At 71.8% G+C, this 56771-nt stretch carries 56 protein-coding genes (1 of these 56 running past the window's edge); 44 read left to right on the forward strand and 12 right to left on the reverse strand.

Features of this window, described 5'->3' with window-relative positions; all coding sequences use genetic code 11:
- Positions 1-173: 173 nt before the first annotated feature.
- Positions 174-752: a hypothetical protein gene (locus tag ACFY3J_RS11675; RefSeq protein ID WP_384175318.1), complete on the forward strand. Its 579-nt coding sequence runs from the start codon at positions 174-176 to the stop codon at positions 750-752.
- Between the two features lie 57 nt (positions 753-809).
- Here ACFY3J_RS11675 and ACFY3J_RS11680 read toward each other — a convergent pair whose 3' ends face one another.
- Positions 810-1115: a ferredoxin gene (locus ACFY3J_RS11680; RefSeq protein WP_225076128.1), complete on the reverse strand. Its 306-nt coding sequence runs from the start codon at positions 1113-1115 to the stop codon at positions 810-812.
- A gap of 243 nt (positions 1116-1358) precedes the next feature.
- Between ACFY3J_RS11680 and arc the strand changes: the two genes are divergently transcribed.
- From arc to prcA, 6 genes are all read left to right on the forward strand, one after another.
- Positions 1359-3125 (forward strand): proteasome ATPase, encoded by a 1767-nt coding sequence (gene arc, locus ACFY3J_RS11685; RefSeq protein ID WP_384175320.1) that lies wholly within the window; start codon positions 1359-1361, stop codon positions 3123-3125.
- A 232-nt stretch (positions 3126-3357) separates the two neighbouring features.
- A complete protein-coding gene (dop, locus tag ACFY3J_RS11690; RefSeq protein ID WP_172633017.1) occupies positions 3358-4869 on the forward strand; it encodes a depupylase/deamidase Dop in 1512 nt (503 codons plus the stop codon).
- Positions 4870-5049: 180 nt separating this feature from the next.
- Positions 5050-5268, forward strand: coding sequence for a ubiquitin-like protein Pup (locus ACFY3J_RS11695; RefSeq protein ID WP_384175322.1), 219 nt, complete (start codon positions 5050-5052; stop codon positions 5266-5268).
- A 213-nt stretch (positions 5269-5481) separates the two neighbouring features.
- The gene (locus tag ACFY3J_RS11700; protein WP_384175737.1) at positions 5482-5715 is read left to right on the forward strand and encodes an endonuclease domain-containing protein; all 234 of its coding nucleotides are present in this window, start codon (positions 5482-5484) and stop codon (positions 5713-5715) included.
- Positions 5667-6512, forward strand: a complete 846-nt coding sequence (gene prcB / locus ACFY3J_RS11705; RefSeq protein ID WP_384175324.1) for a proteasome subunit beta — start codon at positions 5667-5669, stop codon at positions 6510-6512. The genes ACFY3J_RS11700 and prcB overlap by 49 nt, the downstream gene beginning before the upstream one ends.
- A gap of 59 nt (positions 6513-6571) precedes the next feature.
- Positions 6572-7324: a proteasome subunit alpha gene (gene prcA, locus ACFY3J_RS11710; RefSeq protein WP_141362525.1), complete on the forward strand. Its 753-nt coding sequence runs from the start codon at positions 6572-6574 to the stop codon at positions 7322-7324.
- 82 nt (positions 7325-7406) lie between these two features.
- On the opposite strand, the gene ACFY3J_RS11715 is transcribed toward prcA, so the two are convergent.
- Entirely contained in the window at positions 7407-8423 is a 1017-nt protein-coding gene (locus tag ACFY3J_RS11715) for a LacI family DNA-binding transcriptional regulator (protein ID WP_390840792.1), read from the reverse strand.
- Between the two features lie 120 nt (positions 8424-8543).
- Between ACFY3J_RS11715 and ACFY3J_RS11720 the strand changes: the two genes are divergently transcribed.
- The 16 genes from ACFY3J_RS11720 to ACFY3J_RS11795 all read left to right on the forward strand — a co-directional run bounded on the left by ACFY3J_RS11720 (position 8544) and on the right by ACFY3J_RS11795 (position 25041).
- Entirely contained in the window at positions 8544-9812 is a 1269-nt protein-coding gene (locus ACFY3J_RS11720) for an MFS transporter (RefSeq protein WP_384175328.1), read from the forward strand.
- A 9-nt stretch (positions 9813-9821) separates the two neighbouring features.
- A complete protein-coding gene (gene pafA, locus ACFY3J_RS11725; protein WP_384175330.1) occupies positions 9822-11183 on the forward strand; it encodes a Pup--protein ligase in 1362 nt (453 codons plus the stop codon).
- A 141-nt stretch (positions 11184-11324) separates the two neighbouring features.
- Positions 11325-12326, forward strand: a complete 1002-nt coding sequence (locus ACFY3J_RS11730) for an FKBP-type peptidyl-prolyl cis-trans isomerase (RefSeq protein ID WP_390840793.1) — start codon at positions 11325-11327, stop codon at positions 12324-12326.
- A 91-nt stretch (positions 12327-12417) separates the two neighbouring features.
- Positions 12418-12789 (forward strand): FKBP-type peptidyl-prolyl cis-trans isomerase, encoded by a 372-nt coding sequence (locus ACFY3J_RS11735; protein ID WP_141362535.1) that lies wholly within the window; start codon positions 12418-12420, stop codon positions 12787-12789.
- Between the two features lie 139 nt (positions 12790-12928).
- On the forward strand, positions 12929-13981 hold the full coding sequence (locus ACFY3J_RS11740) for a helix-turn-helix transcriptional regulator (RefSeq protein WP_384175334.1): 1053 nt from the start codon (positions 12929-12931) through the stop codon (positions 13979-13981).
- A gap of 19 nt (positions 13982-14000) precedes the next feature.
- A complete protein-coding gene (locus ACFY3J_RS11745) occupies positions 14001-15086 on the forward strand; it encodes a helix-turn-helix transcriptional regulator (protein ID WP_390840794.1) in 1086 nt (361 codons plus the stop codon).
- Complete coding sequence (locus tag ACFY3J_RS11750; RefSeq protein WP_384175338.1) at positions 15083-15376, forward strand: hypothetical protein; 294 nt, start codon at positions 15083-15085, stop codon at positions 15374-15376. The genes ACFY3J_RS11745 and ACFY3J_RS11750 overlap by 4 nt, the downstream gene beginning before the upstream one ends.
- Positions 15377-15386: 10 nt before the next feature.
- On the forward strand, positions 15387-15581 hold the full coding sequence (locus tag ACFY3J_RS11755; RefSeq protein ID WP_384175340.1) for a hypothetical protein: 195 nt from the start codon (positions 15387-15389) through the stop codon (positions 15579-15581).
- Between the two features lie 258 nt (positions 15582-15839).
- Positions 15840-16136 (forward strand): Sec-independent protein translocase subunit TatA, encoded by a 297-nt coding sequence (gene tatA / locus ACFY3J_RS11760; RefSeq protein ID WP_141362545.1) that lies wholly within the window; start codon positions 15840-15842, stop codon positions 16134-16136.
- 49 nt (positions 16137-16185) lie between these two features.
- Positions 16186-17130, forward strand: a complete 945-nt coding sequence (gene tatC / locus ACFY3J_RS11765; RefSeq protein ID WP_384175342.1) for a twin-arginine translocase subunit TatC — start codon at positions 16186-16188, stop codon at positions 17128-17130.
- Positions 17131-17206: 76 nt separating this feature from the next.
- Positions 17207-20059, forward strand: a complete 2853-nt coding sequence (locus ACFY3J_RS11770) for a DEAD/DEAH box helicase (RefSeq protein ID WP_384175344.1) — start codon at positions 17207-17209, stop codon at positions 20057-20059.
- A 333-nt stretch (positions 20060-20392) separates the two neighbouring features.
- Positions 20393-22012: an ATP-binding protein gene (locus tag ACFY3J_RS11775; RefSeq protein ID WP_390840795.1), complete on the forward strand. Its 1620-nt coding sequence runs from the start codon at positions 20393-20395 to the stop codon at positions 22010-22012.
- A complete protein-coding gene (locus ACFY3J_RS11780; RefSeq protein ID WP_141362553.1) occupies positions 22009-22416 on the forward strand; it encodes a roadblock/LC7 domain-containing protein in 408 nt (135 codons plus the stop codon). The genes ACFY3J_RS11775 and ACFY3J_RS11780 overlap by 4 nt, the downstream gene beginning before the upstream one ends.
- Positions 22413-22820: a DUF742 domain-containing protein gene (locus tag ACFY3J_RS11785; protein ID WP_390840796.1), complete on the forward strand. Its 408-nt coding sequence runs from the start codon at positions 22413-22415 to the stop codon at positions 22818-22820. Before ACFY3J_RS11780 ends, ACFY3J_RS11785 begins: the two co-directional genes overlap by 4 nt.
- Complete coding sequence (locus ACFY3J_RS11790) at positions 22801-23421, forward strand: ATP/GTP-binding protein (RefSeq protein ID WP_384175350.1); 621 nt, start codon at positions 22801-22803, stop codon at positions 23419-23421. Before ACFY3J_RS11785 ends, ACFY3J_RS11790 begins: the two co-directional genes overlap by 20 nt.
- Before the next feature lie 60 nt (positions 23422-23481).
- Positions 23482-25041 (forward strand): cytochrome P450, encoded by a 1560-nt coding sequence (locus ACFY3J_RS11795; protein WP_384175352.1) that lies wholly within the window; start codon positions 23482-23484, stop codon positions 25039-25041.
- Here the strand turns inward: ACFY3J_RS11795 and ACFY3J_RS11800 are convergent.
- Positions 25035-25985 carry an RluA family pseudouridine synthase gene (locus ACFY3J_RS11800; RefSeq protein WP_390840797.1) on the reverse strand — a complete coding sequence of 317 codons (951 nt, stop codon included), beginning with the start codon at positions 25983-25985 and terminating at the stop codon, positions 25035-25037. The two genes, ACFY3J_RS11795 and ACFY3J_RS11800, sit on opposite strands and share 7 nt — an antisense overlap.
- 78 nt (positions 25986-26063) lie before the next feature.
- Between ACFY3J_RS11800 and ACFY3J_RS11805 the strand changes: the two genes are divergently transcribed.
- From ACFY3J_RS11805 to ACFY3J_RS11820, 4 genes are all read left to right on the forward strand, one after another.
- Entirely contained in the window at positions 26064-26645 is a 582-nt protein-coding gene (locus ACFY3J_RS11805; RefSeq protein WP_384175356.1) for a GNAT family N-acetyltransferase, read from the forward strand.
- Between the two features lie 105 nt (positions 26646-26750).
- Positions 26751-27398 (forward strand): PadR family transcriptional regulator, encoded by a 648-nt coding sequence (locus ACFY3J_RS11810; RefSeq protein WP_390840798.1) that lies wholly within the window; start codon positions 26751-26753, stop codon positions 27396-27398.
- Positions 27399-27592: 194 nt separating this feature from the next.
- On the forward strand, positions 27593-28621 hold the full coding sequence (locus ACFY3J_RS11815; protein WP_384175360.1) for an ATP-binding cassette domain-containing protein: 1029 nt from the start codon (positions 27593-27595) through the stop codon (positions 28619-28621).
- Complete coding sequence (locus tag ACFY3J_RS11820; protein ID WP_384175362.1) at positions 28618-29394, forward strand: ABC transporter permease; 777 nt, start codon at positions 28618-28620, stop codon at positions 29392-29394. The genes ACFY3J_RS11815 and ACFY3J_RS11820 overlap by 4 nt, the downstream gene beginning before the upstream one ends.
- Before the next feature lie 52 nt (positions 29395-29446).
- Here ACFY3J_RS11820 and ACFY3J_RS11825 read toward each other — a convergent pair whose 3' ends face one another.
- Together ACFY3J_RS11825 and ACFY3J_RS11830 are read right to left on the reverse strand one after the other, a co-directional pair.
- Positions 29447-30292: a siderophore-interacting protein gene (locus ACFY3J_RS11825; RefSeq protein WP_384175365.1), complete on the reverse strand. Its 846-nt coding sequence runs from the start codon at positions 30290-30292 to the stop codon at positions 29447-29449.
- Positions 30293-30395: 103 nt separating this feature from the next.
- Positions 30396-31325 carry a 5'-3' exonuclease H3TH domain-containing protein gene (locus ACFY3J_RS11830; RefSeq protein ID WP_390840856.1) on the reverse strand — a complete coding sequence of 310 codons (930 nt, stop codon included), beginning with the start codon at positions 31323-31325 and terminating at the stop codon, positions 30396-30398.
- Positions 31326-31529: 204 nt separating this feature from the next.
- Between ACFY3J_RS11830 and ACFY3J_RS11835 the strand changes: the two genes are divergently transcribed.
- The 4 genes from ACFY3J_RS11835 (at position 31530) to ACFY3J_RS11850 (ending at position 36813) form a co-directional block, all read left to right on the forward strand.
- The gene (locus ACFY3J_RS11835; protein ID WP_384175367.1) at positions 31530-32618 is read left to right on the forward strand and encodes a glycine betaine/L-proline ABC transporter ATP-binding protein; all 1089 of its coding nucleotides are present in this window, start codon (positions 31530-31532) and stop codon (positions 32616-32618) included.
- Complete coding sequence (locus tag ACFY3J_RS11840) at positions 32611-35232, forward strand: ABC transporter permease/substrate binding protein (protein ID WP_384175369.1); 2622 nt, start codon at positions 32611-32613, stop codon at positions 35230-35232. Before ACFY3J_RS11835 ends, ACFY3J_RS11840 begins: the two co-directional genes overlap by 8 nt.
- A gap of 295 nt (positions 35233-35527) precedes the next feature.
- The gene (locus tag ACFY3J_RS11845) at positions 35528-36094 is read left to right on the forward strand and encodes a helix-turn-helix domain-containing protein (protein ID WP_384175371.1); all 567 of its coding nucleotides are present in this window, start codon (positions 35528-35530) and stop codon (positions 36092-36094) included.
- Positions 36094-36813: a helical backbone metal receptor gene (locus ACFY3J_RS11850; RefSeq protein ID WP_390840799.1), complete on the forward strand. Its 720-nt coding sequence runs from the start codon at positions 36094-36096 to the stop codon at positions 36811-36813. The genes ACFY3J_RS11845 and ACFY3J_RS11850 overlap by 1 nt, the downstream gene beginning before the upstream one ends.
- Here the strand turns inward: ACFY3J_RS11850 and ACFY3J_RS11855 are convergent.
- Positions 36725-37897, reverse strand: coding sequence for a TDT family transporter (locus ACFY3J_RS11855; protein WP_390840800.1), 1173 nt, complete (start codon positions 37895-37897; stop codon positions 36725-36727). The genes ACFY3J_RS11850 and ACFY3J_RS11855 overlap by 89 nt on opposite strands.
- A gap of 70 nt (positions 37898-37967) precedes the next feature.
- On the opposite strand from ACFY3J_RS11855, the gene ACFY3J_RS11860 reads away from it, so the two are divergent.
- Positions 37968-38957 (forward strand): LysR family transcriptional regulator, encoded by a 990-nt coding sequence (locus ACFY3J_RS11860; RefSeq protein ID WP_390840801.1) that lies wholly within the window; start codon positions 37968-37970, stop codon positions 38955-38957.
- A 22-nt stretch (positions 38958-38979) separates the two neighbouring features.
- Here ACFY3J_RS11860 and ACFY3J_RS11865 read toward each other — a convergent pair whose 3' ends face one another.
- From ACFY3J_RS11865 to ACFY3J_RS11875, 3 genes are read right to left on the reverse strand one after another with little or no spacing between them, the layout of a single operon-like run.
- The gene (locus ACFY3J_RS11865) at positions 38980-40080 is read right to left on the reverse strand and encodes a C45 family autoproteolytic acyltransferase/hydolase (protein WP_384175379.1); all 1101 of its coding nucleotides are present in this window, start codon (positions 40078-40080) and stop codon (positions 38980-38982) included.
- Positions 40077-41705, reverse strand: coding sequence for an amidohydrolase (locus tag ACFY3J_RS11870; protein WP_390840802.1), 1629 nt, complete (start codon positions 41703-41705; stop codon positions 40077-40079). Before ACFY3J_RS11870 ends, ACFY3J_RS11865 begins: the two co-directional genes overlap by 4 nt.
- Positions 41706-41729: 24 nt before the next feature.
- Positions 41730-42089 (reverse strand): cytosine permease, encoded by a 360-nt coding sequence (locus ACFY3J_RS11875; protein ID WP_384175385.1) that lies wholly within the window; start codon positions 42087-42089, stop codon positions 41730-41732.
- Here ACFY3J_RS11875 and ACFY3J_RS11880 point away from each other — a divergent pair.
- On the forward strand, positions 42061-42633 hold the full coding sequence (locus ACFY3J_RS11880; RefSeq protein WP_390840803.1) for a TetR family transcriptional regulator: 573 nt from the start codon (positions 42061-42063) through the stop codon (positions 42631-42633). The genes ACFY3J_RS11875 and ACFY3J_RS11880 overlap by 29 nt on opposite strands.
- Before the next feature lie 132 nt (positions 42634-42765).
- Positions 42766-43716, forward strand: a complete 951-nt coding sequence (locus ACFY3J_RS11885) for a DUF2510 domain-containing protein (protein ID WP_390840857.1) — start codon at positions 42766-42768, stop codon at positions 43714-43716.
- A gap of 86 nt (positions 43717-43802) precedes the next feature.
- Here the strand turns inward: ACFY3J_RS11885 and ACFY3J_RS11890 are convergent, their stop codons facing one another.
- Positions 43803-45005: an amino acid deaminase/aldolase gene (locus ACFY3J_RS11890; RefSeq protein WP_390840804.1), complete on the reverse strand. Its 1203-nt coding sequence runs from the start codon at positions 45003-45005 to the stop codon at positions 43803-43805.
- Between the two features lie 1367 nt (positions 45006-46372).
- On the opposite strand from ACFY3J_RS11890, the gene ACFY3J_RS11895 reads away from it, so the two are divergent.
- Both ACFY3J_RS11895 and mycP read left to right on the forward strand, forming a co-directional pair.
- Positions 46373-47590 (forward strand): hypothetical protein, encoded by a 1218-nt coding sequence (locus ACFY3J_RS11895; RefSeq protein ID WP_390840805.1) that lies wholly within the window; start codon positions 46373-46375, stop codon positions 47588-47590.
- A complete protein-coding gene (mycP, locus tag ACFY3J_RS11900) occupies positions 47587-48798 on the forward strand; it encodes a type VII secretion-associated serine protease mycosin (protein WP_384175393.1) in 1212 nt (403 codons plus the stop codon). Before ACFY3J_RS11895 ends, mycP begins: the two co-directional genes overlap by 4 nt.
- Before the next feature lie 71 nt (positions 48799-48869).
- Here mycP and ACFY3J_RS11905 read toward each other — a convergent pair whose 3' ends face one another.
- The gene (locus tag ACFY3J_RS11905) at positions 48870-49589 is read right to left on the reverse strand and encodes a serine hydrolase (protein WP_390840806.1); all 720 of its coding nucleotides are present in this window, start codon (positions 49587-49589) and stop codon (positions 48870-48872) included.
- A gap of 193 nt (positions 49590-49782) precedes the next feature.
- Here ACFY3J_RS11905 and ACFY3J_RS11910 point away from each other — a divergent pair, with 193 nt between their 5' ends.
- A complete protein-coding gene (locus ACFY3J_RS11910; RefSeq protein WP_384175397.1) occupies positions 49783-50535 on the forward strand; it encodes an SseB family protein in 753 nt (250 codons plus the stop codon).
- A 47-nt stretch (positions 50536-50582) separates the two neighbouring features.
- On the opposite strand, the gene ACFY3J_RS11915 is transcribed toward ACFY3J_RS11910, so the two are convergent.
- Positions 50583-50951: a DUF1844 domain-containing protein gene (locus ACFY3J_RS11915; RefSeq protein WP_384175399.1), complete on the reverse strand. Its 369-nt coding sequence runs from the start codon at positions 50949-50951 to the stop codon at positions 50583-50585.
- Positions 50952-51344: 393 nt separating this feature from the next.
- On the opposite strand from ACFY3J_RS11915, the gene infC reads away from it, so the two are divergent.
- The 7 genes from infC to pheT form a co-directional block, all read left to right on the forward strand.
- Positions 51345-51995: a translation initiation factor IF-3 gene (infC, locus tag ACFY3J_RS11920; RefSeq protein WP_225076301.1), complete on the forward strand. Its 651-nt coding sequence runs from the start codon at positions 51345-51347 to the stop codon at positions 51993-51995.
- Positions 51996-52109: 114 nt separating this feature from the next.
- Complete coding sequence (gene rpmI, locus ACFY3J_RS11925) at positions 52110-52304, forward strand: 50S ribosomal protein L35 (RefSeq protein WP_007829094.1); 195 nt, start codon at positions 52110-52112, stop codon at positions 52302-52304.
- Between the two features lie 111 nt (positions 52305-52415).
- Positions 52416-52799: a 50S ribosomal protein L20 gene (rplT, locus tag ACFY3J_RS11930; protein ID WP_006141703.1), complete on the forward strand. Its 384-nt coding sequence runs from the start codon at positions 52416-52418 to the stop codon at positions 52797-52799.
- 162 nt (positions 52800-52961) lie between these two features.
- On the forward strand, positions 52962-53825 hold the full coding sequence (locus tag ACFY3J_RS11935; protein WP_384175401.1) for a TrmH family RNA methyltransferase: 864 nt from the start codon (positions 52962-52964) through the stop codon (positions 53823-53825).
- Between the two features lie 50 nt (positions 53826-53875).
- Positions 53876-55030: an ATP-binding protein gene (locus ACFY3J_RS11940; protein WP_384175403.1), complete on the forward strand. Its 1155-nt coding sequence runs from the start codon at positions 53876-53878 to the stop codon at positions 55028-55030.
- Between the two features lie 158 nt (positions 55031-55188).
- The gene (pheS, locus tag ACFY3J_RS11945) at positions 55189-56310 is read left to right on the forward strand and encodes a phenylalanine--tRNA ligase subunit alpha (protein ID WP_384175405.1); all 1122 of its coding nucleotides are present in this window, start codon (positions 55189-55191) and stop codon (positions 56308-56310) included.
- On the forward strand, positions 56310-56771 hold the beginning of the coding sequence (gene pheT / locus ACFY3J_RS11950) for a phenylalanine--tRNA ligase subunit beta (RefSeq protein WP_384175407.1). 2052 nt of this gene lie beyond the right edge of the window; the window shows 462 of its 2514 coding nt (coding positions 1-462); its start codon is at positions 56310-56312; the stop codon falls past the right edge of the window. Before pheS ends, pheT begins: the two co-directional genes overlap by 1 nt.

Consider the following 56771-nt stretch of genomic DNA (forward strand, 5'->3'; position numbering starts at 1 on the left):
GCCACCGGCCTGCCCCCACGGCACCCGATCCGCCCAGTACGAACCCCTACGAACCAGCCCCGCCAGGGTTGACGAAACAGATAGGGGCACCCCCCCGCCGTTCCCCCGCACTGTGACGTGTGGCACGATGCTGGCCACCCCCACCGGCACAGCCCTCGCAGGAGATGCTCCTAGTGCAGCAATCCGCCGTTCCGGAACTGGCCCACACGCACACCCGCCCCATTCACTGGATGGCCACCGCCACCGCGGTCGCCGGTGTGGTCGCCCTCTCCTCGCTCGTGCAGCCCGGCTCGGCCACGGCCGCCCAGCCGCAGGGCACCCGCGCGAACTCCGCCCCCGCCACCGCGCCGGCCCCGAGCACCACCGGCGTGACCTTCCCGATCGACTGCGGCCCGGTGCGGGCCGTGGTGGCGAAGAAGGCCTCCGGTGACCTCGACGGGGACGGCAGACCGGAGACCGTGGCCGTCGTGCACTGCGACGCCGCCATGGGCACCCCGCCCGACGCCGTCTACGTCATCACCCAGGCCGCCGACGCCGCCGAGCCGCGTGTGGTCGCCACCCTCGTCGAGGTCAAGGACCGGTACTCGGTCACGGACTTCGCCGTCCGTGACGGCGCCGTGACCGCCACCCTGTTCGGCTACTCCTCGCCCGACGTGCCCAATTGCTGCCCCGACCTCAAGGACAGCGTGAAGTGGCGGTGGCAGAACGGCGCGTTCGTCCGCTCCGCGGACGCCGGGGCTCGCGGTGTCTGACCGCACTCTCTGAAAATGTGAGAAACCAGACAATGGTGACGCATCGCGCCGAGGCGGTCACTCCGCGTCAGGTCCGTACACCTCGACCCTGTCCGAAACGCGGCGCACGTGGATGCACTCGCCGGGGCACTCCTTGACCGAGTCCACCACGTCCGTGAGAAGCGGGAGCGGTACGGGCGTTGCCGCTCCCGCTTCCTGAAGGAGCTCGTCCTCCGGGCTCTTCACATAGGCCAGACCGTCGATGTCCAGCTCGAAGACCTCCGGCGCGTATTGCGCGCAGATGCCGTCGCCGGTACACAGGTCCTGGTCGATCCAGACCTCCAGTGCCTCGCCACCGTCCGAGGTCTGCTGCTGCACGGTCATCTCTCCTGCCGTATCACGTCGAGCCGTACGGGAATCCGGCCAGCTCTGACGGGTGTTGAACGTGTCGACCCTACCTCTGCCCGCTTTCCAATCATGTTCGGTGGGTATTCCCCTGGCGTGAGGGAGAGCGCAAGGGTGAAGATCGGACACACCCCGACAGTCTTTGTGATCTAGGGGTTTCAATCGACACCCACCCAGGTAGGGTCTGGAAGCGTCCAGCTCCCCTTGGAGGAGGTGAGGACCGTGGCAGCCCACGACGACGACATGAACCGCGGCATCCGCCCGGGACGCGGGTCCGACGACCCGGCCGGGCAGATCGCCTACCTTGAGCAGGAGATCGCCGTCCTGCGCCGCAAGCTCGCCGACTCTCCGCGTCACACGAGGATTCTCGAAGAGCGGATCGTCGAGTTGCAGACCAACCTGGCCGGCGTCTCCGCGCAGAACGAACGCCTCGCGAACACGCTCCGCGAGGCCCGCGACCAGATCGTGGCCCTCAAGGAGGAGGTCGACCGGCTCGCCCAGCCGCCGGCCGGCTTCGGGGTCTTCCTTCAGGCCATCGAGGACGGCACCGCCGACATCTTCACCGGCGGCCGCAAGCTCCGGGTGAACGTCAGCCCCAGCGTCGAGCTCGACGAGCTCAGGCGCGGCCAGGAAGTGATGCTCAACGAGGCGCTCAACGTGGTCGAGGCCATGGAGTTCGAGCGCGTCGGCGACATCGTCACCCTCAAGGAGATCCTCGAGGACGGCGAGCGGGCCCTGGTGCTCGGGCACACCGACGAGGAGCGGGTGGTACGGCTCGCCGAGCCGCTGCTGGACGTCACCATCCGCCCCGGCGACGCGCTCCTGCTCGAACCCAGGTCCGGCTACGTCTACGAGGTCGTGCCCAAGAGCGAGGTCGAGGAACTCGTCCTCGAAGAGGTGCCCGACATCGGCTACGAGCAGATCGGCGGCCTCGGCAACCAGATCGAGGCCATCCGCGACGCAGTGGAGCTGCCGTACCTCTACCCGGACCTGTTCAAGGAGCACGAGCTGCGCCCGCCGAAGGGCGTCCTGCTCTACGGGCCTCCCGGATGCGGCAAGACGCTCATCGCCAAGGCCGTCGCGAACTCGCTCGCCAAGAAGGTCGCCGAGGTCACAGGGCAGGCTGCGGGCAAGAGCTTCTTCCTCAACATCAAGGGCCCGGAGCTGCTGAACAAGTACGTCGGCGAGACCGAGCGGCAGATCCGCCTCGTCTTCCAGCGTGCCCGGGAGAAGGCCGGCGAGGGCACCCCCGTGATCGTCTTCTTCGACGAGATGGAGTCCCTCTTCCGCACCCGGGGCTCCGGTGTCAGCTCGGACGTGGAGAACACCATCGTCCCCCAGCTGCTCGCCGAGATCGACGGTGTGGAAGGCCTGCAGAACGTGGTCGTGATCGGCGCCTCCAACCGTGAGGACATGATCGACCCTGCCATCCTGCGGCCCGGCCGCCTCGATGTGAAGATCAAGATCGAGCGTCCGGACGCCGAGGCGGCGAAAGACATCTTCGGGAAGTACCTCACCGAGCGCCTCCCGCTGCACTCCGACGACCTCGCGGAACACGGCGGCGCCAAGGACGCCACGGTCCAGGGCATGATCCAGACCGCGGTGGAACACATGTACGCCGAAACCGAGGAGAACCGCTTCCTGGAGGTCACCTACGCCAACGGTGACAAGGAAGTCCTCTACTTCAAGGACTTCAACTCCGGCGCCATGATCGAGAACATCGTCGGCCGCGCCAAGAAGATGGCGATCAAGGACTTCCTCGAGAAGAACCAGAAGGGTCTCCGCGTCTCCCACCTGCTCCAGGCCTGCGTGGACGAGTTCAAGGAGAACGAGGACCTGCCCAACACCACCAACCCGGACGACTGGGCCCGGATCTCCGGAAAGAAGGGCGAGCGGATCGTCTACATCCGCACCCTCATCACCGGAAAGCAGGGCGCGGACACCGGACGCTCCATCGACACGGTGGCGAACACCGGTCAGTACCTGTAAAAGCAGGGTGGCTGCGGGTGCCCTCCACGGGGTACCCGCAGTCGGCTGTTTCCAGGCCACGCATGGAGCAGGCAATGACGCAAATGATCTCCCCACCAGCGCAAAGGCGTTCTAGGCTCTTTCGTACCGCCGGGTTGCGCAGTGCGGGGACGGGCACCGCACAGGCACCCGGGCATCAGCGGTACTTGAGTGACGCCCACGACCGAGGGCGCCGCCGGGCAAGGAGGGCCGCATGACCGTACGGCGAGTAATGGGCATCGAGACGGAGTACGGGATCTCCGTCCCCGGCCACCCCAATGCCAATGCCATGCTCACCTCATCCCAGATCGTCAACGCCTACGCGGCGGCCATGCACCGGGCGCGCCGGGCCCGCTGGGACTTCGAGGAGGAAAATCCGCTGCGGGACGCCCGGGGCTTCGACCTCGCCCGCGAGGCGGCCGACGCCAGCCAGCTCACCGACGAGGACATCGGCCTGGCCAACGTCATCCTCACCAATGGCGCACGGCTCTACGTCGACCATGCCCACCCGGAGTACAGCGCGCCCGAGGTCACCAACCCGCGCGACGCCGTCCTGTGGGACAAGGCCGGCGAACGGATCATGGCCGAGGCCGCGGAGCGGGCGGCACAGCTGCCCGGCGCCCAGCCGATCCACCTCTACAAGAACAACACCGACAACAAGGGCGCCTCCTACGGCACGCACGAGAACTACCTGATGAAGCGGGAGACCGCCTTCTCCGACATCGTGCGCCACCTCACGCCCTTCTTCGTCTCCCGCCAGGTCATCACGGGCGCCGGCCGTGTCGGCGTCGGCCAGGACGGCCACGAGCACGGCTTCCAGCTCAGCCAGCGCGCGGACTACTTCGAGGTCGAGGTCGGTCTGGAGACCACACTCAAGCGGCCGATCATCAACACGCGCGACGAGCCCCACGCCGACGCGGAGAAGTACCGGCGTCTGCATGTGATCATCGGCGACGCCAACCTCTCCGAGATCTCCACCTACCTCAAGCTGGGCACGACCGCCCTGGTCCTGTCCATGATCGAGGACGGCTTCATCGCCGTGGACCTGGCCGTCGACCAGCCCGTACGCACGCTCCACCAGGTCTCGCACGACCCGGGTCTCAAGCGCCTGATCACACTGCGCAGCGGCCGGACACTGACCGCGGTGCAGCTCCAGATGGAGTACTACGAGCTGTCGCGCAAGTACGTGGAGGAGCGGTTCGGCGCGGACGCCGACGAGCAGACCAAGGACGTGCTGTCCCGCTGGGAGGACACGCTCAACCGGCTCGAGAACGATCCCATGAGCCTGGCCGGCGAGCTGGACTGGGTCGCCAAGCGGGAGCTCATGGAGGGCTACCGGCGCCGCGACGGCCTCGACTGGGACGCCGCCCGTCTCCACCTCGTCGACCTCCAGTACGCGGACGTACGCCCCGACAAGGGCCTGTACAACCGCCTGGTGGCCCGGGGCCGCATCAAGCGCCTGCTGGACGAGACCGAGGTGGACCGGGCCCGCAGGAAGCCGCCGGAGGACACGCGCGCGTACTTCCGCGGCCGCTGCCTGGAGCAGTACGCCGACGACGTCGCCGCGGCCTCCTGGGACTCGGTGATCTTCGATCTGCCGGGCCGGGACTCGCTCCAGCGGGTCCCAACCCTGGAACCGCTTCGCGGAACGCGTAATCACGTCAAGGAGCTCCTCGACCGCTGCCGTACCGCCGAAGACCTGGTCAGGGTTCTTTCCGGCGGCTGAGCGGATCCCGGGCCGGGCGGGTCCTCCAGGGTGGAAATGCCCGGCGCCGGGAATCATCGAGGTGGCCCTCGTACGTTGGAGAAAGTGCGGGGCCGATGTCGGACCCGGCTTGTAGGGTCGGAACATCACCGATCGGCCGTAATGCCGACCATGTCGGGCGAACTGAGCGGGGTGAGGGTTATGGCAACGAAGGACACCGGCGGCGGGCAGCAGAAGGCCACGCGTTCCACCGAGGAGGTCGAGGAACAGTCCCAGGACGCGCAGGCCACGGACGACCTCAAGGAACGCCACGAGAAGCTGAGCGACGACGTGGACTCCGTCCTCGACGAGATCGACGACGTCCTCGAGGAGAACGCAGAGGACTTCGTGCGGTCCTTCGTGCAAAAGGGCGGTCAGTAAACGCCCGATAAGCGGTCGGTAAGCCGCTTCCTCCTTCGATTCCTCAGCGTCCTTGGATTTCCTGGGTCCCCTGGATTCCCTGGCTTTCCCGGGGCCGAAGAATCGAAAGGAAGGCGCGTGGAGCGTCGGCGAACGAGCCGGTTGGCGAGGAGCTGCGTGCGGTGCGGTGAGGGCGTGCCGCGCGCGGCCTTCGTTTCCGGGCGCCGGCCGCCCGTGCGGAGGCCCGGTGAGGAGCTCCGCGGGAGCCGCCTCAGGGCTTCCGCCGTTCATGTGGATCACCGCCGCGAGGCGGGTAGGGTCCGTGGCGTACTGTGCATCAACTGCAACTCCGGCCTCGGCCTGTTGAGGGACGATCCCGAAGCGGTGGACCGAGCTGCCGACTACCCGGAAGGAAACGCGTGGAAGCCAACACTCGTAGCACCGGGCGTCTACCGGCCGCCTTCCTGACGCCTGGGTCCGCCTCGTTCATGGACTTTCTCGCCGAGCACCAGCCGGAGCTGCTGCCGGGGAAGCGGCAGCTGCCGCCGACCCAGGGGGTGGTCGAGGCGCCGCACGGCACCACCATCGTGGCGACGACCTTCCCGGGCGGCGTCGTCCTGGCCGGTGACCGGCGGGCGACGATGGGGAACGTGATCGCGCAGCGGGACATCGAGAAGGTGTTCCCGGCGGACGAGTACTCGGCCGTCGGCATCGCCGGCACCGCCGGTCTGGCGGTGGAGATGGTGAAGCTGTTCCAGCTGGAGCTGGAGCACTTCGAGAAGGTCGAGGGGACGCAGCTCTCGCTGGAGGGCAAGGCGAACCGGCTGTCGACGATGATCCGCTCCAACCTGGGCATGGCCATGCAGGGACTGGCCGTGGTCCCGCTCTTCGCGGGGTACGACCTGGACCGCGAGAAGGGCCGGATCTTCTCCTACGACGTGACGGGTGGCCGTTCCGAGGAGCACGGCTACGCGGCCACGGGTTCCGGCTCGATCTTCGCGCGCGGCGCGATGAAGAAGCTCTTCCGGGAGGACCTGACCGAGGCCGAGGCCACGACGCTGGTGGTCCAGGCCCTGTACGACGCGGCAGACGACGACTCGGCGACCGGTGGTCCCGATGTCGCCCGCCGGATCTATCCGATCGTCACCGTGATCAGCGAGGACGGATTCCGCCGGCTCACCGAGGACGAGTCCTCGGAGATCGCCCGCTCGGTGCTCCAGCGGCGCCTGGAGCTGCCGGACGGCCCGCGGGCCGCGCTGCTGTAGCCGGCGCCCGGTTCTTGTTCGGTGATCCAGTGACTTCTACAGAAAGGGACGGATAACCGGTGTCGACGCCGTTCTATGTATCACCTCAGCAGGCCATGGCCGACCGGGCGGAGTACGCCCGCAAGGGCATCGCCCGTGGCCGCAGCCTGGTCGTGCTGCAGTACGCCGACGGAATCGTGTTCGTCGGTGAGAATCCGTCCCGCGCGCTGCACAAGTTCAGCGAGATCTACGACCGGATCGCGTTCGCGGCCGCCGGCAAGTACAACGAGTACGAGAACCTGCGCATCGGCGGCGTCCGCTACGCCGACCTGCGCGGTTACACCTACGACCGGGACGACGTGACCGCCCGCGGCCTGGCGAACGTGTACGCCCAGACGCTGGGCACGATCTTCTCCAGCGCCGCCGAGAAGCCGTACGAGGTGGAGCTGGTGGTCGCCGAGGTGGGGGAGACCCCGGACGGCGACCAGATCTACCGGCTGCCGCACGACGGCTCGATCGTGGACGAGCACGGCTCGGTCGCGGTCGGCGGCAACGCCGAGCAGATCAGCGGCTACCTGGACCAGCGCCACCGGGACGGCATGTCGCTGGCCGAGGCGCTGAAGCTGGCCGTGCAGGCCTTGTCCCGCGACACCAACGGCAGCGAGCGGGAGATCCCCGCCGAGCGCTTGGAGGTGGCGGTGCTGGACCGTACGCGCCCGCAGAAGCGCAAGTTCAAGCGCATCGTGGGCCGTCAGCTGGGCAGGCTGCTCGAGGCCGACGGCGCGGCGACCGAGGCGGAGAGCGCCGAGGAGGACGGTTCCGAGGAGAAGTAGTCCCGCTCCGCAGCCCCGTTCCCGGGTGCCCCGGCCTGCTCGAGGGCCGGGGCACCCGGGCGTTTTCAGGGACTGGGCGGTGTCAGGAGGGGCCGGGCGGCGCCGTGGAGGCCCGCACCACGAGGTCCACGGGGATGTCCCCGCCGACGGGAGCGCGGCCCTCCAGAACGGCCAGCAGGGCGTGCATGCCCCGCTCGCCGAACAGCTCGGCGTCCAGCCGCACGGTGGTGAGCTCGGGGTCGATGGCGGTGGCCAGGGCGAGGTCGTCGAGGCCGGTGACGGAGACGTCGTCGGGTACGCGCAGGCCGAGGCGGCGCAGGGCCTTGTAGGCGCCGGCGGCGAGCTTGTCGTCGTCGCAGACCAGCGCGGTGGGCCGGGGCCCGGGGGCGCTCAGGGCGGCCTCGGTGGCGGCCCTGGCGTCCTCGATGGAGATGGGGGCGCGGGCGGTGCGCACCGAGGTGCCGGGCACCGCGCCCACCCGGGCGCCGAGCTCCCTCGCCCGCACCTCGAAGGTCCAGGAGGCCACGTCCGCCGCGAGGTGCAGGAAGCGCCGGTGGCCGAGCCCGAGCAGATGGTCGGCGACCTGGCGTACGCCGTCGGCGATGTCCAGGTTGACGGTCGCGGCGCCCAGGCTGCCCGCGGGGTCGCTGTCCAGCATGACCAGCGGCAGCTGGTCGCCGCGGATCGCGGTGAGCGCGTCGGCGGCCATGGAGGAGGCGATCACGCCGTCCAGCGCCGCCTGGGCCGAGGCGAACGGGTTCCGGGCCGGGCCGATGCCCTCGGGGGAGGGGTAGAGGACGACGCCGAAGCCGTGCTCGGCGGCGACGCGGGCGGCGCCGGTGTAGACGCCGGCGAAGAACTCGGTGGTCAGCGCGGGGACGACCAGGAGCACGGTCCGGGTGCGGCCGAGGCGCAGGTTGCGGGCGGCGAGGTTGGGCCGGTAGCCGAGTTCCTCGGCGGCCCGGCGCACCCGTTCGGCGGTCGCCTGCGACACCCGGCCGCGCCACTTGTCGCCGAGGACCAGGGAGACGGCGGCCTGGGACACCCCGGCGGCGTGCGCGACGTCACGGCTGGTGGGGCGCGTGCTGCTTCGTGCCACCGCGGGGACGCTCCTTCGTCTGGACTGGTGAACAGCGCACATGGTACGTATGACCGAGAACGTTATACGTAACACCAGAGGTTGCTCCAGCACCTCGGGTGAACCGGTGGAAGGCAGGCGATGGCCGTGGGATTCGGGGGATACCTGGAGATCCTCAGGGCGAGGCACGCCACCCGGCTGCTGACCGGCACCCTCGTGGGGCGGCTGCCCAACGCCACCGCGGCGATCGCCATCGTGCTGTTCGTCCGCGCGGAGGGCGGCACGTACAGCCTCGCGGGGGCGCTGGCGGCGGTGTACGGCGTGGCCAACGCGGTGGGCCAGCCCGTGCTCGGGCGCCTGGTGGACCTGTACGGGCAGCCCCGCGTCCAGCTGCCCGCCGCGCTCGCCGCGGCGCTGGCGATGACGGTCTTCGCCCTGACCGGCACCCAGCCGCCCGCCGTGGCGTACACGGCCGTGGCGGCGGCCGGGCTCTTCACCCCGCCTCTGGAGGGCGGGCTGCGGGCGCTGTGGCCCTCGGTGCTGCGCAGGGACGACCAGGTGCACACGGCGTACGCGATGGACGCCGTGGCACAGGAAGTGATGTTCACCGTCGGCCCGTTGCTCGTGACCCTCTGCGTCTCGCTGTGGTCGGCACAGGCGGCGCTGGTGGTGCTGAACGCCGTCGGCGTGCTGGGCGCGCTGTCCGTGGTCGTCTCGCCGCCCTCGCGGGCCTGGCGCTCGGCGCCCCGGGAGGCGCACTGGCTGGGCGCGCTGCGCTCGCCCGGTCTCCTGGCGCTGCTCGGCGCGTTCCTCTTCGTCGGTGTCGCCATGGGCTCCATCACGGTGGCGGCGGTGCCCTACGCCGACGACCACGGCGGAGACGCGGTCTACGGTTGGCTGATGGCCGCCCTGGGGCTGGGCGCGCTGGTCGGCGGTGCCGTCTACGGCGCGCGCCAGTGGGCGGGCGCGCCCGAGCGGCGACTGCGCCTGCTGGTGGGTCTTCTGGCGGTGTGTTACCTGCCGCTGCTGCTGATGCCCGGGGCGGTGGCCATGGTGGCGCTGACGGTGCTGGCCGGGGTGTTCCTGGCGCCGTGCATCGCCTGCGCGTTCATCATCGTGGACCGGCACGCGCCGGCCGGCACGGTGACCGAGGCATTCTCCTGGCTGGTGACGACGTTCACCGTGGGCGCGTCCGTCGGAACGGGTGTCGCGGGCCCGGTGGTCGAGGCGGGTGGCGCGCTCTGGGGCTTCGCGGTGCCGGGCGTCGCCGGGGCCGTGTCGCTGCTGGTGTTGCTGGTCACCGGGAGGGTCCTCACAGCTCCCGCTGGGCGGGCGGTGGTTGCCGCTTCATCGGAAAATGATCCAAATCGTGCTGCCGAACCCCGTTTGAGCGCAGAGGATCGGGCGTAATGTTCAGTCATGGACCGCCGCATTTTCGGGCTGGAGAACGAGTACGGCGTCACGTGCACGTTCAGGGGACAGCGCCGCCTGTCGCCTGACGAGGTGGCGCGGTACCTCTTCCGCCGTGTCGTGTCATGGGGCCGCAGCAGCAATGTGTTTCTGCGAAACGGCGCCCGGCTCTATCTCGACGTGGGGTCACACCCGGAATACGCGACACCCGAGTGTGACAATGTGACCGAACTGGTCACCCACGACAAGGCCGGCGAGCGCATTCTCGAAGGACTCCTGGTGGACGCGGAACGACGCCTGCACGAGGAGGGAATCGCGGGCGACGTCTACCTTTTCAAGAACAACACCGACTCGGCGGGCAACTCCTACGGCTGCCACGAGAACTATCTGGTGGCACGGCACGGAGAGTTCTCGCGTCTCGCGGACATCCTCATCCCGTTCCTGGTCACGAGGCAGCTGCTCTGCGGGGCGGGCAAGGTGCTGCAGACCCCGCGCGGGGCGGTGTACTGCGTGAGCCAGCGGGCCGAGCACATCTGGGAGGGCGTCTCCTCGGCGACCACCCGTTCGCGGCCCATCATCAACACCCGCGACGAGCCGCACGCGGACGCGGAGCGCTACCGGCGGCTGCACGTCATCGTCGGCGACTCCAACATGTCCGAGACGACGATGCTGCTCAAGGTGGGCGCGACCGACCTGGTGCTGCGCATGATCGAGGCGGGCACGGTGATGCGCGACCTGACCCTGGAGAACCCGATCCGGGCGATCCGCGAGGTCAGCCACGACATCACGGGCCGTCGCAAGGTGCGCCTGGCCAGCGGCCGGGAGGCCTCCGCGCTGGAGGTGCAGCGGGAGTACTACGAGAAGGCCGTGGACTTCTGCGAGCGGCGCGGTATCCGCACCGGCACGGTGGAGCAGGTGCTGGAGCTGTGGGGCCGTACGCTGGACGCGATCGAGACCGAGGATCTCGACCGCATCGGCACCGAGATCGACTGGGTGATGAAGTACAAGCTCATCGAGCGGTACCGGGCCAAGCACAACATGACCATGTCGCACCCCCGGGTCGCCCAGATAGACCTCGCCTACCACGACATCCACCGCCGTCGTGGCCTGTACTACCTGCTGGAGAAGAAGGGCCAAACCGCCCGGATCTGCAACGACTTGAAGATCTTCGAGGGCAAGTCGGTTCCCCCGCAGACCACTCGGGCACGACTGCGCGGCGACTTCATCCGGCGGGCGCAGGAACAGCGCAGGGACTTCACCGTCGACTGGGTGCACCTGAAGCTCAACGACCAGGCACAACGGACGGTGTTGTGCAAGGACCCGTTCCGTTCGGTGGACGACCGGGTGGAGAAGCTGATCGCCGGAATGTGAGCCCGGCGGGACGAGGACGCCGGTTCAACAAGAGAATCGGAACGCCACACGGGCGCCGTACGTTCACCGTACGGCGCCCCGCTCACGACGTAGAGTTGCGCGCACGCCATCAGAAGATCGACCGATTACGAGGCCCCCACCGTGCGCCGACGCTCACTTCTTCTTTCCGTACCCGCGGGACTTGTCACCCTGGCCGCCTGCGGCAACGACAAGGCCGATTCGAGCAAGGCCAGCGAGAGCGCGTCGCCGTCGCCCTCCGAGCCGTCCGCGGCGCCCTCGCCGAAGATCGTCTCCGGGCCGCTGCCGGCGATCACCGCGGGGACGAAGTTCGGCGAGAAGCCGACCGTCGCCAAGGGCAGTGGTGGCCCGTCGAAGGACATCGCCGTCAAGACGGTGATCGCGGGCGGCGGCCGCACCATCGCGGAGAACGACTACGTCCAGGCGCACTACCTGGGCCAGATCTGGGACTCGGCGAAGCTCTTCGACAACTCCTACGACCGCAAGGCGCCCCTGGTCATCCAGCTCGCCCAGGGCACGATCATCGACGGCTGGCGCTATGCCCTCGCCGGCAAGAAGGTGGGCAGTCGCGTCCTGTTCTCCGTGCCGCCCACCTGGGGATACGGCACGCAGGGCAACGCCCAGGCCGGGATCAAGGGCACCGACACGCTGGTGTTCGTCGTCGACCTCCAGGACACTTTCAACTCCAAGAGCTCGGCCAAGGGCAAGACGGTCGCCCAGGACAACGCCGACCTGCCCAAGATCGGCACCAACACCGACGGCTCCGCCCCGTCCATCACGGTGCCCAGGACGGCCGCGCCCAAGAAGCTCGTGGCCGACTACGTGATCGAGGGCGACGGTCCCGTGGTCAAGCCGGAGAACACCGTGCTGGTCCAGTACAAGGGCGTGCTGTGGGACGGCGGCAAGGAGTTCGACTCGACGTACAAGCGCGATGCGCTGACCTCGTTCTCCCTCCAGCAGGTCGTCAAGGGCTGGGCCGACGGACTGGCCGGCAAGAAGGTCGGCAGCCGTGTCCTGATCGTCGTTCCGCCGGCCCTGGGCTACGGCGACAACCCGCCCCCCAACAGCGGCATCAAGAAGGACTCGGTGCTGGTCTTCACGGTGGACATCCTGGCGGCGATGTAGCACCGCGCCACGGTCTCCCGACGCGGGCGCGCACCCGGCGGGGATGTAAGACTGTGCAGGTTGCCTTGTCGTAGATGAGCAGGAGAAACACGTGAGCATCGAGAAGCCCGAGATCGACTTCCCGGGCGGCGAGCCCCCGGCGGATCTCGAGATCAAGGAGATCTGGGAGGGCGACGGGCCGGTGGCCAAGGCCGGCGACACCGTCGCCGTCCACTACGTCGGCGTGGCCTTCTCCACCGGCGAGGAGTTCGACGCCTCCTGGAACCGCGGCACGCCGCTCCGCTTCCAGCTGGGTATCGGCCAGGTCATCGCCGGCTGGGACCAGGGTGTGCAGGGCATGAAGGTCGGCGGGCGCCGCCAGCTGACCATCCCGCCGCACCTCGCCTACGGCGACCGCGGCGCGGGCGGCCGGATCAAGCCGGGCGAGACGCTGATCTTCGTCTGCGACCTGGTCGCGGTCTGATCGTCGCGCATCGGATCCGTGCGGGATCCGATCATCCGTGGCCCATGCCCGTCCGGGCATGGGCCTCGGCTTTTGTCCGTACGCTGCGGGGCGGTACGGTCATCGGTCGTAAGGACCATACGGAAGGTGAAGGGCGTCGATGGCCATTGCCAAGGCCGAGCGGCTGATGAACCTGGCGCTGTGCCTGCTCGGGGCGCGGCGGCCGCTGAGCAAGCGCGAGCTGCGGGAGTCCATCGAGGCCTACGTCGAGGCCTCCGGCCGGGACAGGGGTGCGGCCTCCGGCCGGGACAGGGGTGCGGCCTCCGGCCGGGACAGGGGTGCGGCCTCCCAGTCGGAGAAGGGCGGCGTTGCTGCGTCCGACGACTCCTTCAACCGCATGTTCGAGCGGGACAAGGACGACCTGCGTGAGCTCGGGCTGGTCATCGAGACCGTCGAGAGCCTGGACGGCGAGGTCGGCTACCTGGCCCGCCGGGACAGCAACCGGCTGCCGCCCATCACCCTGGACGCCGAGGAGGCCGCCGCGCTCGGTCTGGCCGCCAAGGTCTGGCAGCAGGCCCGGCTGGCCGGGGCGGCCAGCGGCGCCCTGCAGAAGCTGCGCGCGGCCGGGCTGCCCGAGGACGTCGACCCCTACGAGGCGCACGGCGCGCTGGAGCCGCGCATCCCGGTGCACGAGGCCGCCTTCGAGCCGCTGATGCTGGCCTGCCGCGACCGTCGGCCGGTCGTCTTCGACTACCGCAAGGCCAACGCCGCCCAGCCCGGGACCCGGCACGTCGAGCCGTGGGCGCTGGAGTGCTGGCGCGGCCACTGGTACCTGGCCGGGTTCGACCGCGACCGGAAAGCCGAGCGGGTCTTCCGGCTGTCCAGGATCACCGGCAGGGTCCGTTCCCGGGGCAGCGGCTTCACCGCGCCGGTCCCGGACGTCGTCACCGTCCGCGAGACCGTGGCGAGCTGGGCGGGCGAGAGCGCCGACCGCTCCGCGCGGATCCGGCTGCGCGCGGATGCCGGGTACCCCCTTCGGGCGAAGGCCACCGCCGTGCGGGCACTGGGAGACGGCTGGGACGAGTTGGACATCCCGTACGGGCATGGGCTTGACGCCTGGCTGGTCGAGTTCGGACCGGACGTGGTGGTCCTGGAGCCGGCCGAGCTGCGGGCGGACGTGCTGGACCGGCTGCGTGCCGTGGCCGGGGGCTGAGGGGGAGCGGAGCGACACTGTGGCAGGCAAACCGGTCAGGCCCGCGAGCGCCATCGACCAGACCCGGCGGATGCTCTCCCTGGTGACGTATCTCAGGGAGCGCCCCGGCGCCCGGATCGAGGACGTGGCGCGCGCCTTCGGCATCACCGAGGACGAGCTGGTCTCCGACCTCGACGTACTGCCCATGTGCGGTACGAGTTTCCGCGGCGGCGACCTGCTCGACATCGACACCGACGGCGAGCGCATCTGGTGGCACAACCCCGCCGCGCTCGGGGCGGAGGCGGCCGAGCCGCTTCGACTGGCCGCCGACGAGGCGACCGCGCTGCTGGTGGCGGCGCGCGCGGTGGCCACGCTGCCCGGACTGCGGGAGAGCGACCGGCAGGCCCTGCTGCGGGCCACGGCCAAGGTGGAGACCGCGGCCGGCGAGGTCGCCGGGGCCAGCTCCCGGCTGTCGGTGACCTTCGAGTCCGAGGGCGGGGTCTTCGCCGACGTGGACCGGGCGATCTCCGAGCGTCGCCGGCTGTGGATCCGTTACTACTCGCCCGCCCGCGACGAGGTCACCGAGCGCGAGATCGACCCCATCCGCCTGGTCAGCGTCGGGCACACCTATGTGGAGGCCTGGTGCCGCCGCTCCGAGGCGCGGCGCACCTTCCGGCTCGACCGGGTCGCCGAGATCAAGATCCTCGACGAGCCCTCGGCACCGCCGGAGATGGAGCTGCGCGATCTGTCGCAGGCCCTGGTCCAGCCGGCCGCGGAGGACCCGGAGGTGGTCGTCGAGGTCGGTCCCGGTGGCCGCTGGGTCGCCGAGTACTACCCGCACGACAGTGCCGATGAGCTTCCCGACGGCGGGCTGCGTATCACTCTGCGCACGCCCGATCCGGCGTCGCTCAGGCGGCTGGCGCTGCGCCTGGGCCGGGACGGCCGGATCGTCGCCCCGCGGGAGCTGGCCGACAGCGCCCGGCGGGCGGCCCGTGAGGCCCTGGCTGCCTACGAGTCGGCGGACGACGGGGCCGGAGCCCCCGCGGACGCCGTGGCGGCGGGAGAGCCCGGTGCTGCGGACGTGGTTCACGACGGTCGGTACGACAGGCAGGAGCAGGGGCTTTGAGCGAGTCGGCGACGGCTGGGGTGCGCGAGATGTCGGTGGCGGCGGCGTTCGCCGGGATGCGGAGCGTGACTCCGGTGGTGTTCCGGGCGGGCTGCCCCGACTGCCGGGGCCGGTTCGAGCTCACCGCGAGCGCGCTGCGCCTGGTCGTCGGCGCCAGCAGCCGCACCACCTTCTACTCGTTCACCTGCCCCGACTGCGGCGCCGCGGTCCGCAAGCCGGCCGGCGAGCGGATCGTCGAACTGCTCACCGGCGGCGGGGTCAGCACGCTGCGCCTGCACTCGACCCTCTAGGCTCGGCGTCATGTTCTGGGCGATGTTCGCGGTGGCCGTGGGGTTCGTGGGGATGGCCGTCCTCGGAGTGCTCGCCGTCCGGGTCTTCGTCGAGGCGCAGCGCCTCGGCCGGCAGGTCACGGAGTCGGCGCGGCGCATCAACCGGGCCGCCGAGGACCTGGAGCGGGCGAGCCTGGGCGCCGCCCGGTCGCTGGAGTCGCGGTGAGTCCCGCCGGGAAAGTCCGGGAAGTCCCGAACGTCGTGCGCTTTCGATCGTCTCGCCCTGCCATCCTGCCCCTGTGGCCGGGTACGCTGCTGGTCATGGCCCGCACTAAGAGGCACGGGTCGCCCAGCAGGAGTACGCACGGGGATTGCTCAGCGTTCACCCCCGGGCGTTACGATCGCTGCCAGCACGATGGTCAGACACCTGTCCGAGTGGTCGGACATGCCCGCCGCCCCGCCTCAGTGAGAAGGTGAAGACTTTATGTTCCGCAACGCACTTGAGCCGTGGCATCTGGTGCTCCTGGTCCTGGTTATCGTCCTGGTGTTCGGTTCGAAGAAGCTCCCGGACATGGCGCGCTCGCTCGGCAAGTCCGCGCGCATCCTGAAGAGCGAGGCCAAGGCGATGAAGGACGAGGCGAAGTCGACCAACGCGGCCGGCTCGGCGACTCCGGCCGGTGAGGAGCAGCAGTCCTCGGCCCAGCGCACCATCCAGGCCGCGCCCGGTGACGTGACCAGCTCGCGCCCGGTCAACGAGCCGACGGACACGACTCAGCGCTGACGGGAGGACCGGAGCCCTTCCGGTCCGCTGCACGAGATGAGGATGTGGGTTGCTCAAGTCCGCCCGCAAGAAGGAGAAGGACCCCGAGGGGCGGATGTCGCTCGCGGATCACCTCCGTGAGCTGCGCAACCGGCTCGGGAAAGGTGTCCTGGCGATCCTGGTCGTGACGATCGTCGCCGCCTTCTTCTACAAGGACATCGTCAACTTCATCACCAGGCCGGTGCTGAGCTCGGTGGGGTGTGGGCAGTCCTTCGAGGAACTGACCAAATCGGGCAGCAGCACCACCACCTGCGCACACCTCACCATCAACGGTCTGCTGGCGCCCTTCACCCTGGCACTGAAGGTGTCGCTGATGGCCGGCGTGGTGCTGGCCTCGCCGGTCTGGCTCTACCAGCTGTGGGCGTTCGTCGCCCCCGGCCTGCACAAGCACGAGCGGAAGTACGCCTACGCCTTCGTCGGCGCGGGCGTGCCGCTCTTCCTCGGTGGCGGCTTCCTCGCCTACAACGTGCTGCCCACCACCGCCAAGGTGCTGATCGGCTTCACCCCCTCGGGCGTCGACAACCTGCTGCCGCTGGACGACCTGCTCGACCTCGTCTCGCGCATGGTGGTCGTCTTCGGCCTCTCGTTCGAGATGCCGCTCCTGCTGGTCATGCTCAACCTCACCGGCATCCTGTCCGGGAAGCGCATGCTCGGCTGGTGGCGCGGCATGGTCGTCGGCATCACGGCGTTCGCGGCGGTGGCCACGCCGAGCGCCGACCCCCTGACGATGCTGGCGCTGGCGGCGCCGATCTGGGGGCTGTACTTCATCGCGGTATTCATCGCCCTGTTCAACGACCGCCGAAAGGACCGCCTGGCGGCCCTGGGACCGTCGGACGACGAAGCCTCCGAACTCGACCTCACCCCCGAGGAGATCGGCGAGGTCGAACCCGTCACCACCCGCCGCGCCCTGCCCGAGCAGACGGACCGGGTCAACGGGTACGACGACGTGACCTGATCACCGCCGCGGGATCCCGGCCGGCCGCTCGCACCGCGAGCGGCCGGCTTTTTCCGCCTCCGGGACGATCGGGATAATGATCGTCCTGTTGTCGGTGCGGCCCGGTACGCTCGAAAGCACGATGACAGAGGACCTCTCACCGGCCGAGCGGTACGCGGCAGCGCGCAGGCGAGCTGCCGAGCAGGCCACCGCGCTCGCGGGATTCCGCGAGATGTACGACTTCGGCCTCGACCCGTTCCAGATCGAGGCCTGCCAGGCGCTCGAGGCGGGCAAGGGCGTACTGGTCGCCGCGCCCACCGGCTCCGGCAAGACGATCGTGGGCGAGTTCGCCGTCCACCTCGCCCTCCAGCAGGGCAGGAAGTGCTTCTACACGACGCCGATCAAGGCGCTGTCCAACCAGAAGTACACAGACCTGTGCCGCCGCTACGGCAGCGGCAAGGTCGGCCTCCTGACCGGCGACAACAGCCTCAACTCCGAGGCCCCGGTGGTCGTGATGACCACCGAGGTGCTGCGGAACATGCTCTACGCCGGCTCCCAGACCCTGCTCGGCCTCGGCTATGTGGTCATGGACGAGGTGCACTACCTCTCCGATCGCTTCCGCGGCGCCGTGTGGGAGGAAGTGATCATCCACCTGCCCGAGTCGGTGACCCTGGTGTCCCTGTCGGCGACCGTGTCCAACGCCGAGGAGTTCGGCGACTGGCTGGACACCGTCCGCGGGGACACCGAGGTGATCGTCTCCGAGCACCGGCCCGTTCCGCTGTTCCAGCACGTGCTGGCCGGGCGCCGGATGTACGACCTGTTCGAGGAGGGCGAGGGCCACCGGAAGGCCGTCAACCCCGACCTCACGCGCATGGCCCGGATGGAGGCCGGCCGCCCCTCGTTCCAGGACCGCCGGCGCGGCCGCGCGTTGCGCGAGGCCGACCGTGAGCGGGAGCGCAGACAGCGGTCCCGGATCTGGACGCCGAGCCGTCCCGAGGTCATCGAGCGCCTGGACGCCGAGGGCCTGCTGCCCGCGATCACCTTCATCTTCAGCCGCGCCGCCTGCGAGGCCGCCGTCCAGCAGTGCCTGCACGCGGGCCTGAGACTCAACGACGAGCCGGCCCGCGAGCGGGTCCGCGCCCTGGTCGAGGAGCGCACCGCCGCCATCCCGGCCGAGGACCTGCACGTCCTCGGCTACTACGAGTGGCTGGAGGGCCTGGAGCGCGGTATCGCCGCCCACCACGCGGGCATGCTGCCGACGTTCAAGGAGGTCGTCGAGGAACTGTTCGTGCGGGGTCTGGTCAAGGCGGTCTTCGCCACCGAGACCCTCGCCCTCGGCATCAACATGCCGGCCCGCTCGGTGGTGCTGGAAAAGCTCGTCAAGTGGAACGGCGAGCAGCACGCCGACATCACCCCCGGCGAGTACACGCAGCTCACCGGTCGCGCCGGCCGCCGTGGCATCGACGTCGAGGGCCACGCGGTGGTGCTGTGGCAGCGCGGCATGAGCCCCGAGCACCTGGCGGGACTGGCCGGCACCCGCACCTACCCGCTGCGTTCCAGCTTCAAGCCGTCGTACAACATGGCGGTCAACCTGGTCGAGCAGTTCGGGCGGCACCGCTCGCGCGAGCTGCTGGAGACCTCCTTCGCGCAGTTCCAGGCCGACAGGTCGGTCGTCGGGATCTCCCGGCAGGTGCAGCGCAACGAGGAGGGTCTCGACGGCTACAAGGCCTCCATGACCTGCCACCTCGGCGACTTCACGGAGTACGCGCGGCTGCGCCGGGAACTGAAGGACCGCGAGACGGAGCTGGCCCGGCAGGGCGCGTCCCAGCGGCGTGCCGAGGCCGCCGTCGCACTGGAGAAGCTCAAGCCGGGTGACGTCATCCACGTCCCCACCGGCAAGTTCGCGGGCCTGGCACTGGTGCTGGACCCGGGTCTGCCCGCGGGACGTTCCAACGGCCACCGCGGCCTGGAGTACCACGACGGTCCGCGCCCGCTGGTACTGACCGCCGAGCGTCAGGTCAAGCGGTTGGCGGCCATCGACTTCCCGGTGCCCGTGGAGCCGCTGGAGCGGATGCGGATCCCGAAGTCGTTCAACCCGCGCTCCCCGCAGTCCCGCCGTGACCTCGCCTCCGCGCTGCGCACCAAGGCCGGGCACATCCCGGCGGATCGGCACCGCAAGCGGCGCTCCCAGGCGGCCGACGACCGCGAGATCGCCCGGCTGCGCACCGCGCTCCGCGCCCACCCCTGCCATGGGTGCGACGACCGCGAGGACCACGCCCGTTGGGCCGAGCGCTACCACCGGCTGCTGCGCGACACCAAGCAGCTGGAGCACCGCATCGAGGGTCGTACGAACACCATCGCGCGCACCTTCGACCGGATCGTCGCGCTGCTGACCGAGCTCGACTATCTGCGCGGCGACGAGGTCACCGAGCACGGCAAGCGGCTCGCCCGGCTGTACGGCGAACTCGACCTGCTGGCCAGCGAATGCCTGCGCGAGCGCGTCTGGGAGGGCCTGGGGCCGGCCGAACTCGCCGCCTGCGTCTCGGCGTTGGTGTACGAGGCGCGGGTCAGTGACGACGCCATGGCGCCCAAGCTGCCCTCCGGGAAGGCGAAGGCGGCGCTCGGCGAGATGGTGCGGATCTGGGGCCGATTGGACGCCCTGGAGGAGGACTTCCGCATCAACCAGACCGAAGGGGTGGGCCAGCGCGAGCCCGACCTCGGCTTCGCCTGGGCCGCGTACATGTGGACCTCCGGCAAGGGCCTGGACGAGGTGCTGCGCGAGGCGGAGATGCCGGCCGGCGACTTCGTGCGCTGGTGCAAGCAGGTGATCGACGTGCTGGGCCAGATCTCGGCGGCGGCGCCGGTGGAGGGCTCGTCGGTGGCCAAGAACGCGCGCAAGGCGGTGGAGGGGCTGCTGCGGGGGGTCGTGGCCTACTCCTCGGTCGGGTAGGCGGAGCCGGACGATCGCATCGATCACATGGTCCCGGTTGCCGGGGCCATGTGATTTTCGTATGCGCGCACTGTGTCACCGTACGTGTTCGCATCGAGTCGGAGCGTGCAAATGCCCCGAGCGTACTCCTGCCGTGCGCCCCGTTTCAGGCCGTTGCGGAATATGACATGGCGATGATCCGACCGGATTATGCTCGCCCGCGGCGCAGCGAGTTGAGGTTGTTCGCGAGTTTGCTCCCAAGCGTCCTCAAACGTGCCTAAATTCCCGCCAGTTTCATGACGTACCCCCACTGGAAGCTGCCCGAACCCAGCCGATTCTTCTCAGAGGGCTTACATGGTGAGTGTTCAATCGCCCCCCGGTGGCCGTGAACTTCCCTACGCGCGAGTGTTGTTGCTGCCCGCCCTGGTGATGGCGGCGGCCACCGGGGCCGCCTTCGCCCTGGTGACGGACTCGGCACGCCTCGCCGTCGCCTGCTGCGGCGCCGTCGCCACCCTGCTGGTGCTCGGCACGGGCGCCGAAGCGGTGCGCCGTGGACGCGCCATCCGGGACCAGCGGGCGGAGCACGCCCGGCGCACCGCGGACCTGGAGGGGCGCCTGGCCGCCCACGACCGGGAGATCCACCGTCTCGCCTCCGACATCCTCCCCGCCGCCGTCGACCACCTGCGCGGCAGCCACACACCTCCCGAGGTGATGCGCGACATCATCGACGGCCATCCCGAGTGGCGCCGCATCCCCGAGTCGCAGCGCGCGGTGGTGCGCATGATCCTCAAGTTCGTGGACGACGAGGAGAACATCCGCGACTCCACCCAGCGCGCCTTCGTCAGCATCGCCCGGCGCGTCCAGGCGATCGTGCACCAACAGGCCAGAGAACTGAGGGAGATGGAGGAGGACCACGGCCGCAGCCCCGAGGTCTTCGACGACCTGCTGCGCATCGACCACGGCACCGCGCTGATCGGTCGCCTGGCCGACTCCGTGTCCGTCATCGGCGGCGGCCGCCCCGGCCGGCAGTGGCCCAACCCGGTCACGCTCTACAGCGTGCTGCGCGGCGCCATGTCCCGGATCCTGGAGTACCGGCGCATCGAACTGCACTCCATCGCCAAGGTCAACATCAAGGGCGTCGACGTCGAGCCCGTCATCCACGCCGCGGCCGAACTCCTCGACAACGCCACCCGCTACTCGCCGCCGCAGACCAAGGTGCACGTCACGGCCGTCGAGGTGCAGACGGGCGTAGCCATCGAGATCGAGGACGGCGGCGTCAGCCTGAACGAGGAGACCCGCACCCGGATCGAGCGGCTGCTCGAGGCGGCCAGGGCCGGGGTCGACCCGCTGGACCTCAGCGACACTCCGCGCCTGGGCCTCGCGGTCGTGGGACGCCTGTGCGCGAAGCACGGGATGCAGGTCTCCTTGCGGGCCTCCGCGTACGGCGGTGTCCGCGCGGTCCTCGTCGTGCCCGGCGACATGACGACCACCGATCCCGCTCCGGGACTCGCCCACGGCATCGGCGCGACCTCCGTTCCGACTCCGGGGGAGGACGCGGTGGCGGGCCCCGAGCGCGCCCCGAAGAGGCGCCGCCCCACCAGCCCCCGCGTCCCCGCCGCGGTGCCCCTGGCGGACGACGAGGTCCCCGAGGTCCCCGAGTGGACGGCGGGCGGCCTGCCGCAGCGCCGCAGCCGGGCCAGGACCCCGCTGAGCCGGCGCGTCTCCGGGCAGGCCGCCGCCGAGCGGGAGGGCGGGACGGTGCGGGACGTACCCGGACCGGGGCCCGCGCCCGCGAGGAAGGACGCCGAACCGGGCCTGTGGGTCGAGGCGTTCTGGGACGGACTGAAGAAGGACAACCCGGGCCCGGACCCGACGGGGTTCACCCAGGACCCGACCGCGTATCTCCATCTGATCGAGGAGCCGGCCCGAGCCGAGGCCGACGTCCGGGCCGACGACGAGGGGGACCTCAAGTGATCCAGCAGCGAGCCAACTTCGACTGGATGCTCAAGGAGCTCCACGACAGCGTGCCGGGCATCGAGATGATCGTGGTGCTCTCGGCCGACGGACTGCGCATCGCCCGCTACGGCGGAGACGCCGACGCCGCCGACCGGGTCGCCGCGGCCTGTGCCGGACTCCAGAGCCTCGCGACCGCCGTCGCCGTGGAGATCCCGGGCAGCGACGGCCGGATGAAGCTGGTGGTCATCGAGATCGACGGCGGCTACTTCTACCTCATGTCCGCGGGGGCCAACGCCTATCTCGCCGTGCTCGCCGACATCCGCACCGAACCCGGCCTCATGAGCGCCCGCATGCGCGACCTCGTGGTCCGCATCGGCGCCCACCTGACCAGTCCGCCGCGGCGGGGCGGGCAGACCGTATGACCCCTCCGCGGCGCCAGAGGCGTTCCCTTGGGCACGAACCGCCACCGCCCCCCGGACCCGCCGGGCAGGGCGAGGAGAAGCACCCCGAGCGGCTGTACGTGGTCGCCGGGGCGGGCGAGGACGGCGCCCGCGCGGCCGTCGACCTGGTGACACTGATCGTGGCGCGCACCGAGCCGCCGCCGTCCGCCACCCCGGAGCAGGTGGCGCTGCTGCGGCTGTGCACCGCCCCGCTGTCCGTGGCCGAGTTGTCGGCCTACCTCGACCTGCCGTTCAGCGCGACGACGGCCCTGATCACCGAGCTGCTCGCGGCCGGCCTTGTGCAGGCCCGCGCGCCGATCGTCCGCCGGGCGGTCCCCGACCGACACTTCCTCGAAGCGGTGATGCATGGACTTCAAAGGCTCTGACACCATGCGCGGCCCGCGCACCGAGGACCACCTGCCGCACACGGCCCAGGCCGCGGCGAAGATCGTGATCGTCGGTGGTTTCGGGGTCGGCAAGACGACCATGGTGGGCTCGGTCAGCGAGATCAGGCCGCTCACCACCGAGGAGACGATGACCCAGGCCGGTATCGGCGTCGACGACGACTACGGTTCCGAGTCCAAGAACGCCACCACCGTGGCGATGGACTTCGGCCGCATCACCATCAGCGACCAACTGGTGCTCTACCTCTTCGGAACCCCCGGCCAGCAGCGTTTCTGGTTCCTGTGGAACGGGCTGTTCGAAGGCGCGCTCGGTGCGGTGGTGCTGGCCGACACCCGCCGGCTGGAGGTCAGCTTCGACGTCATGGGCCGCCTGGAGGAGCGCGGCGTGCCCTTCGTCGTCGCCGTCAACTCCTTCCCGGACGCGCCGCGTCACCCGCTCCCGGAACTGCGCGCCGCGCTCGACCTGTCCGAGGAGATCCCGATCGTCGAGTGCGACGCACGGCGCCGCGCCTCCAGCCGCGATGTGCTGATGACGCTGACGCGCTTCCTGCACTCCCTCGCCGTGACGGGCTCGCTCCCCTGATCCGCACCGGTCGGCCCGTCCCCGCACCCACACCTCTTCCGTTTTCCGAAAGCGACCGCTGTGACGCCTGAACCCCACTCCCCGACCGGTCCGGACGACTTCGCCCCCGACCCGCCCCCCGGCTGCCCCGCGCACGGCACCGGGCCAGGAGGACTGCACCGGCTCCACGAGGCGCGGGACCTGAGAGCGCTCTACGAGCAGCTGCGCGACCAGTACGGACCGGTGGCGCCCGTACTGCTCCACGACGACGTGCCGATGTGGGTGGTGCTCGGCCACGCCGAGAACCTGCACATGGTGAGCACCCCGTCGCAGTTCACCAAGGACAGCCGTATCTGGACGCCGCTCAGGGACGGCACGGTCAAGCCCGATCACCCGCTCATGCCGCACATCGCCTGGCAGCCGATCTGCGCACACGCCGAGGGCGAGGAGCTCAAGCGGCTGCGCGGCGCCGTCCAGGGCGCCCTGGAGTTCATCGACTTCCGCGCCCTGCGCCGCCACATCGGCCGGGCCACCCAGCGCCTGGTCAACCGGTTCTGCGAGACGGGCCGCGCCGACCTCGTCGCCCAGTTCACCGAGCATCTGCCCATGGCGGTGATGTGCCAGGTCCTCGGTATGCCCGAGGAGTACAACGACCGGATCGTGCAGGCCGCCCGCGACATGCTCAAGGGCACCGGGACCGCGATCGCCAGCAACGAGTACATCATGGACTGCCTGCTGCGGGTCACCGCCCGCCGCCGGGCCCGGCCCGAGGACGACCTCACCAGCCACCTCATCGAGCAGCCGGCGGGCCTGACCGACGAGGAGGTCGGCCAGCACCTGCGCGTCGTGCTCATCGGCACCTACGAGGCCACCGCCAACCTGCTGGCCAACGCCGTGCGCCGGGTCCTGACCGAGCCAGGCTTCCGGGCCCAGCTCAACGGCGGTCAGATGACGGTGCCGGAGGCGGTCGAGCAGTCCCTGTGGGACGAACCGCCGTTCAGCACCATCTTCGGCTACTTCGCCAAGCAGGAGACCGAACTCGGTGGCCGGCGCATCCGCCGGGGCGACGGGCTGCTGCTGGGCATCGCGCCGGGCAACGTCGATCCCCGGGTGCGGCCGGGCCCGACGGCGGACATGCAGGGCAACCGCTCCCACCTCGCCTTCGGCGGCGGCCCGCACGAGTGTCCCGGCCAGGACGTCGGGCGCGCCATCGCCGACGTCGGTGTCGACATGCTGCTGACCCGGCTGCCGGACGTCCGGCTCGACTGCGACGAGGCGGAGCTGCGGTGGACGGAGTCGATCGCCTCCCGCCATCTGGTGGAGCTGCCGGTGCGGTTCACGCCGCGGCCGCAGCAGGACGAGAGATCGAAGCCGAGCCACACCCCGCACCCGGTCACACCGCCGCGCCCGGCCCGGGAGGCCGGCACCGGGACCGCTCGGCAGCGGCCCGTGCCGTCCTCCATGCCGTCCTCCGAGCTGCTGCCCGAGCCGTCATCTGTGCCGTCATCCGAGCCGCCGCCCGCGCCCGCGGCGGTGAAGGAGCCGCCGGGCGCCGGGGAGCCGGACACCGCACCGGCCGCCGACGCGGCCCGCCCCCAGGGTGTCTGGCAGCGCTTCCTGCGCTGGTGGCGCGGTTACTGACCGGCCCACCCGGCGAAGTCGGACCAGGCCTGGAGCACCCGCCCGCTGGTGAACCGGTGCTCCGCCCCCGTGACCGGATCCGTGAACTCCAGCGTCCGCGCGAGCAGTTGAAGCGGGCGCCGGAAGTCGCCGGCCGGCACGGGGGCGGTCACCACCGGGTAGAGCGGGTCGCCCAGGATCGGCACGCCCAACGCGTTCATGTGCACCCGCAGTTGGTGCGTCTGTCCGGTGGCGGGCGCCAGCCGGTACCGCCCGAGCCCGTCCGCGCGGTGCTCGGCCAGTTCCACGCGTGTGACGGCGTTCGGCTCACCCGCCACCTCGCGGGCGGCCTGCACCCCGCGCTCCTTCACGATCCGGCTGCGCACGGTCCGCGGCAGGACCAGCGCCGGGTCGTAAGGGGCCACCGCCTCGTACTCCTTGCGCACCAGCCGGTCGCGGAACAGCGTCTGGTAGGCGCCGCGCTCCTCGGGCCGCACCGTGAACAGCACCAGCCCGGCGGTGAGCCGGTCCAGGCGGTGCGCGGCGCTCAGCGCGGGGATCCCCAGCTCCCGCCGCAGCCGTGCCAGCGCCGTCTCGGCGACGTGCGAGCCGCGCGGGGTGGTGGCGAGGAAGTGCGGCTTGTCGGCGACGACGAGGTGCTCGTCGCGGTGCACGACCCGAAGCGGGAACGGCACCGGCACCTCCTCGGGCAGCTCCCGGTGGAACCACACGTACATCCCCGGCTCGTACGGCGCGTCGGGCGCCACCGCCCGTCCGTCGGCCCCGACGACCCGGCCCGCGTCGACCATGGCCCCGACCACCCCGGGGCCGGCCCCCGACAGCCGCTCCACCAGATACGCCCGCACGGTGGTCCAGGCTCCGTCGGCGGGCAGCCGCACCCGCACCGGGTCCACCCCGTGGCGCTGGGGCAGGGGAGAGGGCGGGGTACGGGTCTTGCGTCGCATCGACCGAAGCCTACGAGGCCGCCCACGGCCCGGGAAAACCACTGCGCCGGTGGCCCGCGCGTGGGCAGGATACGGGCCATGCCTCTTCTCACCAGCCCGGTACTTCCCGCCGGCACCTTCGCGCGCTCCGCGCAGCCCACCCTGCCCACCGGCGACGGTCTCCTCCTGCGGCCCTGGACGGCCGAGGACGCGCCCGTCGTCCACGACGTCTTCCAGGACCCGGTCATGCACCAGTGGCACGCCAGGGCCGCCGAGTCCGAGGCCGAGGCGGCCGGCTGGATCGAGGAGTGGCGTGCCGCCTGGGCGGCGGACCGGGAGGCCCAGTGGGCGGTTGCCGACGCGGACACCGGGCGTCCCGTGGGGCGGGTCGCGCTGCGCGAGGTGCGGTTCGAGGACGGCGCGGCGGAGGTGGCGTACTGGACCGCTCCGGCGGCCCGTGGCCGGGGCGTGGCCTCGCGCGCCACCACGACCCTCGTCCACTGGGCGTTCGAGGACACCGGGTTCCACCGCCTGGAGCTCCTGCACTCCGTGCACAACGGCGCCTCCTGCCGCGTCGCCACCAGGACCGGCTTCGCCCTGGAGGGCACCAAGCGCAGTTCGGGCCTCCACGCGGACGGCTGGCACGACATGCATCTGCATGCGCGCGTCCGCGGGGACTGAGACGGAGTTCCCGCCCCCGAGGCCACGATATATCGCGTGTCTTGACGGAGGAGGTTGAGTCGCGATATGTTCGGCTACGGATATTCGGAAGCGAGGTGATCGGGTATGGCTGGCGGACGCAGAAAGTTGAGCAATCCGCTCGCGCTCACCGTGATGACCACGCTCTGGCAGAAGCCCATGCACCCCTACGAGATCGCGCAGACCCTGCGCCGCCAGGGCAAGGACGCCAGCACCAAGATCAACTACGGCTCGCTCTACACGGTCGTGCAGAGCCTCGAGGAGCGCGGCTTCGTCGAGGTGGTCGACGTGGAGCGGCGGGGCAACCGCCCCGAGCGCACCATCTACGCGCTCACCGAGTCCGGCCGCGAGGAGATGACGCGGTGGCTGTCGGACCTCGTCGCCGTACCGGCCAAGGAGTACCCGATCTTCGAGACCGCGCTCTCGTTGCTGGGGGCCCTGCCCCCGGACGACGTCGTGCGGCTGCTGGAGGAGCGGCTCACCGCCCTGGAAATGCGGGTGGCGAGCGGACGGGCGGTGCTGGACAAGCTCTACGAGACGCTGCCGCGCCTGTTCCTCGTCGAGGTCGAGTACCACCAGCACATGGCCGAGGCGGAGACGGAGTGGGTCCGCGGTTTCGCCCGCGAGATCCGCGAGGGCTCGCTGCCGGGCGTCGAGAGCTGGCGCCGGTTCCACGAGACGGGGGAGATCCCCGTGGAGTTCAAGGAAGCCGAGGAACGCCACTACCAGAAGTGAACCGTCCATGAGACAGACCCCGGCAGGGCTGTTGCAGCAGCCCCGCCAGGGTCTCGAACCCCGAGCCGAATCCACCGTGAGGCTTCTCCGGGCGATCGAGGTGCGGCACACCCAGGATATCCCGGCGCTCTCACGTGGATCATTCGGCGATCTTCGCCACCCATCCACATCCACTCGTCCAGGAGAGCTCCGCCATGAGTCCCACCCGTGCGCCCGCCGTCGAGGCACGCCGGCTGACCAAGACCTATCCTGGTGACGTCACCGCCCTGAACGGCATGGACATCACCGTCGAGCCGGGTACCGTCTTCGGTCTCCTCGGCCCGAACGGCGCCGGCAAGTCCACCACCGTCAAGATCCTCACCACCCTGGCCCGCCCCGACTCCGGCGAGGCGGCCGTGGCCGGCCATGACGTGCTGCGCCACCCGGACCGGGTGCGGCGTGCCATCGGCGTGGTCGCGCAGAGCTCGGGCGCCGACCCGGTCGCCACCGGCCGCGAGAACCTCCGGCTCCAGGGCAGGCTCTACGGACTGAAGGGCGCCGACCTGGACCGCCGGGTCGACGGACTGCTGGAGCGGTTCAGCCTCGCCGACGCCGCCCGCCGCCCCGTCAAGGGCTACTCCGGCGGTATGCGGCGGCGCCTGGACGTCGCCCTCGGACTGGTGCACCGGCCCGAGGTCCTCTTCCTCGACGAGCCCACCACCGGCCTCGACCCGGAGGCCCGTACGGCGATGTGGGACGAGATCGGCCGCCTGGCCGGCGAGGAGGGCCTGACCATCCTGCTGACCACGCACTACCTGGAGGAGGCCGACCGGCTCGCCGAGCGCGTCGCCATCGTCGACCGCGGCCGGGTCGTCGTCGAGGGCACCCCGGACTCCCTCAAGGGCGAACTGCGCGGCGACGCGGTCCACGTGGAACTGCGCGAGGCGGTCGGCGAGGCCGGGCGTACGGTGCTCGGCAGCGCCCTGGGCGCCCTGCCCGGCGTGCACGAGGTGCTGATCGACGGACGCCGGATCAGCGCCCGCGCCGACGACGGAGCCGCCGCCATGCCCGCGCTCCTCGCAGGGCTGGAGCGCGCCGGGGTCACCGTGACCGCGGCGACCGTGGCCCGCCCCTCCCTCGACGACGTCTACCTCCGCTACGCGGGCCGACGTTACGCAGAGGCGGAGGCCGAGAGCGGAGCCCCCGGCGCCGAGGCCCTCGCCCTCGCCGGAGGTGCGCGATGAGCACCGCGATCTCCCAGACCTGGTACATGACCCAGCGTCAGCTGATGGTGTTCGCCCGCCAGCCGGCCTACGCGGTCATCACGCTGATCCAGCCGGTGATCTGGCTGTTCCTGTTCGGCAACCTCTTCAGGAAGGTTGTCGAGCTCGGCGGCTTCGGCACCACCTCGTACCTGGACTACCTGGTGCCGGGCGTGGTGGTGATGAGCGCGCTCAGCTCCAACATGTGGGCCGGCATGGGCACGTTGGAGGAGATCCAGCGCGGCACGCTCAACCGGTTCCTGACCACCCCGGTCAGCCGGGCCGCCCTGATGAACGGCAACGTGGTCCACAACGGCCTGGTCACCGCCCTCCAGTCGGTCGTCATCGTGCTGCTCGGCCTGCTGGGCGGGGCCGACTACCCCGGCGGCGTCGGCGGCGTCCTGGTCCTGGTGCTCGCCTCGGTGCTGCTGGGCACGGTCTTCGGGGCACTGTCCAACGCGCTCGGAATGCTGGTGCAGGAGCGGGAGTCCATCATCGGGATCAACACCTTCCTGCTGCTGCCGCTGACGTTCCTGTCCTCCGCCTTCATGGCGCCCGCGCAGATGCCCGCCTGGATGCGCCACATCGCCGACTTCAACCCGCTCAACTGGGCGATGGTGGCGGGCCGTTCCGCGATGTCCGCGCATCCCGACTGGAGCGTCGTGGGGAGCCGGGGCGGCGCGCTGCTGGCCCTCGCGGTGGCCGCGGTGTGGCTGTCGATACGGACGTTCCGCTCCTACCAGCGGTCGGTCTGAGCCACGCGAAAGCGGCGGTACCGACCCGGGTACCGCCGCTTTCGTACGTGGCTCACGCGGCCGGCGCCGCGCCCTCCTGCTCCGTCTCGATCCGGGCGTTCCAGTCGCGCTTGGAGGCCTGCCAGCCGTCCTCGTCGTGGCCGAGCCGCCAGTAGCCGGAGATCGACAGGTCCTCGCGGGGAACGGCGTGCTCGACCCGCAGCAGCCGGCGCAGCTCCTTCACGAACCCGGCCTCGCCGTGCACGAACGCGTGCACCCGGCCCTCGGGGAACGGCAGCGCCCGTACGGCCTCCACCAGTGCCCGGCCGACGGGCCGATCGCCGCGGTGCAGCCAGACCACCTCCACGTCGGAGTCGATCTTCTGCTCCTCCTCGGGACCCGCGACCTCGATGAAGGCGTGGGCCGTCGCGCCCTCGGGCAGTGCCTCCAGGGAGCGCGCGATCGCCGGCAGGGCGCTCTCGTCACCGGCCAGCAGATGCCAGTCGGCACTCGCGTCCGGGGCGTAGGCGCCGCCGGGACCCAGGAAGTGCACGCTCTCGCCCGGCCGTGCCAGCAGCGACCAGGGGCCGGCCAGCCCCTCGTCGCCGTGGATGACGAAGTCCAGGGTCAGCTCGCGGTGGCCGGGGTCCCAGGCGCGCACCGTGTACGTCCGGGTCACCGGCCACTGCTCGCGCGGCAACTCCTCGCGGATCCGCTGAAGATCGAAGGGTTCCGGATAGGTGACCCCGTCGGGCGGGAACAGCAGCTTGACGTAGTGGTCCGTGCAGGTGTCCGCCGAGAAGCCGGCCAGGCCCTCCCCGCCGAGCACCACGCGCTGCATGTGCGGGGTCAGCCGTTCGGTCCGGACGACCTGCGCGGAGTGGGTCCTGCGCGGCTTGCGTGCCGGACGTTCTGCCATGACGGCCTCCCTGTTCCCCTTGCTTAGGTTTACCTAAGCTAACACCTCGCCACGGTGAGCACCTCTCCCGTCCGGCCGCCGGCCGTGCGCGTCGCCACAGCCGTCACGCCGGCAACGTGGCGAGCAGCCGCTGAAGCGAACCTCCCAGGCCCCAGCGGGCCGCCAGCGCCTCGAGCGCCGCCGGATCGCGCGGGGCGCGCGGCAGCGCCGTGTCCACGTCCGGCACCGGGACGTCGGCGGCGACCCGCACGACCTTCGGCGCCACCGCGAGATACGGCCGCGCCTCGTCGAGCCGCCTGCGCTGCGACGGCGTGAGCTTCGCCTTCGGGTCGTCGACGGCCGCCATGATCCCGGCCAGATCGCCGAACTCGGCGAGCAGCTTGGCCGCCGTCTTCTCCCCGATGCCGGGCACGCCCGGCAGCCCGTCGCTCGGGTCGCCGCGCAGCAGTGCCAGATCCGCGTACCCCGGGCCGTCGACCCCGTACTTCTCCCGCAGCGCCGCCTCGTCGGTGGCCTGGAGCGTGCCGACGCCCTTGACCGGATACAGCACCCGCACCCCACGGGCGTCGTCCACCAACTGGTACAGGTCCCGGTCGCCGGTGACGATGTCGACCGGGCCCGTCGCTCGCGCGGTGAACGTGCCGATCACGTCGTCCGCCTCGTACCCCGCGACGCCCACGCGCGCGATGCCCACCGCGTCCAGGACGGACTCGATCACCGGGACCTGCGGGGACAGGGTGTCCGGCACCTCCTCCTCGTCCGGACCGCCGGTGTGCTCCACGGCCACCCGGTGTGCCTTGTAGGAGGGGATCAGCTCCACCCGCCAGGCCGGCCGCCAGTCGGCGTCCATGCAGGCCACCAGGTGATCGGGCCGGTGGTCCTTGACCAGCCGGTCGATGAAGTCGAGCAGCCCGCGCACGGCGTTCACCGGCGTGCCGTCCGGGGCCCTGATCGACTCCGGGACGCCGAAATAGGCGCGGAAGTACAGGGAGGCGGTGTCGAGGAGCATCAGTCGTCCGGTCACGTCTCGCATCATGCCGTACGGCACCGACAGTCACCGGACGGCCGGGAGCCATGGATTCCACGTGAACGGCAGACGGGGGCAATGTGAAGCAGGCCACGTTTGGTTTGAGTCAAAAGGGTCTGGGCAGGCGCGCCTCGGATCGAAGGTGGTTGCTTTCTTCAACTGTTAGCTGCCCTGCGCATCCCGTTCCTGGCCCCGAGACAAGAGGTACGCGTGTCTTCAAGACTTCAGGCCCAGCACCTGTTCAAGGTGTTCGGCCGACGACCGGACGAGGCAGTCGAAAAGCTACGGCAGGGTGCCGACCGCGAGGACTTGCGCGCCGACGGCACCACCGCCGCCGTCATCGACGCCTCCTTCAGCGTCGATCCCGGCCAGATCTTCGTCGTCATGGGCCTGTCCGGTTCCGGCAAGTCCACGCTCCTGCGGATGCTGAACGGGCTGCTGGAGCCGACCGCCGGCTGCGTCAGTTTCGACGGCCAGGACCTGACCGCGCTCAGCGACCGCGAGCTGCGCGAGGTCCGCTCCAGGAAGATCAGCATGGTCTTCCAGCACTTCGCGCTCTTCCCGCACCGCAGTGTCCGTGAGAACGCCGCCTATGGTCTGGAAGTGCAGGGCGTGCCCCGCGCCGAGCGCGAACGCCGCGCCGACGAGGCGCTCGCCCTGTGCGGTCTGGCCGGCTGGGAGTCCTCCTGGCCCGACGAGCTCTCCGGCGGCATGCAGCAGCGGGTGGGCCTGGCCCGCGCCCTGGCCACCGACGCCGACCTGCTGCTGATGGACGAGTCCTTCAGCGCCCTGGACCCGCTGATCCGGCGCGACATGCAGGACCAGCTGCTCCAGCTCCAGAAGACGCTCAAGAAGACGATCGTCTTCATCACCCACGATCTCAACGAGGCCATGCGCCTGGGCGACCGGATCGCCGTCATGCGCGACGGCCGCATCGTGCAGACCGGCACCGCCGAGGACATCCTGCTGCGCCCCGCCGACGACTACGTCGCCTCCTTCACCCAGGACGTCGACCGGTCCCGGGTGCTGACCGCGGAGTCGGTCATGGACCGCGACGTACGCGGTGACGAGGCGGACTGCGGCTGCGACACCGCGACCCCGCACACCCCGTTCACCGAGTTGTGCGCGATCAGCGCCCGCGTGCCCCATCCGGTCGCCGTGCTGGACGAGCACCGCGACCTCGTCGGCATCGTGCCGCGCCAGCGCCTCGTCGGCTTCCTGGGCGACGAGCAGAGCTCCCAGGTGAGCTGTGACGCGCCGCGGGACAAGGACGGCGACAAGGCGGTGGCCCGTGCCTAGGATCCCGCTCGGCGACTGGGTCAACTCCGCGGTCGACTGGCTGCTCGGCCACATGTCCTGGCTCTTCGACTTCTTCAAGGCCGTGTTCACCGGCACCTACGACGGCATCAACGCCGTCCTCCAGGCGCCGGAGCCGCTGCTGCTCGCGGGCATCTTCGCCGTGCTCGCCTGGTGGCTGCGCGGCGCCTTCGCCGGAGTGCTCACCTTCGTGGGGTTCGCGTTCATCGACTCCATGGAGCTGTGGTCGGACGCGATGGTGACCCTGTCACTGGTCCTCGTCGCCACGATCATCGCGCTGGTGATCTCGGTGCCGGTCGGCATCTGGGCGGCTCGCTCGGACCGGGTCAGCGCCTTCGTCCGGCCGGTCCTCGACTTCATGCAGACGCTGCCCGCGATGATCTACCTCATCCCGGCCATCCTGTTCTTCGGCACCGGCGCCTCCGCGGGCATCGTCGCCACCCTGATCTTCGCCCTCGCGCCCGGCGTCCGCATGACCGAGCTGGGCATCCGCCAGGTCGACAAGGAACTGGTCGAGGCGGCCGAGGCGTTCGGCACCACGCCCCGCAACACGCTGCTGCGCGTCCAGCTGCCGCTGGCGCTGCCCACCGTGATGGCCGGCGTCAACCAGGTGATCATGCTCGGCCTGTCCATGGCCGCGATCGCCGGCATGGTCGGCACCGGCGGCCTCGGCGGCGACGTCAACGAGGCCATCGGCCAGCTCAACGTCGGCCTCGGTTCCGAGTCCGGCATCGCCATCGTGATCCTCGCGATCTACCTCGACCGCATGACCAGCGCCCTGGGCACCGAGGTCTCGCCGCTCGGCCGGCGCGCCGCCGCCAAGGCGCGGGCCGCCAAGGGCCTGAAGATCTGGTCCTACCGGCCGCAGCCGCAGATCGCCGTGATCGGCGTGGTGATCCTCGCCCTGGTCGCGGGCGGCATGGGCCTCTTCGCGGGGGGCGGCGGCAGTGCGACCGCCGCCGGCGACGGCACCGACGTCGGCCGCGGCAAGAAGATCACCATCGGCTACATCCCGTGGGACGAGGGCGTCGCGTCCACCTTCCTGTGGAAGGAGATCCTCGAACAGCGCGGCTACCAGGTCGACGCCCGCCAGTTCGACGCCGGACCGCTCTACACCGCGCTCGCCCAGGGCAACGTCGACTTCGAGACGGACTCCTGGCTGCCGACGACCCACGCCCAGTACTGGAAGAAGTACGGCAGCCGGCTCGACGACCTCGGCTCCTGGTACGGCCCGACCTCCCTGGAGCTGACCGTCCCCTCGTACATGAAGGACGTGAACTCGCTCGAGGACCTCAAGGGCAAGGCGAGCCTGTTCGGCGGGAAGATCACCGGCATCGAGTCCAGCGCCGGCATGATGGCCCTGCTCAAGAGCAAGGTCCTCAAGGACTACGGCCTGGACAAGGAGTACAAGGTCGTCGACAGCTCCACGCCCGCCATGCTGGCCGAGCTCAAGCGCGCCTACAGCAAGAAGGAACCGATCGTCGTCACGCTCTGGTCACCGCACTGGGCGTACAGCGACTTCGATCTGAAGAAGCTGAAGGACCCCAAGGGCTCCTGGGGCAAGGGCGACGGCGTGCACACGCTGGCCCGCAAGGGCTTCGCGGACGACGACCCGGTCGTCGGCACGTGGCTGAAGAACTTCAAGCTGACCGAGAAGCAGCTCACCGGCCTCGAGGCCGAGATCAACAAGGCGGGCAAGGGCCGCCAGCAGGACGCCGTCCGCGCCTGGCTGAAGGACAACCCGGGCGTCGTCGACAAGCTCGCCCCGCTGCCCGGCGGCGACTCGGCCGCCAAGCCGGCCGAGGCCAAGCGCACCCTGAACGTCGCCTGGTTCCCGTGGGACGAGGACATCGCCGTCACCCACCTGTGGAAGAACGTCCTGGAACGCCGCGGCTACCGGTTGAACCTCAAGCAGATGGACGTGGGCCCGGTCTACACCGGCCTGGCCGGCGGCGACATCGACCTCAACTTCGACGCCTGGCTGCCCTACGCCCAGAAGAACTACTGGGACAAGAACAAGGACAGACTCAGGGACCTCGGCACCTGGTACGAGCCGACCTCCCTGGAGATCGCCGTGCCGTCCTACGTCAAGGACGTGAAGTCCCTGGAGGACCTCAAGGGCAAGGCGTCCACCTTCAACGGGAAGATCATCGGCATCGAGCCGGGCACCGGCGAGATGACCCTGCTGAAGGACAAGGTCCTGCCCGGCTACGGCCTGGACAAGGAGTACAAGGTCGTCGACGGCTCCACGCCCGCCATGCTGGCCGAGCTCAAGCGCGCGTACGCCAAGAAGCAGCCCGTGGCCGTGGTGCTGTGGTCGCCGCACTGGGCCTACAGCCGCTACGACCTCACCAAGCTCGCCGACGACAAGAAGCTCTTCGGTGAGGGCAACACCGTGCGCACCATCTCCAGCGCCAAGTTCCCCGAGCAGTACCCGCAGCTCACCAAGTGGATCAAGAACTTCAGGATGAGCGAGGACGAGCTCGGCAGCCTGGAGAGCGAGATCAACCAGCACGGTCAGGGCCACGAGGCCGAGGCCGTCACCGCCTGGCTGAAGCAGCACCCCGACGTCCCGGCGCGGATGACGCCGCAGTAGCCGCCGACCCGGAAACCGCCGAAGGGGCGGGCCCGCCCCGCATCGCCCTGCGATGCGTGGGACGGGCCCGCCCCGCACGCTTGTCCACAGAAGGAATCCGGCCAACCACGCAGAGCCACCCCCCACGCTCCCCGGGCCCGCGCGATCCTTACAGGGACATGACGGCGACAGGAAACTGTTTGCCGAACATGCGTAGGGTGCAGAGAACTCATCAGAAGGAGTGCGCCCGGAACCGGGCCCACGGGCAGCGGCCCCACGAGCAGCGGACCGACGAGCGAAGGAGGGAGCCGGAGCGATGGGCGACAACAAAGAGCGGCCCCTTCGAGTGGGCGCGGCCGTCCGGCGGCGTCGCCGCGCGCTGGGGCTCACCCTCGCCGTGGTGGCCGACCGCAGCGGCCTCTCGGTCCCCTTCCTGAGCCAGATCGAGAACGACCGGGCCCGGCCCAGCCAGACCTCCCTGGAGAAGGTCGCCGACGCGCTGCGCACCACCGCCGTGGAACTGCTGGCGGCGGCCGACCCGGCGTGCAGCGTCGACGTCGTGCGCGCCGAGGTCACCGAGCTGGAACCCGAGCCCCGGGTGCGCTCCCTGGTGCGCGGCCACCACCAGCTGCACGCCTCGGAGTTCACCGGAGACCACGACGCAGGCCGTGAATTCCAGCACCGCAACGACGAGTTGATGTACGTCGCCGACGGAGCGGTGGAGATCGAGGCGGAGGGCCGGGCCTACCGGCTGGCGCGCGGCGACACGATGTACCTCACCGGCGGGGTCCGCCACCGCTGGCGGGCGACCGTGCCCGACACCCGGGTGGTCGTGGTCGCGGTCGCCGAGCACATCGAGGCGGTACAGGACCGGGCGCGCTGATGCGGGTCGTCTCGCTGGTCCCCTCGCTCACCGAGGCGGTGGCCGTGTCCCTGCCCGGCGTGCTCGTCGGTGCCACCGACTGGTGCACTCATCCGGCGGACCTCGACGTCACCCGGGTCGGCGGCACCAAGAACCCCAAGGTGGACCGGATCGCCGCCCTCGCCCCCGACCTGGTGATCGCCAACGAGGAGGAGAACCGGGCACCGGACCTCGACGCCCTGCGTGCGGCGGGCCTGGAGGTCCTGGTGACCGGGATCAGGGACCTGCCGCAGGCCTTCCGGGAACTGGCGCGGGTGCTGCGCGCGTGCGGCGGGACCGGCCGGCCCCGGTGGCTGGACGAGGCCGAGGCGGCCTGGTCGTCACCGCCCCTGCCCCCGGGCCGTACGACGGCCGTCGTACCGATCTGGCGGCGGCCCTGGATGGTGCTGGGCCGGGACACCTTCGCGGGTGACGTCCTGGCCCGCCTGGGCGTCGACCACCTCTACGCCCGGCACGCCGATCGGTATCCGCGCGTCCCGCTGGAGGAACTGCGGGCGGCGGCCCCGGACGTCGTCGTACTGCCGGACGAGCCGTACCGCTTCACCGCCGACGACGGTCCCGAGGCCTTCCCCGGGCTGCCCTGCGCGCTGGTCAGCGGGCGGCACCTGACGTGGTACGGGCCGTCGCTGGCGCGGGCTCCACGGGTGCTGGGCGAGGCGCTGCGAGCAGCGCGCCGCTGATCAGCCCGCGGGCGGTGTGCACGCCCGCGGCGGCCCAGGCGGTCACGAGGACGGCGTACAGACCGACCGCGAGGGCGCTGTAGGCGGCGAGGTGGGTGTGCCGGGCGAGGGCCGCGGCGCCGGTGACGCAGGTGCCCACCGGGAACGTGAACGACCACCAGGTCATGGCGAAGCCCATGCCCTGGCGGGCGGCGCGCAGCACTTGGGCGGCGGCGAAGGCGAACCACATCAGCGCGAAGCCCATGACCGGGACGCCGTACAGCACGGCGAGCACGGCGAAGCCGCCGGCGTACGGGGCCGGTACGACACCGGGTGCCGTGTCCGCGAAGGCGCCGACGGCGGTGGTGGACTGCCCGAGCGGGCCGAGGACCAGGAACAGCGTCGGGGTCAGCGCGAGCGGCAGCGGGCCCGCCGTGAGCAGCCGGCTGAAGATCACCGGCAGTACGACCAGGGTCGCGAGCAGGCTGAGCCCGAACATCGCCACACACGCGAGGAGCAGGGTCGACCGGGCCTGCCCGGCCGGCAGGTACGGCACGAGGGCGGGTCCCAGGGCGGCGGACACCATGGGCGCGACCAGCGGAAGCAGCCACACGGGCGTCGCCTGGTGCGGCTCGATCCGGTGGTGCACGACCATCAGGTACGGCACGGCCACGGCGGCCGCGAGCCCTACGGCCGTACCGGCGGTGAACAGCACGGCGTCCAGGGCGACCGCGGCCGGTGTGCCGATCCAGTCCCGCCCGACGGACAGGGCGCCGCCGCCGACCGCCAGCAGGGCCATGGACAGACAGCCGTAGAACGGCGCCGCCGTCGCGTCCAGGAGGTGTGCGCGGGCCTGGTCGCGGTGGTGGGTCCAGTGCAGGGTGCGGGCGGCGAACAGCACCACGAGCACGACGAGGGAGAGTGCCCACACGGCGGTGCACACGGTGCGCAGTCCCGGGACGTGCGGCGGCAGCGCGGCGCCCGCGGTGCCGACGGCGGCGGTGCCCATGACGGAGGCGTACCAGTTGGGGCCCAGATGGCGGACGGCGGGGACGCGGGGCCGGGGTGCGGCCTGCCGGGGCAGGGTGTGGGCTGCGATGACCATGACTCCAGCTTTGCCCGGTCCATAGGCTCCCACCAGGGGGTTTGTGTCTATCACGACATAAGCTGGCTTTATGAGGAGTACCGAGAGGGCTGAGGTGAACGGAGGAGACGGCGCGGGGCGGCGGCCGGGGACCTCGCTGGCGCACCGGGTGCCCGACCTGGGCGCGCTGGAGCTGTTGCTGGCGGTGGCACGGCTGGGGAGCCTGGGCGGGGCCGCGCGGGAGCTGGGCATCACCCAGCCGGCGGCGAGCAGCCGGATCCGTTCCATGGAGCGGCAGCTGGGTGTGGCGCTGGTGGACCGCTCGCCGCGCGGATCGCGGCTGACGGACGCCGGAGCGCTGGTCACCGACTGGGCGCGGCGGGTCGTCGAGGCGGCGGAGGCCTTCGACGCGGGCGCGCAGGCGCTGCGGGACCGGCGGGACTCGCGGCTGCGGGTGGCGGCCAGCATGACGATCGCGGAGTACCTGCTGCCGGGATGGCTGATCGCGCTGCGGACTCGGCGGCCGGACACGGCGGTGTCCCTGCTCGCCGGGAACTCGGCGGTCGTCGCGGAGCGGCTGCTGGGGGACGAGGCGGACCTCGGATTCGTGGAGGGGGTGTCGGTGCCGTCCGGTCTCGACTCCGTCGTCATCGGCCACGACCGCCTGCTCGTGGTGACAGCGCCGGCCCACCCGTGGGCCCGCCGCCGGCGGCCGTTGTCGGCGGAGGAACTGGCCACCACGCCGCTGATCCTGCGGGAGGAGGGCTCCGGCACCCGGCAGGTGCTGGACGCGGCGCTCGGCGGCCTGGCGCGCCCGCTGATCGAGCTGTCCTCCACGACGGCGGTGAAGGCCTCCGCGGTGAGCGGAGCGGGACCGGCGGTGCTCAGCGAACTCGCGGTGGGCGAGGAGTTGTCCCTGCGCCGGCTCGTTCCCGTGCCCGTGGACGGCGTCACCCTCGAACGCGACCTGCGCGCGGTCTGGCCCACCGGCCACCGCCCGGTGGGTCCGGCCCGCGAGCTGCTGTCCCTGACAGGCTCGGAAAGCGGAACCGGACAACGCACGAGGCCGGGAACAGGCTGAGCCGGGGGTCGCGAGAACCGTGTCAGGCGTGCAGCGAGCGCCAGGGGCGGGTCGTGTGTTCGGCGGGTGTGCCGTCGAGGACCTGGGCGGTGCGGGAGGCCGGGTCGAGGACGACGGTGGCCAGGCTCGCCCAGCGGCCGCCGGTCGGCCGGTTCATGTCGGGGACGCAGGTCACCGGGGGCTCCCCGGGGCCGGTCACGAGTCGCTGGATCAGTTCACCGGCATGCTCCACGGGGTTGCGTGCGAGCCGGTCGCGGAGGAAGGCGTAGCGCTCGCCGGAGTCGGGCTGGTAGAGCCAGGTCTTCTCGTGGCGGGAGGGGGCGTCGGTGAGGAAGTGGTTGGTGCGCAGATGCGTTCCCTCGGCCACCTCGGGCACCTCGAAGACCCCCACCGGGCTGAGGTCGAGGAGGAGGGCGCTGTGGGCGTCGAAGAGCGTGAAGGACCCGGACGAGGTGAGGCGGGCCTCGCGCAGGATCTCCCGCGCGTGCTCGGCGCTGCCGGCCTCCTCGAGGACGAGCGCGGCGAGGACGTGCACGGGGATGCCGCCGACGCGGTCGTCCCGGTGGCCGAGGATGTTGAAGTGCAGGGCGAGTCCGGCGCTGTTCACGCCGATCTTGGCGAGGATGCCGTGCTCGGTGATGCCCACGTACCGGTGCGCGCCGCCGGCGGATTCGAGGGTGTGCCAGGAGGAGCTGAGCTCGACGTGCCAGTCCCAGGTCTGCACGCCCATGTGGGTGCTGCCCCCGTCGGCCGTCCGCAGCCGGCGCACGATGGTGGAGCACTCGCCGGGCGGGACGGCGCTGCCGCGGGCGAGGATCTCGGTGCGGGCGTTGAGCGAGGCGACCTGCCAGGGCTCGACCCCGGCTCCCTCGGCGATGCCCTCGATCTGCTCGCGCAGGGCCGGGCGGAAGGCGCCGATGGCGTCCATTGCGAGGTCGGCGTCGTCGCGGACCGTGGCCGGCCGGATGCCGGCGAGCGTGAAGAGCCGGTCGTAGGCGTCGAGGGTGCCGTGCAGCCCGTCGGCGAGCTGCCGGCCCCGGATCCGGCCGCGCAGGCGGGGGTCGGAGGCGTCGGCGCTCACGTGCGGGCGGTGGTCGGGGCGGGGGTACGGTGCGAAGGTCACGAGGCGTATTCCTGGGGCGTGTGCTGGAGGACGGAGCCGCCGACGACCGTGGCGAGTACGGGGTTGGCGGTCTGCTGTTCGGGGGTCAGGTCGAGGGGGTCGCGGGCGAACACGGCGAGGTCGGCGAGGTAGCCCGGCGCGATCCGGCCGAGCCGGTCGGCGGCGCCCGCCGCGACGGCCGGGGCGCGGGTCATCCCGGCGTAGGCCTCCCGGGCGCTGATCCGCTGGCCGGGTTGGACGGGGGCGGCCGTCCGCTCCTCGACGGGCCGGCGCAACTGTGCGTCGGCGAGGGCGGTCCGCGGGTCCGCGATGCCGATGGGCCAGTCCGAACCGAGCGCCACCACGGCGCCGTGGTCCAGCAGGTCGCGGGTGCGCCAGCCGTGGGCGACCCGCTGCGGCCCGATCCGGCGGGACCAGTTGTCCTGCTGGTCGGCCCTGGTCATACGGGTCGCGTGGACGGGCTGGAGCCCGGCGACGACGCCGAGCGCGGCGAAGCGGGGGAGCAGGTCGTCGGGGATCGACTCGATGTGCTCGATCCGGTGCGGGGCGGACACGGCGTGGCCGGCCTCCTCGATCACGTCGAGGGCGGTGCGCACGGCCAGGTCGCCGATGGCGTGGGTGGCCGTGGGGATGCCGCGCTCGGTGAAGAACCGGACAGCCTCGCGATAGCCCTGCACGTCCTTCCACAGCGGCCGCCGGTTCTGGCCGAAGACGTCGGGGTGCTCGAACCAGGCGGAGCCGTTGTCGGCGGTGCCGTCCAGCATGAGCTTGGCGCCGGCGACGTGCCAGCGGCGCCCGGCGAGCCCCTGCTGGGCGGCGACGGCCTCCCACACGTCCCGTCCCGAGTCGGCGGGCACGAGCGGTGAGCAGCGCACCCGCAGCGGAAGGTCCCCGTGCCTCTCGATCTCCCGGTAGACGTCCTCGGAGGGCGCGGTGAAGTCCAGCGCGTGCAGGCCGGTGAGGCCGGTCGCGGCGAACTCGCGCAGCCGGTCGGCGACATGGCCGGCCGCGACCGGGAGCGGTACCTCGGGACAGTGGTCGAGGACGAGGTCCATGGCCTGGAGTTCGACGATGAAACCGGTGGGCCGGCCGTCGGGTCCGACGACGATCTCGGAGGCGTCGTCGAAGGTCTCCGCGCCGGTCAGTCCGACGCGGTCGACCACGGCCGGACTGACCACGAGGGAGTGCGCGTCACGGGTCATGAGCGAGATCGGCACGCCGGGGAAGCGCCGCCCCAGCGGCCGGCCGGTGGGCTCCCCGTCGAAGACGTTGATGTCGAGGTCGAACCCGGTCACCCAGGCCTCGCGGCCCTGCTCCGCGATCCGGTCCTCGATGCGGGAGCACACCGCGTCGAGCGTGGTCAGGCCGCCGAGGTCCAGGCCGCTGCCGACCTCGATCGCCCCCCACACCGGATGGGCGTGGGCGTCGGTCAGTCCCGGCGTGAGGGTCGCGCCGGGGAATTCCAGTACCTCGGTGGCGGCGCCCGCCCAGTGGCGCAGGACGTCGTCCCCGCCGACGGCGACGATCCTGCCCTCCTGGACGGCCACCACGGTGTCCGTGGTCGGGCCGGGCGTGGGGTCGAAGTTCTCGATCCGTGCCGCGCGCACGATGAGGTCGGCGTTCATGGGCGTTCTTTCCGTGCTGAGCGGTCAGTGCCGGGCGGTCGTGGGGGAGGGCGTCGGGGCGAAGGTGCCGAAGGCGCGGGACAGGACCCAGTACAGGGCCGCCGAGCCGAGGGCGCCGGCGGGTATGGCGAGGTTGAGACCGTCCATGGCCGCGGAGACGGGACCGGCCCAGAACGTGGAGCCGGCGCACAGCGTCGCCGCGGCGGCGCCGCCCAGGGTGGCGACCACACCGGCCCAGTTGACGCCGCCGCGGTACCAGAAGGGGCTCGTACGGCTCTGGTCGTGGAGGAGTTCGCCGTCGTAGCGGTTGCGGCGCAGGACGATGTCGGTGGCGTAGACGGTCATACACGGGCCGGTGACGATCACGACCAGCTCCCGGGCCATGGAGCGGGGTCTGGAGCGTGTGACGATGCAGCTCGTCGCCGACGAGCTGGGGGTGCGCCCCGGTCTGATCAGCCACTACTTCGCGACCATCGACGACCTGCTGTGCGACGCGTTCGTGCGCGCGGTCGCCCGTGAACGCGAGGCCCTGCTGCCGGAGGCCGAGGCCGAGCTGCCGCCGGTGCGGCGGCTGAGCCGCCTGCTGCGCCGCCTCGGCGGCGAGGACTTCGTCGACCTCGGCCGGCTCTGGCTCAACGCCCGGCACCTGTCCCGCTACCGCCCGAACCTCCTGCGCGTCGTCGCCGAACAGGAGGCGATCATGCGGGACGCCCTGACCGCCGTGATCGAGGACGGTGTGCGCCGGGGAGACTTCACCACCGACGACGCCCTCGGGGCGTGCGTGGTCATCCTCGTGGCGATCGACGGCCTCGGCTCCTACGCCAACGACGACGCGCGGTTCACCCACCCCGCGCTGGACACCCTGCTGTTCACCACGGCGGAGCGCGAACTCGGGCTGGAGCCGGGCCGGTTGCGTGACGGCGGCTGACGCGTGCGCGATCGCGGCTGATCCGGCGGCCTCGGCGGGCCGCGCACACGGCCACGGCCTCCCGGACCGCCCCCCGTCGGGCCACCGGCCGATGGATCCGACGGACCGGGTGCATAGAGTGCCGGGGTGAGCATGACGTCCCCGCCCGGCTGGTACCGCGACCCCAACGCCCCCCACCTGGAACGCTGGTGGGACGGCACGGCCTGGACCGAGCACCGGCGTGCCCCCGGGCTGTCGGGGCAGCCGCCCGCGTCACCGGGCGCCCCCGGGCTCCTCGGGCAGCCGCCCGCGTCACCGCCCGGCGGCGCGGGGCCGTCCCGCGTCAAGGCCGTCGCCCTCGTCACCGCGGGTGCCGTCCTGGTCACCGCGGTCGTCACGGGCGCGGTCCTGCTGGGCCGCGACGACGGGGGCGGCGGCACGGCGGACCCAGCCACCGGCACACGGTCCGCCACGCCCACGAGCGCCCCCACCGCCACCTCGCCGCCGTCCCCGGCAGCCTCCGCCGACGACGATCCCTCCGTCGCCGTCGACCAGCTCAACGGCATCACCCTGCCGCTGCCGGAGGGCTGGGAGAAACCGGAGAACATCGCCCAGGACGACGTCGTCATGACCACCCACGGCGTCTACGACTGCCCCGCCGGGGTGGGGCTGTGCCGGCACGGCCTGGTCATCACCCGCACGGCGACCGCGGCCGAGGGCGCCACCCCCGAGACCCTGGCCAGGCGCGACATCCAGGACGCGGCCGACGAGGCGTACGAGCGGAACGCGATCGGCCAGCGCCTCTACGGCGGGATCACCTCCCAGCGGACCGTCGCGTCCGGGCAGGTCGCGGTCGCGGGCCGGGCCGGCTACTTCGTGCGCCGGCTGGTCAGAACCGCCGAGGGGCCGGGCGGTTACGTCGAGTCGCTCGTCTTCCCGTCCAGCACCGGCACCCAGGCGCCGGTCCTCGTCCGCTTCGTCTTCGACGCCGGTCCGGACGGCCCGCCGCCGGCCGACATGGACAGGATCACCAAGGGCATCCGGCCCATCGGCGACGCCACGACCGGCGGCGGCGTGGGCAGCAGCATCGGCCCGTCGAGCTGAGCCGGAGACACCGGAAGACCGGGGCCACGGGCTCCCGGGGCCCGGGCTGCGGGATGGAGCCCGTGGCTAGAGGAAGGAGCCCGGGGCTAAAGGAAGGTGTGCCCCTCGCCCCGGTACGTCGGCACGGCCGCCGTCACACGATCGCCCTCGACGAGGTGCAGCGTGTCGAACCGTTCGCACAACTCGCCCGCCTTCGCGTGCCGGAACCACACCTTGTCGCCGATCAACAGGTCGTCGGCGGGGGAGCCGAGTAGCGGGGTCTGCACCTCGCCCGCACCCTCCTGGGGGTCGTAGCGCAGCCCCTCGGGCAGGTACGGCACCGGGAGCCGGTCCGCGCCGGCCGCGCCGGAGGCCGGGTAGCCGCCGCCCAGGACCGTGACGACCCCCACCCCCGGGCGCCGTACGACGGGCTGGGCGAACAGCGCCGCCGGACGGCCACGGAACGACGTGTAGTTGTCGAAGAGCCGCGGGACGTACAGTCCGGAGCCCGCGGCGACCTCGGTGACCGCGTCCTCCGCCGCCGTGTGCTGCACACTGCCGGTGCCGCCGCCGTTGACGAACTCCAGGTCCGGCGCCACGGCCCGGACCGCCCGCACCACGGCGGCACGCCGCTCGGCCAGTTCCCTGCGTGCCGCCGCCTGCATCAGCCGGATCGCGCGCGAACGCAGCGGCCGCCCCGCGACCGCGTCGCCCACACCCGCCACGTGACCCTCGTACGCCATGATCCCCACGAGCGCGAACCCCGGCCGCCGGGCAACCGTACGGGCCATGTCGGCGATCTGGGCGGGGGAGTGCAGCGGGGAGCGGCGCGCGCCGACCCGCACGCGCCCGCCGAGCAGCCTCAGCGAGGTGTCCAACTCCAAGCAGACCCGGACGACTTCACGTCCGCCCTCGCGTGCGGCGTCGATCAGGTCCAGTTGCGCCGGGTCGTCGGCCATCACCGTGACGGCACGGGCGAGTTTGGGGTCGGCGGCGAGTTCGGCGTAGGCGGCGCGGTCGGCGGAGGGGTAGGCGAGCAGCACGTCGTCGAAGCCCGAGCGGGCCAGCCACAGGGACTCGGCGAGGGTGAACGACATGATGCCCGCGAAACCGTCCTTCGCCAGGGTGCGTTCGAGCAGGGCCCGGCAGCGTACGGACTTGCTGGCGACCCGGACCGGCTTGCCGCCGGCCCGGCGGACGAGGTCGTCCGCGTTGGCGTCGAAGGCGTCCAGGTCCACGATCGCTACAGGGGCGTCGAGTTGGGCGGTGGCCCGGTCGTAACGGGCCCGGTCGGCGGCGCGCGCAGTCATGGGCGCAGCCTGCCAGACCTGATTACCGCAGGGTAGGGGGATGTTCCGGGCAGATCCCCCTGGGCTCCTGGACTGGTTCCCGTCAGGACCGGGGCAGCCCGTAGAGTGACGCGCACGATCGGCGGAACCGCGAGGTGATTCCGGCCGCGGCGTTGAGCCGGGATGGCGGATCGCTCGTACGGGTATGCGTGTCCGGTGACGACGGGTCCGCGCCGGGCGGGGCGACGAGGACGGCCGTGCCCGGTGAAACGGCACGGGCACGAGGAAACGGGGGGTGCATGAGCACGGAAGCGCGCCACGCCCCCGTCCCCCCGCGGCCCGTCGGGCCCTCGGGCGGCGACGGCGACTCGGACACGACGGCACGCGCCACCGACGGCCCGCCCACCCAGGCCGCGCCCGGCACGGGCGAGGGCACGACACGGGCGGTGCCCGGCGGCAGCACGACGGCGGACGCGCGCGGCACTGCGGCGGGTTCGGCCGTTCCGGGTGGGGGTGGTTCCCCGCGTGGTGTTTCGGCGGGTTCGGCCGCTTCGGCCCGGGGTGTCTCCCCGCGCGGCACTGCGGCGGGTTCGGCCGTTCCGGGCGGGGGCGGTTCGGCGGGGTCCGTTGTTCCGGGTGGGAGTGGTTCCCCGCGTGGTGTTTCGGCGGGTTCGGCCGCTTCGGCCCGGGGTGCCTCCCCGCGCGGCACTGCGGCGGGGTCCGCCGCTCCGGTCCCGGGCGGCTCCCCGGGTGCCGTGACAGGTGGAGGACCGACGGGTTCGGACACGGACATCCGCGCGGGCCAGGGCACGGGCTTCCCACCACCTCGCACCGGCCCCGCCACCGACGACGCCCGGACCACCACCGCTTCTCGCCCCCGCTTCCCGGACTTCCGTCCCCCTTCCCACCGCACCACACCCCCCGCGACACCGCCTCCGCCCCCGGCGCGTTTCCCGGACACACCCCCGACGGTCGGCCGTGAGGCACCGCGCCGGCCGGGCCCCGGCCGGGCAGAGGGCCTTCCCCTCGGCACGCCATCGGCCGAGGGACGCGCGACGTCCGGAGCCGCTGCCGGGCCTGGGGCGTCCGCAGACCCCCATGCCGGGGCCGCGGGCCGTTCAGCGGGCGCGTCGCAGGTGCCTGGGCGTGGGGCTGCGAGTGGTCGCGGCTCCGCTGACGGCCCGTCAGGACGTACGGCCTCCGGGGACGGGAGGGCCGCCGACCGCTTCCCCGGTGACCCGGCGCGGCTCGGCCGGCGCGAGCGCGGGAACATACCCCCGCCACCGGGGCACCGGCCCTCAACAGCGGCAGGCGGTGGCGGCGCGCCCGCCGAAACCCCGTCGGAGACGACCGCGCGCCTGCGCCCCGTCTCCGTCCACAACCCCCCGGTGCCGGGCGCACCGCCCCACCCGACGGCCGCGTCCTCCGCACGCGACCCCCGGTCGGACGCCGTCAAGGGCCCCGCCACCGCCCTGGGATCCCAGGCCGGGCCCGTCGTCGGCGCAGACGCCGCGACCGGCCCCCTCGGAACGGCACGCCGCCCGAGCGCGCCCGGCCGGACCGCGGGACCCGGCAGCCTCGTCAGCCCAGGCGACGCCGGCAACCGTCCCCGCCCCACCGGCACGCCCCAGCGGACCGAGACGCGGTGGACCCCGGTCCCGCCGCATCCGTCCTTCGACGCCTCCCCGGGTGCTCCCGCCGCCCCCGCCGGGACACCGCCGCGAGCCACGGGTGCCGCCACGGCGCCTGATCCGGCGCTGTCCTGGAGCGCGGCCATGGCGCCGGGGACGGGGCTCGGCATGGGGTTCGGGGAGCCGGAGGGCTACGACCGGCGGGCACGGCCGACCGGTGCGCTGGTCCGGCCGCGGGTCGCCGTGGCGGCCGCCTGCCTGGTGCTGGGGATCGGGCTCATGGGCGGCGCCGTGACCGGCAGCTGGCTCACCGGGGAGCCGGGGAAGCCCGGCGCGGAGGGCGGCTTCGCCGCGGCGGGCGCCATGTGGCACAGCGTCCCCGTCGACCAGCTCTTCCCGCCCACCGTGGACGGCCGCGGCGCCGGACCGGGCGGAGCCGACCGCACCTGGACCCGGGTCGCCGTCGCGCCGGACAGCGGCTGCGAGGGCGCCTTCGACCCGCTGCTGCGCAAGGCCCTCGCCCCCGTCGGCTGCGCCCGTCTGCTGCGCGCCACCTACACGGACGCCACCCAGAGCTACGTCACCACCGTCGGCCTGCTCTTCACCAAGGCCGACGCCCCCACCATGACGTCCCTCGCCGCCCGCTTCGAGAACGACGGGCTCGCCCGGCGCACCGACCTCGTGCCGCGCCCGTACGCCGCCAAGGGCACCGTCGCCGCGGCCTTCGGCGACGAGCAGCGCGCGTCGTGGACCGTCTCCGTGCTGACCGAGGCCCCGGTGGTCGTCTACGCCGTGTCCGGCTGGGCCGACGGCCGCGCCGCCGGCACCCCGCAGGCCGCCGCCGACGCGACGAAGTCCGGAGCCACCACCCCCGCCGCCCAGGCAGGCCTCGGAAACGAGGCCCAGGGCCTCGCCGACCGCATCGAGCGGGGCCTGCGCCAGACCGTCAAGACAGCCACGGAGGAGCCGTCGTGACAGCCGCCGTGACACCCGGGAACCGTACGCCGCGCAGGGCTCTCGCGGTCGGCGTCCCGAGCCTGTTCCTCGCCGCCTGCCTCGCCCTCGTGCCGTCGGTCCCCGCGCACGCCGACGGCATCCGCGCCCAGCAGTGGGGCCTGGACGCCATGCACACCCAGGAGGCCTGGCGCACCACCCAGGGCAAGGGCATCACCGTCGCCGTCCTGGACACCGGCGTCGACGACGACCACCCCGATCTGCGCGGCAACGTCCTGCCCGGCAGGGACATGATCGGCTTCGGCGCGCGACGCGGCGACCGCCCCTGGGCCCGCCACGGCACCGCCATGGCCGGCATCATCGCCGGTCACGGCCACGGCCCCGGCAACGCCGACGGAGTCATGGGCATCGCGCCCGAGGCCCGGATCCTGCCCGTGCGGGTGATCCTGGAGGAGGACGACTCCGCCCGGAGCAAGGCCCGCAGCACCCGCGGCAACGCCCTCGCCGACGGCATCCGGTGGGCAGCCGACCAGGGCGCCGACGTCATCAACCTCTCCCTCGGCGACGACTCGGACTCCGCACACCCCGAGCCCGCCGAGGACGAGGCCGTCCAGTACGCGCTGAGCAAGGGCGCCGTCGTCGTCGCCTCGGCCGGCAACGGCGGCGAGAAGGGCGACCACATCTCCTACCCGGCGGCCTACCCGGGCGTGATCGCCGCGACCGCCGTGGACCGCTACGGCACCCGCGCCTCCTTCTCCACCCGCCGCTGGTACGCGACGGTCAGCGCGCCCGGCGTCGACGTCGTCATCGCCGACCCCGACCAGCGGTACTACGAGGGCTGGGGCACGAGCGCGGCCTCCGCCTTCGTCTCCGGCGCGGTCGCCCTCGTCAAGGCCGCCCACCCGGGTCTGACCCCCGCCCAGATCAAGAAGCTCCTGGAGGACACGGCCCGCAACGCTCCCGTCGGCGGCCGCGACGACTCCCGCGGCTTCGGCCTGGTCGATCCCGCCGCCGCCATCAAGGCCGCGGACCGCCTCCGGCCCGAGGGCCTGACCGCGGCGTCCTACGGCGAGCGGTACTTCGGCCCCGGCCCCGACTCCGCCGAGGCGGCCGACAGCGCCTCCGGCTGGGCGGGACCCCTCGCGGGCAGTGCCGGGGGAGTGATGCTGGTCGTGGCGGTCGTCCTGTGGCGCGGCCGCCGCGAGGGCGGGGCTGACTTCCGGCTGTAGACCGGGGGTCTTCCGGTCGTGGCCCCGCTCCTGCGCCGCAGCCCCGGATCGTCCGGCCGAGGAGGCCCGGATCACGCCTTCCGGCCGCATGCCGACACCGCCGCCCGGGCGGCCGCCTCCACCAGCGCGATGCCCTGCTCCTTCGTCCGGTTGCCGCTGGACAGGGCGGCCACCAGGTAGTCGTCGCCGCCGGCCGTCACCCGCCCGATGCTGTTGACGACCCACAGACCGGTCGTACCGCGCGGCAGCCAGCCGTTCTTCAAGGCCCACCCGGAGCCGTCGGCGGCGGCCGACACCCCCCAGTCCTGGCCCGGGGCGATCCGCCCCATCAGCCCCTGAAGGTACGTCCGCGAGGCCTCGCCCAGCTCCGAGCGCTCCCTGCGGGCGCCGCCGAACACCTGCCGGAGCAGGACGAGTTGATCGGCGGCCGTGGTCCGGGTCAGACCCCACAGCGGACCGCCGCCGCCGGTGGTCTCCGTGAGTCCGAAGCGCTCGTTCGCCGCGTCCAGGCCGTCCGCGCCGCCGATGACCCGCCACAGTGCCGACGCCGCGTCGTTGTCGCTGTGCTCGATCATCGCGGCGGCGTACGTCCTCTCCCGTGCGGTCAGCCGCCGTCCCGCGTCCTGCGCCCGCAGCAGCAGGGCCGCCAGGATGCCGACCTTGACGATGCTCGCCGAGTCGAACACGGCGTCGCCGTGTCCGGCGCTCGCCCCGGAACCGAGACGGCGGGCCGCCACCGCCACGGTCGGGCCCCCGGTCACCGCCACCGGCTCTCCGCTCGCTGTCTCCACCGCCACCTCCCCACTCGCGGCCCCCGCCCTTGCCGCCGTCCCCGCGCGCGTCCCCGCCCTCTCCCGCCGCCCTCCCCGCGCGCGGCCCGTCCGCCGCCGACGATACGGGGCCCGAACGTCCCGCGGCCGCCGTGGCGGACGTGGACCAGGGCACCCTGAGGGAGCGGGCGCGGCCCCGGATAGGGTCGGCACCGTGGCGAAGAAGAACATTCCCGACTCCGGCTTCTCCGACGACGACGGCTCCGTCGACCCCGGGCTGAACGCGGCGCTCGCCGCCTGGGCCGATGACCGCACCGCCGTGGGACCCGTCCTGGAGGCGCTCAGGAGCGCACGGCTGCTCGTGCCCGTGGTGGCCGTCCTCGGCGAGGTGGAGGAGGACGAGAACGGGCTGCGCCGGGAGAAGACCAGCGAGATGGCCGTACCCACCCTGAAGGCCGGTCACCGCACCGCACTGCCCGCCTTCACCTCGACCGACTCCCTGGCCCGCTGGGATCCGGACGCCCGGCCCGTGGCCGTGCGGCTGCACCAGGTCCTGGAGGCCACCGCGCACGAGAAGGCGGACACGGTGGTGTTGGACGTGGCAGGACCGGTGCCGTTCGAGCTGACAGGACCCGCCCTGCTCGCCCTCGCCGAGGGCCGTACGACGACCGACCCGCTGGCCGACCCGGCCGTCGTCGCCGCCGTGCGGGAGGCCGTCGCCGCGGAGCCCGCCGTGCTGCGCGCCCACCTCGGGCGGGGGCAGGCCGACGGGACCCTGGCGCTGGTGCTCGACCCGTCCGTCCCCACCGCCCCGGCCGAGACCGCCCGCGCCGTGGCCGCGCGTCTCGCCGCCAGCGAGACACTGAGGGCCCGCCTGGTGCGCGGCCTCGACCTGGCACTGCTGCCGGCCGGGGCGACGCCGCCGGGCGAGCCCTTGTACGTGAAGGAGCGGGGTTCGGCTGCGTGACGCAGCGGTGATCGGCCGGCTCGGGACCGGGATCCGACGGGAGCGGCTCAGCCGTAGATCGGCCCGGTGTACTTCTCGCCCGGGCCCTGGCCCGGCTCGTCCGGGACGACCGAGGCCTCGCGGAAGGCCAGCTGCAGCGACTTCAGGCCGTCGCGCAGCGGCGCCGCGTGGAAGGAGCTGATCTCGGTGGCGCTCGCGTCCAGCAGTCCGGCGAGCGCCGACACCAGCTTGCGGGCCTCGTCCAGGTCCTTGTGCTCGTCGCCCTCCTCGGTCAGACCGAGCTTCACCGCGGCGGCGCTCATCAGGTTGACGGCGACCGTCACGATCACCTCGACCGCCGGGACCTCCGCGATGTCGCGGGTCATGGCGTCGAAGTCGGGCTGCTCGGCGGGTGCGGAGGGGGAGGTCTCACTCATGCCCCACACGATAGGCGCAGGACGGGGAGCTCCCGTAGTCAGCCGTGGTCAGCCTGAATTAGCTCTTCCTGACCGATGCTGCTAACCTTGTGTGACGACCGGCTGGACGTGTATGCCCAGAGCATACGGGCCCGGCCCACAAGTGGAGGCTTCGAACTCCCACCTGACCGCCCTCCGGGGCGGCGGGTCACCGGTCAGACGGGTCCGCCCCAGCGGTGGCGGCCCGTCCGAAAGTGCGCCCCGCGGCCATCGCGGCGGACGCTCCGGTAGTTCGAGGAGCCCCGCCTGTGATCGTCCGGGGCATTTTTCGTGCTTCGGCGCGGTTAGGTCTGTCGAACACAGAGTACGCGGCTGTCCGCCAGACCGTCGCGTGGTGCTAACCGAGGAGGATCCATCAGCGCCGAGCCCCGCATCAACGACCGGATTCGCGTTCCCGAGGTGCGACTTGTCGGTCCCAGTGGCGAGCAGGTCGGCATCGTGCCGCTTGCGAAGGCACTGGAGCTTGCGCAGGAGTACGACCTGGACCTGGTCGAGGTCGCGGCGAACGCCCGTCCGCCCGTGTGCAAGCTCATGGACTACGGGAAGTTCAAGTACGAGTCGGCCATGAAGGCCCGTGAGGCGCGTAAGAACCAGGCGCACACGGTCATCAAGGAGATGAAGCTCCGGCCGAAGATCGACCCGCACGACTACGACACCAAGAAGGGTCACGTCGTCCGGTTCCTCAAGCAGGGCGACAAGGTCAAGATCACGATCATGTTCCGTGGTCGCGAGCAGTCCCGGCCCGAGCTGGGCTACCGGCTGCTGCAGCGGCTCGCGGAGGACGTCCAGGACCTCGGCTTCGTGGAGTCGAACCCGAAGCAGGACGGCCGCAACATGATCATGGTTCTCGGTCCGCACAAGAAGAAGACCGAGGCGATGGCCGAGGCCCGCCAGGCGCAGGAGGCCCGCAAGGCCGAAGCGAAGGCCAACCCGGGCCGCTCGCAGAACGCCGCGGACGCCGAGGCGCCGGCCGAGGAGTCGGCCGAGGAGCACGCCGAAGCGTGACCCCCGGGACCCCCACGTCCCAGGATGTAACCGATAACAAGAGCGACGCTCCAAGCCGTGCCCGGTTCTCGCGACCGGGCACCGGAGCGCCACCTACGAGGAGAGAACGGCGCTATGCCGAAGAACAAGTCGCACAGCGGTGCCAGCAAGCGCTTCAAGGTCACCGGCTCCGGCAAGGTGCTCCGTGAGCGCGCCGGCAAGCGCCACCTGCTCGAGCACAAGTCGTCCCGTCTGACGCGTCGCCTCACCGGCAACGCCGAGATGGCCCCGGGCGACGCCAAGAAGATCAAGAAGCTTCTCGGCAAGTGACGCGGCGGCGCGTGATCGTCCGATCTCCGCGCGCCGTACGTCAGGACCGGGACCCAATCGTTTCCGGGCCGTGTGAGGACAACCACGGCCCCGCTACAAGGAGTTAATCAAGTGGCACGCGTCAAGCGGGCAGTCAACGCCCACAAGAAGCGCCGGGCGATCCTCGAGCAGGCCTCCGGCTACCGCGGTCAGCGCTCGCGCCTGTACCGCAAGGCCAAGGAGCAGGTCACCCACTCGCTGGTCTACAACTACAACGACCGCAAGAAGCGCAAGGGTGACTTCCGCCAGCTGTGGATCCAGCGCATCAACGCCGCTGCCCGCGCCAACGGCATCACGTACAACCGCTTCATCCAGGGTCTGAAGGCCGCGAACGTCGAGGTCGACCGCAAGATCCTGGCCGAGCTGGCCGTCAACGACGCCAACGCGTTCGCCGCGCTCGTCGAGGTCGCGCAGAAGGCCCTGCCGAGCGACGTCAACGCGCCCAAGGCTGCGTGACGCAGCGCCGGCCCGGCCGGCGCGATCCTACGGACCCGTGGGCTCTGCCTGCGGGTCCGTCGTATGTGCGCCGTGCGGTGCCCGAGGCGCGTCCGGCGCCGGCCGGGACCGCCGGCTGATCGCCGTCGCGGCGGAACGTTCCTACCGAAGGTGAAGCTCTCCATGCCCCCCGCCACCCCTGACCTGATCTCCCCCCGCTCGCCCCGCGTCTCGGCAGCGCGGCGGCTGGCCAAGCGGAACTTCCGGGGCAAGGAGCGCCTGTTCCTCGCGGAGGGGCCGCAGGCCGTGCGGGAGGCGGCGGCACACCGGGTCGGCGACACGCCCACCCTCGACGAACTGTTCGCCACGGTCGAGGCCGCCGAGCGGTACGCCGACATCGTGGGGGAGGCCCGCGCCGCGGGGGCCCGGATCCACCTCGCCGCCGACGACGTCATCGCCGACATCTCCACCACCGTCACCCCGCAGGGGCTCGTCGGCGTGTGCCGGTTCCTCGACACCCCCTTCGAGGACATCGTCGCGGCCCGCCCGAAGCTCGTCGCCGTCCTCGCCCATGTGCGCGACCCCGGCAACGCCGGCACCGTCCTGCGCTGCGCCGACGCCGCCGGAGCCGAAGCGGTCGTCCTCACGGACGCCTCCGTCGACCTCTACAATCCCAAGGCCGTCCGGGCCTCCGTCGGCTCCCTGTTCCACCTGCCCGTGGCCGTCGGAGTCCCCGTCGAGCGGGCGGTCGCCGCGCTCAGGGACGCCGGAGTGCGCATCCTCGCCGCCGACGGCGCGGGCGAGCACGATCTGGACGACGAGCTCGACCACGGCACCATGGGCGGCCCCACCGCGTGGGTGTTCGGCAACGAGGCCTGGGGCCTGCCGGAGGAGACCCGCACCCTCGCCGACGCCGTCGTACGCGTTCCCATCCACGGAAAGGCCGAGAGCCTGAACCTCGCGACCGCCGCCGCCGTATGTCTGTACGCGTCGGCCCGTGCGCAGCGCGGCTCCGGAGGCTGCCGCTCCGCCACCCGCAACCAGTAGGGTGACCAGCCCGGGGGCCTGCTGCACCGGCTGAGAGGTGGGGTGAGGGGATGAGTGTCGGCACCGGTCGCGCGCCCGGAGCGCGGGACGCGCGACGACCACCCGCGCCCCGGCAGGACGATCCCGCCCGCCTCGGCGTCGACCCCGACGACCTTCCCGACGGCCTGGTGATCGCCGACGAGCACGGGCGGATCATCTGCTTCAACGCCGCCGCCGCCCGGATCAGCGCCGTGCCCGCCGACCAGGCCCTGGGACAGCCCCTGGAGAAGGCCCTGCCGCTGGAGGACCTGGAGGGGCGCCGCTGGTGGCAGCTGACCGACCCCTACGGCGGCCTGGCCATCCGGGTGGGCCAGCCCGAGCGCAACCTCCTGCTGCACGGCGGCCGGGAGGTCCTCGTCTCCGCGAAGTACGTCCGCACCCACCCCACCGGCCCGGTCCGCCGTGTCGTCGTCTCCCTCCGCGACACCGAGGCCCGCCGTCGCACCGAGCGCAGCCACGCCGAGCTGATCGCCACCGTCGCCCACGAGCTGCGCTCGCCGCTGACCTCCGTCAAGGGCTTCACGGCGACCCTGCTCGCCAAGTGGGAGAGGTTCACGGACGACCAGAAACGGCTGATGCTGGAGACCGTCGACGCCGACGCCGACCGCGTCACCCGGCTCATCGCCGAACTGCTCGACATATCCCGCATCGACTCCGGCCGCCTGGAGGTGCGCCGTCAGCCCGTCGACATGGGCGCCGCGGTCGGGCGGCACGTCCAGGCGTACGTCGCCGCAGGCCAGCCCGCCGACCGGTTCCTGGTGCGCGTCGAGAAACCGCTGCCCGAGCTGTGGGCCGACCCCGACAAGATCGACCAGGTGCTGAGCAACCTCGTGGAAAATGCCGTGCGGCACGGCGAGGGATCCGTCACCATCGATGTCACACCGGCGCCGTCCCCACGGGAAGGGGAAGCCGCCGGGACCATCGAGAACACCGCCACGTCGGTCACGGTGAGCGACGAGGGGCCCGGCATTCCGGAGGAGTCCATGAACCGTGTCTTCACCCGCTTCTGGCGGGGCAGCAAGCGCGGCGGGACCGGACTCGGGCTCTACATCGTCAAGGGCATCGTCGAGGCCCACGGCGGCACCATCACGGTCGGCCGCGCCCGAGGGGGCGGCGCGGAGATCCGATTTACCCTGCCCGTGGGCACCCCGGCACACCTGCTCTGAGCACCCGCCGCGGACCCACGGGCGCATTCGCTTTCCCCGGCCCCGTTAGACTCGGCCTTTGGCACCTTTGTGTCCCGAAAACCGTGACGATCTGTCCGCGAGTCGGTGCGAGTCGGTGACGGGGACCTCCAGCCAGCCAATCGGAAGCACGGGAAGAGATGTCGGCACCCAATAAGTCGTACGACCCTGTCGAGGTCGAGGCGTTGAAACCGGAAGAGATCGAGCGCATGCGGGACGAGGCGCTCGCCGCCTTCGCCGCCGCGGACTCCCTCGACGCGCTCCACGAGGCCAAGGTCGCCCACACCGGCCCCGCCTCCCCGCTCTCCCTCGCCAACCGCGAGATCGGCGCCCTGCCCCCGCACGCCAAGGCCGACGCCGGCAAGCGGGTCGGCATGGCCCGCGGCGCGGTGAACAAGGGCCTCGCCGCCCGCCAGACCGAGCTCGAGGCGGAGCGGGACGCCCGTGTGCTGGTCGAGGAGGACGTCGACGTCACGCTGCCGTTCGACCGCGTACCGGCCGGCGCCCGCCACCCGCTGACCACGCTCTCGGAGCGCATCGAGGACGTCTTCGTGGCCATGGGCTACGAGGTCGCCGAGGGCCCGCAGGCCGAGGCCGAGTGGTTCAACTTCGACGCCCTGAACATCGGCCCGGACCACCCGGCCCGCGGCGAGGCCGACACCTTCTTCGTGCAGGGCCCCGAAGGCGGCAGCGAGTCCGGTGTCGTCCTGCGCACCCACACCTCGCCGGTGCAGATCCGCTCCCTGTTCGAACGCGAGCTGCCGGTCTACGTGATCTGCCCCGGCCGCGTCTACCGCACCGACGAGCTGGACGCCACCCACACGCCCGTCTTCCACCAGGTCGAGCTGCTCGCCGTGGACGAGGGCCTGACCATGGCCGACCTCAAGGGCACCCTGGACCACATGGTGCAGTCCCTGTTCGGCGAGGGCATGAAGACCCGGCTGCGGCCCAACTTCTTCCCCTTCACCGAGCCGTCCGCCGAGATGGACATGGTGTGCTACGTCTGCCGCGGCGAGTCCGTCGGCAACCCCGACCGGCCCTGCCGCACCTGCTCCTCCGAGGGCTGGATCGAGCTCGGCGGCTGCGGCATGGTCAACCCGCGGGTGCTCACCGCCTGCGGCGTCGACCCCGAGAAGTACAGCGGCTTCGCCTTCGGGTTCGGCATCGAGCGGATGCTGATGTTCCGCCACAACGTCGAAGACATGCGAGACATGGTCGAGGGTGACGTCCGGTTCACCCGGCCGTTCGGGATGGAGATCTGATGCGGATCCCGCTTTCTTGGCTGCGGGAGTACGTCGACCTGCCGGCGACGGAGACCGGGCGCGACGTCCAGGCCAAGCTCATTTCGGCCGGCCTCGAGGTGGAGACCGTCGAACAGCTCGGCGCCGACCTCAAGGGGCCGCTCGCCGTCGGCCGGGTGCTGACCATCGAGGAGCTGGAGGGCTTCAAGAAGCCGATCCGCTTCTGCACCGTCGACGTCGGCCAGGCCAACGGCACCGGCGAGCCGCAGGAGATCGTCTGTGGCGCCCGCAACTTCGCCGTCGGCGACAAGGTCGTCGTGGTCCTCCCGGGCGCCGTGCTGCCCGGCGGGTTCGCGATCAGCGCCCGCAAGACCTACGGCAAGACCTCCCACGGCATGATCTGCTCCAGCGACGAGCTGGGCATGGGCGACGACGGCAGCCAGGGCATCATCGTGCTGCCGCCCGAGACCGAGGTCGGCAAG

The sequence above is a fragment of the Streptomyces sp. NPDC001231 genome (assembly GCF_042896885.1).
Lineage (GTDB): Bacteria > Actinomycetota > Actinomycetes > Streptomycetales > Streptomycetaceae > Streptomyces.

Excerpts from the sequence above, each read along its gene's own strand:
- ACFY3J_RS11680 (WP_225076128.1), bottom strand. The coding sequence starts at position 1,115 with ATGACCGTGCAGCAGCAGACCTCGGACGGTGGCGAGGCACTGGAGGTC.
- dop (WP_172633017.1), top strand. The coding sequence starts at position 3,358 with ATGACCGTACGGCGAGTAATGGGCATCGAGACGGAGTACGGGATCTCC.
- ACFY3J_RS11695 (WP_384175322.1), top strand. The coding sequence starts at position 5,050 with ATGGCAACGAAGGACACCGGCGGCGGGCAGCAGAAGGCCACGCGTTCC.
- ACFY3J_RS11720 (WP_384175328.1), top strand. The coding sequence starts at position 8,544 with ATGGCCGTGGGATTCGGGGGATACCTGGAGATCCTCAGGGCGAGGCAC.
- pafA (WP_384175330.1), top strand. The coding sequence starts at position 9,822 with ATGGACCGCCGCATTTTCGGGCTGGAGAACGAGTACGGCGTCACGTGC.
- ACFY3J_RS11740 (WP_384175334.1), top strand. The coding sequence starts at position 12,929 with ATGGCCATTGCCAAGGCCGAGCGGCTGATGAACCTGGCGCTGTGCCTG.
- ACFY3J_RS11755 (WP_384175340.1), top strand. The coding sequence starts at position 15,387 with ATGTTCTGGGCGATGTTCGCGGTGGCCGTGGGGTTCGTGGGGATGGCC.
- tatA (WP_141362545.1), top strand. The coding sequence starts at position 15,840 with ATGTTCCGCAACGCACTTGAGCCGTGGCATCTGGTGCTCCTGGTCCTG.
- ACFY3J_RS11770 (WP_384175344.1), top strand. The coding sequence starts at position 17,207 with ATGATCGTCCTGTTGTCGGTGCGGCCCGGTACGCTCGAAAGCACGATG.
- ACFY3J_RS11775 (WP_390840795.1), top strand. The coding sequence starts at position 20,393 with ATGGTGAGTGTTCAATCGCCCCCCGGTGGCCGTGAACTTCCCTACGCG.
- ACFY3J_RS11785 (WP_390840796.1), top strand. The coding sequence starts at position 22,413 with ATGACCCCTCCGCGGCGCCAGAGGCGTTCCCTTGGGCACGAACCGCCA.
- ACFY3J_RS11790 (WP_384175350.1), top strand. The coding sequence starts at position 22,801 with ATGGACTTCAAAGGCTCTGACACCATGCGCGGCCCGCGCACCGAGGAC.
- ACFY3J_RS11800 (WP_390840797.1), bottom strand. The coding sequence starts at position 25,985 with ATGCGACGCAAGACCCGTACCCCGCCCTCTCCCCTGCCCCAGCGCCAC.
- ACFY3J_RS11805 (WP_384175356.1), top strand. The coding sequence starts at position 26,064 with ATGCCTCTTCTCACCAGCCCGGTACTTCCCGCCGGCACCTTCGCGCGC.
- ACFY3J_RS11810 (WP_390840798.1), top strand. The coding sequence starts at position 26,751 with ATGGCTGGCGGACGCAGAAAGTTGAGCAATCCGCTCGCGCTCACCGTG.
- ACFY3J_RS11815 (WP_384175360.1), top strand. The coding sequence starts at position 27,593 with ATGAGTCCCACCCGTGCGCCCGCCGTCGAGGCACGCCGGCTGACCAAG.
- ACFY3J_RS11820 (WP_384175362.1), top strand. The coding sequence starts at position 28,618 with ATGAGCACCGCGATCTCCCAGACCTGGTACATGACCCAGCGTCAGCTG.
- ACFY3J_RS11825 (WP_384175365.1), bottom strand. The coding sequence starts at position 30,292 with ATGGCAGAACGTCCGGCACGCAAGCCGCGCAGGACCCACTCCGCGCAG.
- ACFY3J_RS11830 (WP_390840856.1), bottom strand. The coding sequence starts at position 31,325 with ATGCGAGACGTGACCGGACGACTGATGCTCCTCGACACCGCCTCCCTG.
- ACFY3J_RS11845 (WP_384175371.1), top strand. The coding sequence starts at position 35,528 with ATGGGCGACAACAAAGAGCGGCCCCTTCGAGTGGGCGCGGCCGTCCGG.
- ACFY3J_RS11850 (WP_390840799.1), top strand. The coding sequence starts at position 36,094 with ATGCGGGTCGTCTCGCTGGTCCCCTCGCTCACCGAGGCGGTGGCCGTG.
- ACFY3J_RS11855 (WP_390840800.1), bottom strand. The coding sequence starts at position 37,897 with ATGGTCATCGCAGCCCACACCCTGCCCCGGCAGGCCGCACCCCGGCCC.
- ACFY3J_RS11860 (WP_390840801.1), top strand. The coding sequence starts at position 37,968 with ATGAGGAGTACCGAGAGGGCTGAGGTGAACGGAGGAGACGGCGCGGGG.
- ACFY3J_RS11870 (WP_390840802.1), bottom strand. The coding sequence starts at position 41,705 with ATGAACGCCGACCTCATCGTGCGCGCGGCACGGATCGAGAACTTCGAC.
- ACFY3J_RS11875 (WP_384175385.1), bottom strand. The coding sequence starts at position 42,089 with ATGGCCCGGGAGCTGGTCGTGATCGTCACCGGCCCGTGTATGACCGTC.
- ACFY3J_RS11885 (WP_390840857.1), top strand. The coding sequence starts at position 42,766 with ATGACGTCCCCGCCCGGCTGGTACCGCGACCCCAACGCCCCCCACCTG.
- ACFY3J_RS11890 (WP_390840804.1), bottom strand. The coding sequence starts at position 45,005 with ATGACTGCGCGCGCCGCCGACCGGGCCCGTTACGACCGGGCCACCGCC.
- ACFY3J_RS11915 (WP_384175399.1), bottom strand. The coding sequence starts at position 50,951 with ATGAGTGAGACCTCCCCCTCCGCACCCGCCGAGCAGCCCGACTTCGAC.
- rpmI (WP_007829094.1), top strand. The coding sequence starts at position 52,110 with ATGCCGAAGAACAAGTCGCACAGCGGTGCCAGCAAGCGCTTCAAGGTC.
- ACFY3J_RS11935 (WP_384175401.1), top strand. The coding sequence starts at position 52,962 with ATGCCCCCCGCCACCCCTGACCTGATCTCCCCCCGCTCGCCCCGCGTC.
- ACFY3J_RS11940 (WP_384175403.1), top strand. The coding sequence starts at position 53,876 with ATGAGTGTCGGCACCGGTCGCGCGCCCGGAGCGCGGGACGCGCGACGA.
- pheS (WP_384175405.1), top strand. The coding sequence starts at position 55,189 with ATGTCGGCACCCAATAAGTCGTACGACCCTGTCGAGGTCGAGGCGTTG.